Consider the following 57,671-nt stretch of genomic DNA (forward strand, 5'->3'; position numbering starts at 1 on the left):
TATCTTTCCTGTCTTTTTGTCGATATCCTGAATAAGATCGGTGTGCTGTCCCAGATGTTTTATGGACTCTACCGTTATCTTCCTTGACATAGCGATAGGCACGATCTCTTCCACTTCTTTAATGGTGTTTCTGGGATTTCTTATTACCGTATCAAGATGTGGCAGAGCTTTTTCTATCTCTGTGAGCCAGGACGAATCTATATTCTTCTCGATTATCTTACGATTAAAAGATACAGTTTTTTCGCCCGAAAGAAGCAAGGCACGGGCTGCCGCAAAGCTGTTATTGCCGTCAAACGTCTTTACAGCTTTGTCAAAAGCTGCACGCTGTTCGTTGTATTCGCTCATGCCCGTCCCTCCTCTCAAAGTTTATGAGTACAAATTTTAGTACAGTTTTTGCAATCTTTCAAGATATGCTATAGATTCTTTCATAGTGTTTCTGCCAAAAAGCTTCTGCATATAGGTGCAAAGTTCTTTCAGCTCGTCCCTGAGCATCGCAAGGTTCAGGGATTCAAATTTTCTGAATATCTTTGTGGCAAGCACATAGTCAATGCCGTCAAGCTCCTCGCCACCGCAGGCAACATATACAGGAACAAACAAGTTCATCTGTTTAAGTATACGGTTACCGAAAGCCACTCTCAGCTTTTCGATCACCCACAGGTCAAGCTGCTGGATCTTTTTCAGACTGTCCTGTGAAACAGGATACATTTGAAAAGCTTCCTTGAAAAGTGTATCAAGATGTTCAAAGCTTAAATTCATAGGCGGCGTGTCAGGTGCGTCAAAGGCAACTCCCTTTGCGTCAAGATTGATAGGCTGTGCACGATCGTATACCTTATCTGAGATAGTGAACGTGGAATCGTCGTTGTTGGCAGTACCGATATACCAAATATTCTGCGGAATACGCAGTTTGCCCTTGTCAAGGCGAACAGGGTCGGTACTCCACACATTAGGAACAAGGTCAAGCTCCCACTCGGCAGGATCAGGCATTTCAAGAATTGAAAGCATTTCTGCAAAGTAATATTCTACTCTCGCAATGTTCATCTCGTCGAGGAGTATGAAGTTTATATCGTCATTGTATTCAGAAGAATAAATTCTTTTGAGGACTTCTGTTTCATTAAAGTTCTTCGTGAACTCGTTGAAGTAGCCGAAAAGCTCAGTTCTGTCACGCCATGACGGCTGAACAGAAGCAATAGTGGTATCTTTCTGCAAGAACTTACCGAATGAATATGGCAATGATGTTTTACCAGTACCAGAGATACCTTGCAGGATAATGAGCTTTGTTGAAGCCATGCCTGCAATAAAAAGTCGGATAGTTTTTATGTCATAATAAAGGTGCATTCTTGAGCAGGCAAAGTTTCTGTATGCTTCGCAGATACCGCTAAGGGTGATGTCATTATTGTAAGCAGGCGGCTCGTAGGTCTTGTAAAAATTGTCCACCTCGATAAGCTTTGAAAAACGGCAGTCGGCAGTCTGAACAACGCCGTCAACAGTGGTTTGAACTTCGCCCTGTGCAGGCATCTGCTCGCCCTCTGCAAGCTTTGTTTCACCCTCTGCAAGAGCGGTGTTATCATATACGCCGAGCTGTGCCACCTTCATTGCCATGATCTCATCTTTTTCCTTGGTCATTTTGACCACCTGACGCTGCAGGTCAGATATCTCTTCGATAAGATCCTCGTTGCTGACGATAGAGTGTCTGAATCTTATGTACTTTCTCACAGCAAGCACTATCATAAAAATAATAAGCACAAAGATAGCCACAACAACGATAATTGCAAGCACAGAAAGTATCCAGCCCAGCGCACCAAAGTCTGCCGAGTAGGTCTTGAATATCCTTATGTAGTTTTTTATATTGAAGATCTGTTTTATGCCGTTCCATAGACCCTTGAAGATCTGCCCAAAGCCTGCAAGCATTGACGACATGAAAACAAAAAACCATTTCAGAAATCCATTCATAATGTATCACCCAAGCAGCAGTTATTTGTCATTTTTCTCCTGCTGTGCATTTTCCTCTTCCTTTTCCTTCTGCTGTGCAAGGTATTCCTCAACTGCACGTCTTTTTATTTCTTCCTCATCGCTCTCTGTGATAGCAGGACGCTTTATCTCGATTATGGTTGCAATAAGCTTATAAAGCTCAAAGAGGAAAAACAGTGCTATCGGCAAAAGTATGCAAATGAAAAATCCCGTTTTTGTTCTGAGAAAATCCATTACCTTGCCGAAACCGCCTATTTTTGCACCTTCCCACTGACCGATTATATCGCCTGCATAAACAGTGTATGTATCATCTGCGTTATTAGCGTCGCCTCGTGTGATAAAGCCTACAGAGCCGTTATCGTTGAGCACCTCTGCGATACGGTGGGTATTCTTCACCTTTTTGCCCTCTATAAGAGTCCAGAAAGTGATAACGTCGCCCTTTTTCAGAGAATTGATATCGTCTATTTCCTTTGAGATAATAAGGTCGCCTTTTTTGAAAGTTGGCTTCATTGAGTCAGATTCAACTGTGAGTGGGATATATCCCAGCAGACTTGCCGTACCATTATTCTTATCAGACGAGAACACGAGAATTGTTATAAGCAGTGCAAAGATAAGCACCACCCATGCGATAACATTAAAAACGATCTTCAAAGCTTTTTTCATAATTCAAAACCTCGGAACCCCGAGGCTTCCTCCCTTCTAATTTTTTAAGTTGTTTCAACGATCTTGAAATTCATACCAAGCTTCATTGTGCCACCGATTATTTTGTCAACACAATCAGGGTCATTTCCCTCAAGCCATATAACTACTGTATACTTGTCTTTCTCACCAGGACCAAGCTTTTCACGTCGGTCCTTCATGACCTCAGTAGAGGAGGCGAACTCCTTGTCGCAATCGCTTTCCTTACCGCTGCCGTCAGACTTTGTTTTACCATAAACGGTTTTCTCGCCATTCACGAAAAGCTCCACTCTGATAGCTTCATCAACACCGTTCGTGACATTCTCGATAGTCATTTCGCTGTCATAGCTAAGTGTGTCTTTACCGGAATTTATGAGATAGAAAGTATAAGCTATATACCCCTCGCCGTTATGGCTGCCGTTTATCTTGTCGATATTATCAGGGAGATCTTCACCACTGATATTTGTCATATCATAGAGGATATCCGCATTGAGCCTTGAATTGCTCGTGGTATAGTCAGGAGTTTCCGAAAGAGTAAGACCCTGATCTATCATATCATACTTACTTATCTTAACTGTAAAGCTACCATACTTGTCGTAAAAATAAGACACCGCATAAGCCGCCGCCACGATAGCGATAAGTATAATGGCAAGTATTTTAAGCAATCTCATCAATACCACATAGCGTTTAGCTTCCTTGGCGGTCCTGCGAAGTGCAAGGGTATCGACTACTCTTGTATTTTTATCTGTATTTTTACCGTCCAAAACCGTATCACCCGTTTATTACTCATTTCTATTGCGAACGTATCTTTCCGCAATATATTTTCCTGCATTTTCTCCCGAATAGTAAAGGCACTGCATACCGCTGAGCTGTTTCACCTGCTTATCATCAGTAATTCCGTCAGCTATGACCTCAGCATTAAGGTCAAAAACGAAATTCAGCAGAGAGTTCACGCAGGTATCATACCTGTCGCTCTTACCAAGAACCTGAGCCACTGAGCCGTCAAGCATGATATTATCTACCTTGAACTCAGCGGTCTTAAGCATTTTAAAGCCCTCAGTGCCGAAGCCTGTAAGCAGAAAATGAAAGCCCTGTCTTCTCATAAGAGCCACGTTATCTGCCGCTGTGCTGTCAGTTTCATCAAGCACATCAGGCGACAACTCGAAGCAGACACGCTCATACTTCACGCCAAACTTATCGCAATAATCTGCCACAACTCTCGGAGCTTCCGTCTGCCTTAAAAATCTTGCAGGCATGAACACGCTTGCCCAATCAACGTCAACTTCCCTTTCGTGGAACTTGCCCAAAGCCTGCAAAAGCTGAACTAAAGCAAGCTTGAATATGCTAACACATCGGTCGGAAAGCTGAGCCACAGGGAGATAATCCGCAGGCATGAGCGTTCCCATAACAGGGGAATTGAGCCTTGTTTGCGACTGCAAAAAAGTGACCCTGCCGCTGTCGGTATTTTTTATAGGTCTATAGAAAAGCTCAACGGCACGAACGCCGTCAACTGTTGAATTACCGCTCAAAGCAAGTCACTTCCTTTCCTGTTCCAATGTATTATTATAGCATATTTTCGACAAAAAGTAAAGAAAAATCGGGATATTTCCCCAAATATGGGAAATTATTTTTTATGCCCATTTACCAAAAAACGCCGAATTTCTTCGGCGTCTTTTTTGTTTTATTGTTTATTGATTAGTTGCCTGCGTTATCCTTTGCCTGGAAATCGAGCTGAATTGTCCAATCCTGATTTGCAGTTGCATCATTACAGAATTTGCTTTCGCCCTCAATCCATACTCTTACAACAAAGCCCTCAACTGAATACTCGTTGTTTCCTGCACCAGCAAGTTCAAATACAGTAGTAAGATTGTCCAAGCTATCTCTGCTAGTTGGAACGGCTTTTTGTGCTGTACCCTTGGTAAAAGTAATGGTATCAAGTTTAGCACCATAATTAGCACCCTCTGTTGTCTTTATACCCTTATTATCCGTGTAGTTGTCCCAATTAAGACCAAATACACTCGCTTTATCGCCAAGAAGAGTGTACTTTGTATCTGCATAGCCAGCAACTGCACTAGCTTTTGTAACAGATAAAGTATTTGTAACTGTTGTACTATCATTTGCCTCAGTTGCAGTTTTCAACGGCAAAACAGCAACTCTAACTGCTTTTTGCAAATCATTTTCAGTATTATTCTCACTATCCTTATTCTTAATTGTAACACGACACTGAACGTCCTGTTTAGTCTGTTTTGTTGACCTTATCCACATTGGAACGTCAACATAATATCCGTCAGCACCAGAAGCTTCATCTGTTGCAAGAGCTGTATTTGCGGTTGTAGTTCTCGCTGTCAAAGTTGCTTCATCAGTTGCGGCTTTAACCTTAGTATCAGCCATAACAGCTCTACCACCAGCGTATATACCACTATCCTCAGCGTAGAACAAGCTATTACCGTCAACTTTTGAAGCTGGCTTCAATTTTCCAACTTTTTCATAATACTGACCAATATCAACTGTGCTTACCCAAGAAATGTTGTCAGCTGTAGGAGTCAAATCAGATGAACTCAAAACACCATTATCAACCTGTCCGAGTGAAATTTCAAGTGAGCCACCTGCTGTAGCGGCAAGGTTAAGTCCTGTAACTTCAGCAGTCTTGCTAAGCGTAAACCAAGCGTAAGTAGCAGTAGAAAGCATTACAGCGGAAGTTGTGAGCATTGCAACTGCAGGTATAAGTTTCTTCTTAGCAGAAGTATTCTTCTTTTCATTAGTTTTCATATCTCTTCGTCCTTTTCATAATAATTTGTCGGTTTATCCTGTCCGATACAGAGGGCGCTCGTTATAGCCGATTTGCGGTAACATGACCGCCAAGCACCTTTTGTTTATGTCAATCTTATACTAAATTCGACCCACTTTGTCAATAAGCTACCAGCTTAGTATACATTATATTTATCTTAATACTTATTAATATGACAGACACATTTTGCTATTTTTCGACATGATCATACTATGTAATAACAACAGAAAGCACGGAATAACGTCATTTGTTATTCCGTGCTTTTTAAACCGATTATTCAATAAATTTTTTTGTTAAACTTCAAACGTTTTTGTACATATTAAGTTTATATATGTACATAAAAGTTACCATGCGTGAAATTTACAAAATATTTATATTCATTCTGCGCTGTCGAGCATTTTAACAGCCTTCATCATGATAGCACATTCAAGACGCTTCTTCTGTATCTGACATGACAGCTTATGCGCATTGTGGATATCACCTGCGTAAATGTAGTTGTTTGCATTGCAACCGCCACTGCAATAGAACTTTGCCCAGCACTTTTTGCACTCAGGCTTATTGTAAACGTGTGCGTGAGCAAACATATCTTTCATTTCCTCGTTGAATGTGCCCTCGTAAAGATTGCCCATTTTGAACTCGGTGATACCAACGAACTGATGACATGGGTAAATATCGCCGTCAGGAGTAACAGAAACATACTCGTTTCCGCTTCCACAGCCCCTAAGTCTCTTTATCGCACAAGGGCCCTGATCGAGGTCTATCATAAAATGGAAGAAGTTTATGAACTTGCCCTCGTCCCTTATCTTCTGTATCTTCTCGGAAAGTATCTCATACTCCTTGAAAATCCTCGGCAGGTCAGCCTCAGTTATAGCATAAGGCTCGCTAGGGTCTGCCATAACAGGCTCAACAGATATCTGATCGAATCCCAGATCATAAAGGTGCATTACATCATTTGAGAAGTCAAGATTATACTTTGTGTAAGTGCCTCTTACATACCAATCCTTGTTCTTAGGACGCTTCTCAACAAGCTTCTTGAAGTTAGGGATAATCCTGTCATAGCTTCCTGAACCGTCAACACGCACTCTCATTCTGTCATTGACTTCTTTTCTTCCGTCGATAGACAGAACAACGTTGTACATTTCCTTGTTGATGAAGTCTATCATCTCGTCAGTGAGGTGTACACCGTTTGTGGTAACAGTAAATCTGAACTTTTTATTGTGAGGCTCCTCCTGTGAACGTGCATACTCAACAAGCTTTTCTACCGTACCGAAATTCAGTGACGGCTCACCGCCGAAGAAGTCCACCTCAAGAAATTTTCTGTCTCCTGAACGCTCTATAAGAAAATCTATAGCACGCTTGCCTGTTTCATAGTCCATGAGCATTCTGCCCTGACCGAAATCACCTGTTGACGCAAAGCAGTATTTACATCTCAGGTTACAGTCGTGAGCGATATGCAGACACATTGCCTTGATAGGCGAAGCCACAGCAGACAGGGCATACTTCTCGTAATCGTCCTCGCTGAACAATATCTTGTCATTATAAAGAGAAACTATCTCCTCATAGCAATCCTCGATATCCTTGCTGTCATACATCTTTGACAGCTTTCTTACAACGTCCTCAGGACATTTCTCCTCAAAAGGCGGCTCAACATTGTCTAACAAATCATATGTCAGATCGTCTATAATATGTACTCCGCCACTGTTCACGTCAAGCAGTGCATTAAAGCCGCCAAGCTTAAACTTGTGTATCATTTAAAAATCACCTTTCGCATTTATATTCATATACAAATTTATACAAAAATAAAGGGACATAAAAATGTCCCTTTAGCAAGGCGTGTGTACGCTCGCACGCCTCAGAAAGATCGGAATATTAAGCTTCTCTCTCGCACTTCTGGTTAGCAACTGTGCAGGAGGTCTTGCAAGCTGACTGACATGATGCCTGACACTTGCCGCAGCCACCCTTAGCAGCAGTCTTCTTGAGATTAGCCTTATTGATCGTCTTGATATGTTTCATAGGATTTTACCTCCAATAATTGATTTACACTAATTATACCACATATCCCACTATGTTTTATGAACGAATGGTTAATGCAGTATAAATATTTATCCTTATCAAAAACGACTGCTTTTAGAATTTACCCCTACAACTCCGCCTACGCCTGCACACACAAGGGTAAGCACAAGCTTTGCAGGCACGGAAAAGCTTTCAGCTGCCTTTGAAAACAGTGCGCTGAGTATAACAATAATAAGAAAAATGAACACTCCGCACAGCACACCTGACAGCAGACCGTTTCTACGTTGCCTTTTTCCGCAGACATATCCCCCTGCATACGCCCCGATACCAAGTGCCGCTGTTGACATCACCGACAGCATAAGATCGGTGGCATCTATCTTAGTGATAACATACGCAAAAGCAAGCACAGCAACAAATATCGCACCGCACCCCACGCAGGCAGAAATTGCCGTAGATGACAGCACAGAAAGCTTTCTGCCCCCAAAAAGCCTGTTATTTTTCATATCCGCACCCCCACACTGAATATCCTAAAGAAATTATATTCAAAGCCACGGACAATAAGAACACAAAAAGGGACGGATAAAACTACCCGTCCCTCAACAGCGATATTTACTTTGCGTCACCGTCATGAATTGTTTCATTCTTAGCGATAGCCCACTTTTTAACACGGATCTTACTTCTGTCGCCGCCTGTTTCGATAACAACAGTGTCGTCCTTGATAGAGAACACGATACCAACGATTCCGCCGTTTGTAACGACCTCGTCACCTATCTCAAGGTTATCTCTCATCTCAGCGTCTTTCTTATCCTGCTTTTTCTGCGGACGGATAATAAAGAAATAGAAGAACACGATTACGAGTACCAGTGGGATAAAAGTCATGGCAAGTGATGCAGGTGAACTCTGCTCAGCTGCCAAAACTGAAATAATTGCTGACAAATTCATCAAAAGACCTCCAAATCTAATAATACTATATTAGTATATCAGATATTTGCACAAACTTCAAGCCTTTTAACAAATAATTTTCATTTACAAGAAATTATTTCTTGTTCTTGATATACTCGTCGATAGCAGCGGCAGCCTTTTTGCCTGCACCCATAGCGAGGATAACAGTAGCAGCGCCTGTAACAGCGTCACCGCCTGCGTAAACGCCTTCCTTAGTTGTTGACTCGTTCTCGTCAACGATAAGGCAGCCGTGATCGTTTGTTTCAAGACCAGGAGTTGTACTTCTGATAAGTGGGTTAGGTGATGTACCGATAGACATGATAGCTGTATCAACGTCAAGAATGAAGTTTGAACCCTCGATAGGGATAGGACGTCTTCTGCCGCTTGCGTCAGGCTCGCCAAGCTCCATTTTGATGCACTCCATGCCGTTTACATGACCGTTCTCGTCGCCAACTATCTTAACAGGGTTGTTAAGAACGAGGAACTCGATGCCCTCTTCCTGAGCGTGATGAACCTCTTCCTTTCTTGCAGGAAGCTCGTCCATTGAACGTCTGTATACGATATAAACGTGCTCAGCGCCAAGTCTCATTGCAGAACGAGCAGCGTCCATAGCAACGTTACCGCCGCCTACTACAGCTACGTTCTTTGACTTCATGATAGGGGTATCATAATCGTCCTTGTATGCCTTCATAAGGTTGATTCTTGTAAGGTACTCGTTAGCTGAGTAAACGCCTACAAGACCTTCGCCCTCGATACCCATGAATCTTGGAAGACCTGCGCCTGAACCTACGAATACAGCCTCATAGCCCATGCCCATAAGCTCGTCGATAGAAAGAACTCTGCCGATAACCATGTTTGTCATGATATGTACGCCCATGTTTGTCAGATTGTCTATCTCGTGCTGAACGATAGCCTTTGGAAGTCTGAACTCAGGGATACCATACATAAGAACGCCGCCTGCTGTATGGAATGCCTCGTAGATAGTTACATCATAACCAAGCTTAGCAAGGTCGCCTGCAACTGTAAGGCTTGAAGGACCGCCGCCGACAACAGCTACCTTATGACCGTTTGGCTCAGCCTTTTCAACTGCAACTGCCTTGTCCATCATATAGTCTGCACAGAATCTCTCAAGTCTGCCTATACCAACAGGCTCGCCCTTGATACCTCTTACACACTTGCCCTCACACTGATGCTCCTGTGGACATACACGTCCGCAAACAGCCGGCAGAGCGTTTGTTGTTTTGATGATAGCATAAGCCTCTTCAAACTTGCCCTCTGCTACCTTTGCGATAAACTCAGGGATCCTAACGCTTACAGGACATCCTGTCATACAAGGCTTGTGCTTACAGTTAAGACATCTCTGAGCTTCTTCTATAGCCTGCTCAGGGGTGTAACCCAAAGTAACTTCCTTGAAGTTTCTAGCTCTTACCTTTGGCTCCTGCTCTGCGATAGGAGTCTTTGTCAAACTCATATTAGCCATTATCTTACACCTCCAGTAAGTCTGCACAAGTGAGCCTTTTCCTGCTCCTTATAAGTTGAGTTTCTTCTCATAAGCTCGTCGAAATCTACCTTCTGACCGTCAAAGTCAGGGCCGTCAACGCAAGCATACTTGATCTTGCCGTCAACAGTTACACGACATCCGCCGCACATTCCTGTGCCGTCGATCATGATAGGGTTGAGTGAAACGAGAGTCTTGATATCATAAGGCTTTGTTACCTTGCAAACAAACTTCATCATTGGAACTGGTCCGATAGCGATGACCTCGTCAAACTTAGCACCACCGTCAATAAGCTCCTGAAGCTTGTTTGTAACAAATCCGTGATAGCCGTATGAACCATCGTCTGTACAGATATGAAGATGTGAAGAAGCCTTGCCCATTTCGTCCTCGAGGATAACGATATCCTTGCTTCTGAAGCCTGCGATAAGATCAACTTCAACGCCCATGCTGTGGAGTTTCTTAGCCTGTGGATAAGCGATAGCACAGCCAACGCCTCCGCCTACTACTGCAACTCTCTTGATACCCTCGTCATACTCTGTAGCAACGCCGAGAGGACCAACAACGTCATGGATATAGTCGCCCTCATTAAGTCTTGCAAGCTCAGTTGTAGATGCACCTACTACCTGGAAAATAATTGTGATCGTGCCCTTTTCTCTGTCATAGTCAGCGATAGTGAGCGGAACACGCTCGCCCTTCTCATCAACTCTGTAGATGATGAACTGACCAGCCTCAGCCTTAGCGGCAATGTAAGGTGCGTCGATCTCCATAAGAACAACAGCGTCGTTGAGCTGTCTTCTTGTTACGATTTTGTACACTAAAATCCCTCCCTGAATAATTAGCAAAATAATATTGTTTTAGGCAAATAATACAAAAACATTTTCTATTATCGCCTTACAGCATATAACATTATACTATATTTAAAAAGAAATTTCAATAGTTTTTTGTTTACTTCCATAAATTTTATAATAATATATCACAATTTGTTTACATTTAACATACCATAATTTATATATCGCATATCATTTTACAGATGTATCAAGATTATCAAAAGCAATTTCGATAAACTCCTGCTCCTGAACACCTCTATCACTGCCACCGAACAGACTTCCATAGCCGTAGACCGCCGCTCCTGCGTAGTTATAACTAACTACAGCGTCATTTATCTGCCTGCCGATAATGCCGATATTTTCCGAAAATTCACTCTCGCTGTCTATCTTATAAGCCCCCAGTCCTGCCACCAGCGTAACATCAGTTGTGCAGATATTCGCCCATTGCTGTAGGGTGTCCTCATAAGGTTTCACAGAATTTTCATAACCGAAGTATATCTGCGGACAGATATAATCTATATACCCCTCCTCGCTACACCACTTTTTCACATCAGCGTACATATACTCATAGTTATTCTCCATATTTCCCTGAGGCGAAACTCCCACCAGAATATCCTTATCCACAGCTTTTACCGCACTGTATATCTCCCCCACCATAAGGGAGATATTGTTCAGCCGCCACTGTGAAAGGTCGTCAAACTCCGTCTGAGCTGCAAAGCACTGAGCGTCAAAGTCCTCAGCCGTTGTGGGATAAAAATAATCGTCGAAGTGTATACCGTCAATATCATAATTTTCTGCAAGCTCCGCTGCACCTTCTGCTATAAGCTGTCTTACCTCATCATAAGCAGGATCGAGCCACAAATGGCTGTCGCCCTCGACCTGCTCCAAACAGCCGTCGCCCTCGTCATACCATTTTTTCAGAAGAAAGCTATCGTCATAATTCTGGAAACATTCCTCGTTCTCGCACCTAAGAGGGTTTATCCATGCGTGAAAAGAAAGCCCCTTATCATGTGCAGTCTGTATCATTATATCAAGCGGATCGAAGTCACTCTGCTCACCTGCCACGCCTGTTATATAACGTGATGCAGGATAAAGTTCCGAATCATATATAGCGTCCCCGAAAGGTCTGACGTGGACATACAGCGTATTACAACCTATGCTCAAAGCATTTTCACACGCCTGAGAAAAATTCACACGAAACTCCTCGGCACTTTTCCCGGTGAGCATATCAGCAAGGTCAATATAGGATATCCATATAGCTTTCTGTACAGTATAATTAAGCTTGTGTGACGTTTCCACATCAGTGTAGTTTTTCTCACCGCTCACAGGTATCACCGATGCTTTTTCCATAGTCACAAGCCTGTCCCTCTGAGAATTTACCTCACCTCCGCAGGAGCAAAGGGTCAAAAAACAAATAAGTAAAATAAGAATTTTTTTCAAGAATATCAGTCCTCCGAATTAGTATCAATGAATTATACTATTCTTATTGGACAAATATTCAGCTTATATTCAAATACTGTAGGGGACGGCGCCCCCGACGTCCCGTTTTCGTCTTATCGCCAAGCAAAAAACATAAAAATGGCATGGTGATATGCGGACGACCTCAGGTCGCCCATACAAAAAAAGAACGGACAGACCTGCCCGTTCTTTGATAAACATATTTGCAGACTATGGAAGAAGTCTGTTGATATCTCTTGGGAACAGTGATGTTTCCCTGATGTTGTTCTTGTTAAGAAGCTTCATGAGAAGTCTTTCAAGACCGATACCAAGTCCACCGTGAGGTGGCAGACCATACTTGTGAGCCTCGAGATAGTTCTTGAAATCATCAGGGTCAAGTCCCTGAGCCTTCATCTTCTCTACCTGCTCGTTATAATCGTGTATTCTCTGACCGCCCGAAGTAATTTCAAGTCCTCTGAACAAAAGGTCGAACTTGTAAGCTTCTCTTGGGTCTTCTCTGGAGTTCATTGCATAGAACGGAGGCTTCGATGATGGGAAGTGTGTAACAAAGATAAAGTCTGAATCGTACTTTTCCTTAGCATACTTGCCGAGATTTACCTCGTCCTCCGGGTCAAGATCGAACTTCTTGCCGCTTCCCTCGCCGCCTCTCAGCAGTTCGATAGCGTCAGCGAACTTGATAGACGGAACTTCCTTTATCTCAGGAACGTCAGCCTCAAGTATTCTCAGCTCGTTCTGATAGTTTTCCTTGATATACTCGAAAATGGATCTGAGCATAGCTATCTCCATTTTCATAACGTCATACATACTATCGATATAGCCCATTTCAAAGTCAAGACCGATATACTCGTTGATATGACGTGAAGTAGCGTGCTTTTCAGCTCTGTATACAGGTGCTATCTCATAAACTCTGTCAAAGAATGCCACAGCCATTTGCTTATAGAACTGCGGTGACTGGTTAAGGAACGCAGACTTGCCGAAATAGTCAAGGCGGAAGATGTTAGCACCGCCCTCAGCACCCTGAGCAACTATCTTTGGCGAGTGTATCTCAGTGAAGTTGTTTGCCTGCATGAACTTGTGCATACCCTGAACAAGACCCTCCTGGAGCTTGAATATAGCTCTCTCATAAGGGTTTCTCAGTGAAGCCGCACGGTTGTCAAGGTTTACTTCTATTGTGCAGTTAAGTCTGCCCTGTGATATTTTTAAAGGAAGCTCAGCGGCGTTCGTTGAGATAAGCTTGATAGAATCAAGTTCTATTTCAAGACCATTGAAATCCTTAGGGTTTTCCTTAACGATACCCTTTACATTTACAAAGAAGCCCTCTCTCAGACCCTCGATAGAATCCTTGCAGTTGTCGGCAGAGTAAACTGTCTGTATAACATCTCTTGAAGTTCTCACCACAATAAACGCAATGCTGCCCATGTTCTTTATTCTATGAACACAGCCAGAGAACTCAACTTCCTTGCCCATGTTAGCCTTAGCGTCAGCAAGCATAAACTCTTTCTTGACGTCAGCTGTGTCTATCATAAGCATTTTGCCGTCATTTTCAGGTACATACTTATCAGCGTTCTCATACTTTGTGAGCTTTGAAGCGTCGATAACGTTGTCCTTTACGTCCTCTTTCTTCTCATTGTCAGCAGCGGCACTTGCGGCAGCAGCTTTCAGCTTGCTTTCAAGAATTTCCTTGATTATCTTAGGTGTAGCAACGCCCTTGAGAGCCTTTGTACACTGACCCATGATAAAGCCGAATACCTTTGTTTCACCGTTCTTATACTGCTCTACCTGTGCGGCATTTGCGGCAAGTATCTCGTCAACGCCTGCCTCTACCTTCGCAGTATCCACAGTGATTATCATACCCTTGCTCTTTGCAATGTCCATAGGCTTGCCGCCATCTTCTACCATTGCTCTGAACACGGTCTTAGCGTCGTTCTTTGATACCTTTTCAGTATCAGCCATTTCAACAAGCTCTGCAAACTCCTCAGGTGTGAAGCTGATATTGTTTATATCTATCTCGCCCAGATTTACTCTTCTCATAAACTCGCCGAGAATGAACACAGCCACGCTCTTAGGATTGTTATATCTCTTAAGTGCATTCTCAAAGAAATCTGAGATTATCTTTGTTTGGATAAGCGTTTTTGCGTCTATCTCAGAAATACCGTATTCCTCAGTGTATCTCTTGAATCTGCTGCTTGGCATTTCAGGCAACTTAGCCCTTATCTCGTCAAGCTGAGCGTCTGTAAGGTTTACCTGAAGAATATCAGGCTCTGGGAAATAACGATAATCGTTAGCGTTTTCCTTTGTACGCATTGAAGTTGTCTTATCTCTGTTTGCGTTGTAACGTCTTGTTTCCTGAACGACCTTTTTGCCAGCTTCAAGAAGAAGCGCCTGTCTTTTTTCCTCATACTTGATAGCTCTGCCAACAGACTTGATAGAGTTGATGTTCTTTATCTCCGCACGAGTACCGAACTCAGTTGCGTCAGGTCTCATAAGAGAGATATTAACGTCACATCTCAGTGAGCCCTGCTCCATTTTACAGTCGCAAACGCCTGCATACTGCAAAAGCAGAGATATCTGCTCAACGAAAGCCATAGCCTCTTCTGCTGACGCTATATCAGGCTCAGTAACTATCTCGATAAGCGGGATACCGCATCTGTTATAGTCAGCCATTGAGATTCCGTTGAAAGCGTCATGAACGAGCTTACCGGCGTCTTCCTCAAGGTGGATATGGTTTATTCTGATATTCTTTTTCTGACCGTTCACCTCGATAGGCACATATCCGGGACCTACGATAGGTCTGTAAAGCTGTGATATCTGATATGCCTTTGGCAGGTCAGGATAGAAGTAGTTCTTTCTGTCGAATACTGAAAACTTGTTGATACCGCAGTTGAGCGCATATCCTGCCTTTACAGCATACTCTACAGCCTGCTGATTGATGATAGGCAAAGTACCGGGCATACCTGTACATACAGGGCAGCATCTTGTATTTGGCGCACCTCCGAACTCAGCGGAGCAGTTACAAAAGATCTTAGTTTTGGTAAGCAGCTCGGCGTGGATCTCAAGGCCGATGACCGTTCTCCATTTTTCCATTTGTCTTACCTCCCTTAAAGCTTTGGCGCAACAGGCTTGAAGCCCTTTTCGTATGCGTCGGCAGTCTTGATGATAGTTGCCTCGTCGAACTTTCTGCCTATAACAGACATACCGATAGGCATACCCTTGCTGTCATAGCCGCAAGGAGTTGATATTGCAGGCAGACCTGCGATATTTACTGTAACTGTGCATATATCAGCCTGATACATCTGAACAGGGTCGGAAGTCATCTCAGGGCTGTATGCAACAGCAGGAGTTGTCGGCGTAAGGATAACGTCGCACTTCTCGAATATATCGTTGTATTCTTTTCTTATAAGCTGTCTGAGAGCCATTGCCTTCCTGTAGTAAGCGTCATAATATCCGCTTGACAGGCAGTAGTTTCCAAGAAGTATTCTTCTCTTTACTTCCTCGCCGAAGCCCTCTGAACGTGACTTGATTATAAGCTCCTCATAGCTGTCAGCTGTGAGCGTTCTGTGACCATACTTGATACCGTCATATCTTGACAGGTTTGAAGCCGCCTCAGCGCAGGCAAGAAGATAATAACAAGGAACAGCATACTTAAGTGACGGCATTGAACACTCAACAAGCTCCGCGCCCATTGCCTTATATTCCTCAGCAGCCTTTAAAACGGCAGCCTTTACCTCATCATTTATGCCCTCTGCATAGAACTCCTTAGGGAGTGCTATCTTCATGCCCTTCATTGACTCGCCTATCTTTGCGGTGAAGTCAGGCACTTCAAGCTTTGAGCTTGTGCCGTCATGGAAGTCATAGCCGCATATCTCGTTAAGGAGTATAGCGCAGTCATGAGCGTCAAGACCGATAGAGCCTATCTGGTCAAGAGATGAAGCGAAAGCCACAAGACCAAATCTTGAAACTCTGCTGTATGTTGGCTTGATACCTGTTACGCCGCAGAAAGCAGCAGGCTGTCTGATAGATCCGCCTGTATCAGTACCAAGAGCAACAGGAGCAAGTCCCGCAGCAACTGCCGCAGCAGATCCGCCTGATGAGCCGCCCGGTACACGGTCAAGATCATAAGGATTCTTTGTCTTTGCAAAAGCAGAGGTCTGTGTAGAGCCTCCCATTGCGAACTCGTCCATAGAAGTCTTGCCGAGCATTACGATATTCTCAGCGTCGAGCTTTTCCATAACGGTCGCATTATAAGGCGGAACGAAGTTTTCAAGCATTTTTGACGCACAGGTGGTCTTTACGCCCTCTGTACAAATATTGTCCTTTACTGCCACAGGTATTCCTGTGAGAGCCTTTGCCTCGCCCTTATTGATAACGCCCTGAGCCTTTTCAGCCTGCTCCAGAGCCTTTTCCTCAGTAACAGTGATAAAGCTCTTTACCTTATCGTCATATTTCTTTATTCTCTCAAAATATGTCTGTGCAAGCTCTTTAGCGGAAATTTCCTTACTGTCAAGAGCCTTACGCATATCACGGATTTTCATTGAAGAAACGTCCAAATTTCACACTACCTTCCTGTTAAATTTACTCTACGACCTTAGGCACTACAAAGCAGTTGTTTGTATTCACTGCATTTGAAAGGACCTTTGAAGTAGGCATAGATTCGATGACCTCGTCTTTTCTCAGATCGTTGAGGTAAACATCATGATTGTCCTTGAGATCGTCATAGGTAATGTCGATTTCCTTTACGGTATCCATAAGATCAATAATATCAGTCATCTGCTCGGCTGTGGCTGCAAGCTCTTTATCGGAATATTCCAGCTTGCTAAGCTCTGCCAGATACTTGACCATGTTCAAATCCATATATAATCCCTGACCTTTCTTAATATTAAGGCAACGCCTTAGGTGCAAAAATACACCAATTCAATTTAATATTATACTACATCTCATACTATTTTGCAAGCAAAAATCACATAAATTCCGATTTTTTTAATATTTGCTCACCAAACGCCCCAAAAACAGCAAGACCCACAGAGAAATTCCCTGTGGATCTAAGCGTCATTACTTATTATTCTTTGTATATTTATCGAAAATATCAGTGAAATCAAATGTTGCGAAATAGTCAGCAGGAGTTTCGGCACGTCTTATCATGTCGAATGAGCCGTCCTCATGAAGAAGTATCTCTGCTGAACGGAGCTTTCCGTTGTAGTTGTAGCCCATCGAGAAGCCGTGTGCGCCTGTGTCGTGGATAACAATTATATCGCCTGTGTCTATCTCAGGCAACATTCTGTCGATCGCAAACTTATCGTTGTTCTCGCAAAGACCGCCAGTTACGTCATACTTGTGGTCGCATGGAGCGTTCTCCTTGCCAAGAACTGTAATGTGATGATATGAACCGTACATAGCAGGACGCATAAGGTTGCAGGCACAAGCGTCAAGACCAACATACTCCTTATAAGTATGCTTATGATGTGTGCAGGTAGCAACGAGATGACCGAACGGAGCAAGCATATATCTGCCAAGCTCTGTGAAGATAGCAACGTCCCCAAGACCGGCAGGAACCATTATATCCTCAAATGCCTTGCGAACGCCCTCGCCGATAGCGAAGATATCGTTCTGCGGCTTGTCAGGCTCATATGCTATGCCAACACCGCCTGAAAGGTTTACGAACTTGATGTCTGCACCCGTCTTTTCATGAAGCTCAACAGCAAGTTCAAAAAGTATTCTTGCAAGCTTTGGATAATAAGCGTTTGAAACAGTGTTTGAAGCAAGGAAAGCGTGAAGTCCGAAATGCTTTGCGCCTTTCTGCTGAAGTATCTTGAAGCCCTCAAAAAGCTGCTCTCTTGTGAAGCCGTACTTAGCCTCACCAGGGTTGTCCATTATCTGAGTTTCTATCTCGAAATGTCCGCCCGGATTGAAACGGCAGCAGATAGTTTCAGGAATACCGCAAAGGTCGTCAAGATAATCTATGTGTGTGAAATCGTCAAGGTTGATATAAGCGCCAAGCTCTCTTGCCTTGAGAAAATCCGCCTTTGGAGTTACGTTTGAAGAAAACATGATGTCGCTTCCGCTGAATCCGCAGCAGTCGCTCATCATAAGCTCAGTAAGAGAAGAACAGTCAACGCCGCAGCCCTCTTCCTTGAGTATTTTCAAAATGAATGGGTTAGGGGTAGCCTTTACAGCGAAATACTCTTTGAAGCCTTTGTTCCAGCTAAATGCCTTGTAAAGATCTCTGGCTCTCTGTCTGATACCCTTTTCGTCGTAGATATGAAAAGGTGTAGGATACTGCTTGATTATCTCCTCAGCCTTTTCCTTAGTTATAAATGGTGTTTTCATTATATATCAATCCTTCTGCAAATAATATATTTTATAAAAATACATATTTATCATACCATTTTAATACGGATTAGTCAAGTGAAATATCTGATTTTAAGAAATAAAATACACTTTATTGTCATTTTTCAATACAGCCATACCACTGTCACACCCATTTTAGTAAAAAAAGCACAAAGCACACAGCCGTAAAAGCCGTGTGCTTTGCATATAAAAGCCTGCTTTATGAAGCCTGATCGAACTGGCTGTTATAAAGCTCGGCATAAAATCCACCCTTTGCCATAAGGGTTTCATGGTTTCCGCTTTCGATAACGTCGCCGTCACGCATAACAAGTATCAGGTCTGCGTTTTTGATAGTCGAAAGTCTGTGTGCGATAACAAAGCTTGTTCTGCCCTTTGTAAGCTTATCCATTGCCCTTTGGATAAGAAGCTCCGTTCTCGTATCGACAGAAGATGTCGCTTCATCAAGTATGAGCATAGGCGCATTCTGGAGCATTGCCCTTGCGATAGTGAGAAGCTGTTTCTGACCTGCTGATATTGCCACGCTTTCTGAAAGCACTGTATCAAAGCCCTCGGGGAGCGTATGAACGAACTTATCCAGACCGCAGGCTTTGCACACTCTTTCAAGGGACTCGTCGCTTATGCCCTCCATGTTGTAAACAAGGTTTTCTCTCACAGTGCCCTCAAAAAGCCATGTGTCCTGCAAAACCATGCTGAACATATTGTGGACAGTTTCACGGCTCAGCTGTGATATAGGCGTGCCGTCTATGGATATACTTCCGCTGTTTATCTCGAAAAATCTCATAAGCAGATTTACCATTGTGGTCTTACCTGCTCCGGTAGGTCCAACGATAGCCACCTTCTGACCTGCCTTTACCTCTGCGGAGAAGTTCTTTATTATCACCTTGTCAGGAGTATCAGGATAGCTGAAACGAACATTCTCAAAGCTTACGTTGCCATTTACCTCAGGAACTTCACTGCCCTTTCCGCTCTCGTCTGGAAGTTCTTCGCTTTCGATAAAGTCAAATATTCTCTGAGCCGAGGCGGAAGCTGTCTGCATATTTGTCATGCCCTGAGCTATCTGACCAAGAGGTGATGTGAAAAGTCTTACATAAAGAATGAACGATATTATTACGCCGAATGTGATAGTGCCGTTAAGGGCGAGCATTGAGCCGAAAACGCATACTGCAACGTATGCAAGATTTCCGATAACGTTCATAAGCGGCTGCATGATACCTGACAGAAACTGTGACTTCCAGTTTGCGTTGTATACAGCTTCGTTAAGTCCGGCGAAATGTTTCTTTACATTATCTGCTCCACGGGATATCCTTACTACCTCGTGACCCGAATACATCTCCTCAACATAGCCGTTAAGCTTACCAAGGCTTTCCTGTCTGTCGAGGAAGAACTTCTGTGATTTTGACATTATGAAAACTATCAAGAAAAGTCCCAAGAATGTGATGAACAGTGAGATGAGCGCAAGTCGCCATTCTGTAACGAACATCATTATAAGGCAGCCCACAAACTGTGCCGCCGCACTGATTATGGTCGGAAGACTGTTTGTAAGACCCTGTTGTAACGTTGATACATCATTTGTGATACGGCTGAGTATATCGCCCTGTGAATGTGAGTTGAAATACTTCTGAGGAACGCAGTTTATCTTCCTTGAAAGGTCGCTTCTCATTCTGTATGACATTTTCAGCGTGACAGTTGCCATTATATACTGCTGAATAAAGGTAAAAAGCGAGCTTGAAATATATATCGCTCCAAGGAATATTCCTACCCTTGCCACCGCTTTAAGGTCAATGCCTGTCATAAGTCCGTCTGCTATAAGGTCGGTTATCTCGCCCACCTTGTCAGGCCCTATGATAGTCAGCACCGCACCAATCGCCGCAAGAACCAATGCCACGGCAACGATACCTACACTGCCTTTCATATACTCTATTATTTTTTTCATAGCGGACGCCATTTCGCCCTTACTAGACTTCTCGTATTTTCTCATTGTGCAGTCCCCCTTTCTATGCAAGCTCTGCCGCACTTAGCTGTGAAAGTGCTATCTCTTTGTATACGTCGCAGTTTTTCATAAGCTCCTCATGAGTTCCCATGCCCACGGCTTCGCCACGGTCAAGGACTATTATCTTGTCTGCATGACGGATAGTGCTTATTCTCTGCGCAACGATTATCTTTGTTGTATCCCCAAGCTTTTCGTTAAGACCCTCTCTGAGCTTTGCGTCTGTCTTGTAATCAAGGGCTGAGAAAGAATCATCAAATACAAGTATCTCAGGCTTTCTTGAAAGCGCTCTCGAAATAGACAAACGCTGCTTCTGTCCGCCTGAAACGTTTCTGCCCATTTGAGATATCATATGCTCTGTGCCGTCAGGAAGCTTATCCACAAACTCCTCCGCCTGAGAAAGCTCGATAGCGTTTTTAAGCTCCTCGTCAGTTTCAGGAGCGGCACTCTCGCCAAAGAAAACATTTTCTCTTATACTTCCTGCAAAAAGCACAGCCTTCTGTGTTACATATCCAAGCTTGTCATAAAGGGTATCGAACTTGTAGTTTTTTACGTTTACGCCGTCCACGAGGACTTCGCCCTCTGTTGCGTCATAAAATCTTGGTATAAGGCTTATAAGCGTTGTCTTGCCGCTTCCTGTTGCGCCGATTATGGCAAGGGTCTGACCCTTTTCTATCTTGAAACTTATGTTGCTCAGCTCGTCCTCAGAGGCATGAGGATATCTGAAAGAAACGTTTTTAAATTCCACAGTACCCTGCTCTCTTCCCTCGCTGACGCTGCCCTCTTTTATGTTCACGTCACGCTCAAGCACTTCGTTGATACGCTCTGCTGAGACCTGAGCCGCAGGGAGCATCATGAATATCATAACCAGCATCATAAATGACATTACAACGTATGTGGCATATGTGCTGAAAACAACAACGTTGCTGAAAAGCGTTATCCTGTCCTGAACTGCCGTCAGGGCTATCTGCTGGATAAGCACTGCACCAAGCCAGTAGATAGCAAGAGTCAGACCATTCATTCCGATATTCATAACCGGCATCATAAGTGCGAACATTCTTTGGTTTTTAAGCTGTGTGTTCATCATCTCCTTGCTTGGAACATCGAACTTGTCGTTCTGATATTTCTCAGCATTGAAAGCATGGACAACGTTTATGCCTGTGAGATTTTCTCTTGCCACACGGTTTATCTTATCAGTTAGCTTCTGAACGATACGGAATCTCGGTATGCAGGTCGCCATAACTGCAAGAACGAATACGCATATCACCACAACGAACGCCGCAGTCACCGCTGAAAGCTCCCAGCTCTTGCCAAGTATCTTTATAACAGCCCACACCGCCATGATAGGCGATTTTATTATCATCTGAAGTCCCATTGACACTATCATCTGTATCTGTGTGATGTCGTTTGTTGTCCTTGTTATAAGGCTCGGTATGGAAAAGTCCTGCATCTCCTCGCTGCCCATATCCATAACATGGTTGAAAAGCTTTTCTCTTACAGTATAGCTGAAGCCTGAGGCAGTCTTTGCGGAAAGATAGCCGCAGCCGATAGCAAGAGCGGCACTTGCAAGGGTGCAGCCCAGCATTTTAAGTCCGACGTTCAGAATATCGGAAGTTTCACTGCCTGCCGTGTTGAGCATCATGGTCAGGTCTGTCATATAGTCAGGCAGCGTCAGGTCAAAATACACCTGTCCCAGCACCAGAAGTGTACAGAGAACAGCCATAAGCACCTCACGCTTGCCCATCTTTTTAAGCAGTTTTATCATAGTTGCTACCTCCTTCTACAAACATTCTTTAAGAATGCTGTCTATATTGTCGCTAACGATATGCAGGCATTTTCTGAAATGTGCCATGTCATCGTCCGAAAAGCCAGCGATAAGCTTTTGTGCAAACTTTTTCTGTAGCTCTCTGCCCTCTTTTATAACAGGCTGGGCCTTTTCTGTGCAGACCAGACGGCATTTTCTTCTGTCGCCCTTTACCGCCTGCCTTTCAACAAAGCCTGCTTCCACAAGCTTTTCTACATGGAAAGATACAAGTGCCGCCTTGATATTCCTGTATCTGCACACATCACCCGCTGTGTTGAACTCAGGATTGTTCGCAAGGAACATGAGCACGTCAAGCGCCGTCTTTGGCATATCGAGCTTTTTGCAAAGGGGCTGCATGACTTTTTCATATGCTTCTGCAAGCTTCTTTGAATGATCAAACATATGCGTTGCTGTTGTCATATTATCGTTCATTGTCAAACCTCCAATATTAGATATTTCAAATTTGAACAATCTAATATTAACACTTTTTGAAAGCTATTCAATGAACATTTTGTAAATTCAGCTTCTCACAATGTCATTTTTGTAACAATGCAACAAAAATCAAATATATGGGCTATTATATTTGTACAGCCATAAAACCGCCCTCTCCGCTATTGCAATAAAGGGAGAAATGTGTTATAATAATGATGTATGAGCAGAGTATTCGCTCTGCTTCACCTTTTAGGAAAGGAAAGTGGTGCAAAATGGATATTGTAAAAGGCGATATTCTTGTAATGAAGAAAAGTCACCCCTGCGGCAGTAACAGAATGATAGTTCTGCGCTCAGGCATGGATTTCAAGCTGCGCTGCGAGGGCTGCGGACGAGAGTTCATGATAGTACGCAGCAAAGCCGAAAAGAACGTAAAAACTATTATCAGAGAGGCTGAATCATAGCTATTCTCGCAATTTATGATATATAACAAATGTATGATATGAAATAAAAATGACAGGAGAATATAACTATGTTTGAAAAACTCAAAGCACTCGAAGATAAATTCAATGAAATAAACGAAAAGCTCATGCAGCCTGAAACTGTAAACAACACTTCACTGTATACGAGCCTTATGAAAGAATACAAGACACTTACGCCGATAGTTGAAAAGTTCGGCGAATACAAGAAGGCAAAGGCTGCCAATGACGAGGCTCTTGAGCTTCTTGACGCAGGCGGAATGGATAAGGACTTCAAGGAAATGGTGCAGATGCAGCTTGAGGAGTCCAAGGAAGATATGGCTAAGCTTGAAGAAGAGCTGAAGCTTCTCCTGCTGCCGAAAGACCCTAACGATGAGCGTAACGTTATCATAGAGATAAGAGGCGGTGCAGGCGGTGAGGAAGCTGCACTGTTCGCAGGCTCTCTTTATAGAATGTATTCAATGTATGCCGCTTCAAAGGGCTGGACCATAGAAGTCATGAACGCCAACGAAACAGAGCTTGGTGGCTATAAGGAAATAACTTTCAGTGTTTCAGGCGAGGGAGCATATTCAAGGCTGAAATACGAAAGCGGAGTACACAGAGTTCAGCGTGTACCTGAAACAGAGTCACAGGGCAGAGTTCACACATCTACTGTTACAGTTGCCGTACTTCCGGAGGCTGATGAAGTGGAGCTTGACCTTAACGAAGAAAAAGATCTGAAAATAGACGTGTTCCGTTCATCAGGCGCAGGCGGACAGCACATCAACAAGACATCTTCCGCTATCAGAATAACTCACCTGCCTACAGGCATGGTAGTTGAGTGTCAGGACGAGCGTTCACAGTTCAAGAACAAGGAAAAGGCTCTGAAAGTTCTCCGTTCAAGACTTCTTGATCAGAAAGTTCAGGCACAGAATAAGGAGATAGCGGATAACAGACGTTCACAGGTGGGAACAGGTGACCGTTCCGAAAGAATAAGAACTTACAACTATCCTGAGGGAAGAATTTCTGACCACAGAATCGGTCTTACTATCTACAGACTTGAACAGGTGCTTAACGGCGCACTTGATGAAATAATCGACGCACTTGCAACAGCCGATCAGGCTGCCAAGCTTGCAAGTCAGGAAGAAGAATAAAAAATGTTTGACACAAAAATACTTGGCACTGACGAGGACAGCATAGCATATGCCGCAAAACTGCTCTCACAGGGTGAAGTCGTTGGTATGCCGACGGAAACTGTATATGGTCTTGCGGCGAACGCTTTTGATGAAGGGGCTGTAAGAAAAATATTCGCCGCAAAGGGCAGACCTGCCGACAATCCTCTAATAGTGCATATATCTGACATTTCTCAGCTTGAGGGACTTGTGGATAAGATACCGCCCCTTGCTGTAAAGTGCGCAGAAAAATTTTGGGCAGGACCTCTCACAATGATAATGCCAAAGTCTGAAAAAATACCAATGGTAACGAGCGGAGGACTTGACACAGTGGGCATAAGAATGCCGTCACATAAGGTGGCAAGAGCGCTTATATCAGCCTGCGGCTTCCCTATCGCCGCACCGTCGGCAAACCTTTCAGGAAGCCCGTCGCCTACAACAGCACAGCACGTCCTTAACGATATGCACGGCAGGATACCTGCCATAATAGACGGCGGAGCTTGCGGAGTGGGCGTTGAGTCAACTGTTATAAGCTTTGAGGGCGAGGACGGAATAAGACTTCTCAGACCGGGATTTATTTCCGCAGAAGACCTTATGGAGATCACCCCGAACGTTCTTATCGACAAGGGTGTTTTGGAAAAGCTGGGTGAGAACGTAAAAGTTCGCTCTCCTGGTATGAAATACAAGCACTATGCCCCAAAGGCTGATGTGACTATCATTGACAGCAGTCTTAAAGCTTTCAGAGAATATGTGAAAACTCATGCTGACAATGACACCACTCTTATGGTGTTCACTGACAGCGATTGTGATGGGCTTGATATCCCGCATATCTGCTATGGCGCAAATGACGAGGAACAGGCAAAAGAGCTTTTTGACGTTCTCAGAGAGCTTGACGATATAGGTGCAAAGAAAGTTTTTGCACGCTGTCCTAACAAGGACGGCGTGGGGCTTGCAGTGTATAACCGACTTTTAAGAGCCGCAGGCTTTCAGGTGGTGAAACTGTGAAAAAAACAGTAGTAGGGCTTACAGGTCAAAGCGGTGCAGGCAAGACAACTATATCGGACGCTTTCAGAGAAAATGGCTTTGAGATAATAAACTGCGATATAGTCGCAAGAGAAGTCACACAGGCAGGGAACGAATGCTGTAAAGAGCTTGCAAAGCTTTTCCCAAGCTGCTTTGACGAGAACTATTCTCTTGACAGACGAAAGCTCGGGGAGATAGTTTTTTCAGATAAGAATAAGCTTCAAATGCTCAATGATACCATATACCCTTTTATAAACAAGCTTATTGACGAAAAGATAAACGCCGCACCAAGCAGGTTCATACTTCTTGACGCACCCACCCTTTTTGAAGCAGGTGCGGATAAGCTTTGCAGTGTTATCGTAAGCGTTGTGGCAGACTTTGGCATAAGGCTTGAAAGGATAACCAAAAGGGACGGCATTTCGGCGGAGCTTGCAAAAAAGCGTTTTTCTTCTCAGCATACTATGGAGTTTTTCAAGGCTCACAGCGATTTCGTCATTGAGAACAACGGCTCTGTGAATGACACATTCCAAAAGACCTGTGAGGTCATAGAAACAATAAAGGAAAGATATAATGGCGGCTAATGGAAAAAACAGCAGGCGTAAAAAGAAAAGGCACATAAAAAAAGGTCCCGTACTCATAGCAGTCATACTTCTGCTGTGCGGTATAGGCTGGCTCACATATCTTTATCACGAGCAGATAATCAACAAGGCAAAGGATATTCCGAACTCTTTTTCATATCCTACAGATTATGAGGAGTATGTAATAAGATACAGCACAAAGTACAAGTGCGACCCTGTGCTTGTGTTCTCTGTAATAAAAGTGGAAAGCGGTTTTAATAAGGACGCTGTTTCATCAGTGGGTGCCAGAGGTCTTATGCAGCTTATGGAGGACGCATACGATTGGATAAAATATCGCCTTGACGATCAGCGCGACAACACCTATGATGATATGTTCGACCCTGAACTTAATATCCAATATGGCACATATTATCTCAGCTATCTTATGGAAAAGTATGACGGCTCTGTAGAGCTGACAGCGGCGGCATATCACTGCGGAATGAATCTTGTTGACAGTTGGATAGAAAACGGCACTGTTGACCCTGACAATTTCAAAGTCAGCGACATACCTGACGAAAATGACCAGACTTCAAACTATGTGCGCAAGATACGCAAAGCCTATGACAATTATAAGGATATACTCAACAGTCATGGGGATATTACAGAAAACAGTTAAGCAAAACCATGCGCAGGGGCGAACAGTGTCCGCCCATTTTAACGCAGTTTCAATAAGAATACATTAAAAGGAGGACTTTACAATGGATAACAAGAAGAAAGAAAAGTCCGAGGGCGAAAAGCTTGCAGAAAAGCTTCTTTCGGATAAGAAAAACGGTGGACTTCGCCTTAGCGAAGAAAAAATCAAAAAGGCAGACAAGTTCTGCGAGGGCTATAAAAGCTTTCTGAACACTGCAAAGACAGAGCGTGAGGCTGTTATCGAGGCAGTGGCTCAGGCTGAAAAAGCAGGCTTCAAGCCTTATGAAAAGGGCAAGAAGTATGACGCCGGCGACAAGTTCTATTTTGTAAACAGAGGAAAGGCTATCATACTTACAGTTATGGGCAAGGACGGTCTTGAAAAAGGTATCAGACTTGCTGCCGCTCATATCGACTCACCACGTCTTGACCTTAAACAGAACCCACTTTACGAGGACAAGGAGCTTTGCCTGTTCAAGACACACTATTACGGCGGCATAAAAAAATATCAGTGGACAACTGTTCCAATGTCGCTTCATGGCGTTGTCATAAAGGCTGACGGCGAAAGCGTTACAGTAAATATCGGCGAGGACAAGGACGACCCTGTTTTCTGCGTAACTGATATCCTGCCGCACCTTGCAGACGCTCAGATGAAAAGACCTGCTCCACAGCTCATCAAGGGCGAGGAGCTTAATCTGCTCATAGGCTCCAGACCATTCAGAGATGACGCTGTTTCAAACAAGGTAAAACTCAACATAATGGCTATCCTTAACGAGAAATACGGCATCGTAGAGGACGATTTCGTTTCCGCAGAGCTTGAAGCTGTTCCTGCATTCAAAGCACAGGACGTTGGCTTTGACAGAAGCATGGTAGGCTCTTATGGTCAGGACGACAGAGTTTGTGCATACACAGCTTTGCAGGCTATCCTCAAATGCAAAGACCCTAAAAAGACCTGCATGACCATACTCACAGACAAGGAAGAAACAGGAAGTGACGGCAACACAGGACTTAACAGCTCATATCTGCCATACTTCATTGCTGACCTTGCAAAGGTATACGGACTTGAGGGCAGAAACGTTATCTCTGCTTCTGAGTGCCTTTCAGCCGACGTAAATGCGGCATATGACCCAACATTCTCAGAGCCGTTCGAGATAAGAAACTCATCACAGATAAACTACGGCGTTGTTGCCACAAAGTTCACAGGCGCAAGGGGCAAGTCAGGCACTTCCGATGCTTCTGCTGAGTTTGTGGGCAGAGTAAGAAAGCTCTTTGACGAACACAACATCGTTTGGCAGACAGGCGAGCTTGGCAAGGTCGACGGCGGCGGTGGAGGAACTGTCGCACAGTATATCGCAAACCTTGACATGAACGTTATCGACGTTGGCGTACCGGTGCTTTCAATGCACGCACCATTTGAGATAACCTCGAAGATAGACACTTATATGGCATATAAGGCTTTCTCAGTTTTCTTTGCTGACTAATTTGATATCAAATAAGCATATCCGCTTTCCCATTTGGGGAGGGCGGATCTTTTTTTGTCCCCATTGCGACAATTTTTCCATCCAAGCAGTGCTATCATAATATCAAAGGGAGGAACGCCATGAAAATTTACATAGATATACTCCTTGTGACAAACGCCATTATGACGCTTATCATGCTGGAAGCGGCAGGCAGGATATGTCACAAGGTCATAAGTCCGCTGCGGCTGTTGACAGCTTGCTCGGTGGGAGGACTTTCGTCGCTTGTTATGGCTATAGACAGCAGAGGATATTTCACTGCAGTTCTTATTGTGGTGATAAAGCTTGTCAGTGCGGTATTCTCAGTGCTTATAGCCTTTGGGTGTAAAGACCCTTGGCAACTACTTCGATACTTTATAATATACAGTGCCGTGAACGCAGTTTTCACGGGTATAGTGGTGACCCTTTGGCAGATATCAGGGAGCAAGGTGATTTTTTTCAGAAACCTCACTGTGTATTTTGACATCTCTCTATTTAAGCTTGCCCTTGCCTGCGGTATAGCGTATGGTCTGCTCTGTCTTTATGAGAACATCACACGCAGGTGTTTCAACAGGGTCGCAAAATACGAAGCCATATACGAAAATGGTGGCTGTATAGTGAAAGTCCCTGCCATATGCGACAGTGGGAACAGGCTTTGTGACAGCTTCACAGGAACACCAGTGGTGGTTTTCTGCTGTGACAGGCTTTTCTATCACTATGACCTTGACCGTGACGAGCCCGACCCTCTAAGCGGTTTCAGGCTTATCCCCTGCTCTACTGTCAGCGGAGAGGGAATTATCCACATAACCGCCGCAGGGAGCGTAAAGATAATCGACGATAAAGACCGTGTACACAACGTCAGGTGCTATGTGGGCATAAAGCCCTCGCTGAACGGAAAGTCACGGGCTATATTCAACCCCGCATTGCTGGGATAATACAGGAGGAATACAAATGACCACACTTAAAACACTCGCTCTAGGGCTGAACAGATTTTTGAGCCGTTTGTTTTCAGACGACCCCGAAACTATAGATTACCTAAACGGTGCAGATTCGTTACCGCCGCCCCTAAACAAAGAGGAAGAGAAAAAAGCCTTTGAGCTTCTTGAAACAGACCCGAAAAAAGCCCGAGAACTGCTTATCGTGCATAATCTCAGGCTTGTGGTATATATAGCAAAGAAGTTTGAGTCAACAGGCACAGGCATAGAGGATCTTATCTCAATAGGCTCTATAGGGCTTATCAAGGCGGTGAACACCTTTTGTCCTGATAAAAACATCAAGCTCGCGACCTATGCTTCACGGTGCATAGAAAACGAGATACTTATGTTTCTTAGAAAATCAAATCAGTATAAAAATGAAATATCCATAGACGAACCGCTGAATGTTGACTGGGACGGCAACGAACTGCTTTTATCCGATATTCTAGGCACCGATGACGACACCGTGAACAAGGGCATAGAAAGCGAAGTTGAGAAACAGCTTCTTCTGGAGGAGATCGAAAAGCTCTGCCCTCGTGAAAAGCAGATAATGAAAATGCGATTCGGGCTTTCAGGCAAAAAAGAAATGACTCAGAAGCAGGTCGCTGATGAAGTCGGTATATCCCAATCCTACATATCAAGACTTGAAAAGCGGATAATAAAATCCATACGGCGAAATTTAGAAAAAATATGCTGATTAAAAGACTGGCGAACACGCAAAATGTTCACCAGTTTTTATGTTATATGGGATAATTTTGTTTTCACAGCAGTATAATTCTTCTCAGAAATAGGGATCACCTTGCCATATGTAAGTTCTATTCTGTAACGGCTTATACGGCTTACATATTCAGGATTTACAAGATAATTTTCATGACAGCGCACAAACATATCCCTATATCGTCTTTCAAACACCTTAAGGCTCTGCACTGATTCAAATGAGCCGTCAATGGTATATATGACGCAGTGACTGCCACTGCTTTCCACATAAGCTATCCACGACCTATCCAGAAAAACAAGCGACCTGTCTACGCCATTTACTATCACTCTCTTTGTACGCCTTTCACCTGAACAGACATTTTTCTTGTATATTTCTTCATAATGTACAGGATATATCCTGTCACGTTCATCATATTTAATGGCATTGGAAATGTGACAAAGCTTTATTTTTTCCTCGCCGTTCTCACTCACCCATGAAAACTGTATCCTTTGATCTGCTCTCCCAACACTGCTGTCAGGCCAAATCGTATCCAAAATGAAAAACATTATGACCTCGCAGGAACATTCCGTAAGACCTATGGAAAACACCTTTAGGTCGCTGAGCACAAATTCAAGCTTGTGTTCTTCTTGCGAAAAAGCATCAACAAGCGCCTCTCTGGTGCGTATCACATGCTTCTCAGCGGGACCTATCCACAGAATGTCTTCATGGCAGGCATTAAGAAAGCTGTCTATCTCGTTACTGTAGTACTTAGTGAGAATATCGGCTGAACGTGTTTCAAGAACTCTATATTCCATGAAATCAAATCCTCCGTTTGCTGAATTAATTTGTACATTTTTTATTGTATCTTTTATTATACGACATTTTTATTATTTTGTCAATAATACTGACACAATTTCATTTTCGCAAAATTTCGACAGATAAACTATGTATAAATTCTTCAGAAGTTTTATTGTATTTTTAAAGCATATGTGATATACTTAGACCATACGATAAATGAAAGGAGAAGATATCTTGGCGATAGATAGATTTTATGCGGTGATACCCGCTTATGAGCCTGATGAAAAAATGCTGGCTGTTATTGACGATATATCTTCATTGACCGATTTTCATATAATTGTCATTAATGACGGCAGCGGCAAGGATAAGCTGCCGATTTTTGCCGAAGCCGCAAAAAAAGCCATAGTTCTCACCCATGAGGTGAACAAAGGCAAGGGGCGTGGCATAAAAACCGCACTTGAATACATAAAAGAACATGAATCCGACACTGTGGGCATCGTCATTGCAGACGCAGACGGACAGCACAAGGTGGAGGATATAATAAGGGTGTCGGAAGCCCTGAAAAGCTCCCCTGACAAGCTTATTATGGGTTGTCGCAGATTTTCAGGAAAGATACCACTGCGAAGCAAATTCGGCAACAACATCACAAAATTCGTTTTCTCATTTGCCGCAGGAGTAAAGGTAAGCGACACGCAGACGGGCTTGCGTGGCTTTTCCTCAAAGCTCATACCTTTTATGCTGTCGGTAAACGGTGACAGATATGAGTTTGAGATGAATATGCTACTTGAATGTGCAAGAGAAGGCATAAGATTCTATGAAGTGCCTATCGAAACAGTTTACCTTGGCAAAAACGAGTCATCACATTTTAATCCTATCAAAGACTCATGGAGGATATACAAGGATATACTGAAATTCTCCTGCTCATCACTTCTTAGCTTCTGCGTGGACTATATTTTCTACAGCATTTTCGCAATGATAAGCGGGAGCGTAGCGTTTTCTAACATATGTGCAAGAGTGATAAGCTCCATTTTCAACTTTTCGATGAACAAAAAATTCGTCTTTAAAAATAAGGAAGGCATTGCAAAGACAGCCGCAAAATACTTTCTGCTTGCCGCATTCATACTAGCTGCAAACACAATAATGCTGGAGCTATGTGTGAAATATCTCATACACAACAAATATATCAGCAAAATACTTATAGAAGTGCTGCTTTTCTTTATAAGCTGGGCGGCGCAAAAAAGTTTCGTTTTCAGAAAGAGGGAAAGAAAAATTGACGAATAAGACAAAAAAGCCAATGCCTGTCTGGGCAATGATCATAACGGACGTTGTGCTTACAGCGGCAGCGATAGGCGTGTTCATGCTTTTTGACTACGTTATGCCGCAAAGTTCAGGAGTAAAGGGAGAAGTGATCGCAACAGTTGACAGCTCCGCAGAAGGTAGCTTCACCCTGCCAAATGCGGCTGACAACTCGCAGAAAGAAGGCACAGCACAGGACGATAGCGAGCCTGCAGTTACCACAACAGCTCCGCAGGCAGAAAAGGCTACAACCACACTGCGTACTGAGCAGACGAACCACAGAAACTGGGGCAATCAGGACACTGCCGACTATCGTTCAGACCAGAACGCTATAAGCAGTATAACAAACGGTGCCATAACCTCTGAGGAGCTTGGCTCGGCTTCAACTGACAATGCTCAGGTGACAGTATACAAAAAATCTATCGGCGAGGGCAGCAACAAGATAACCTATTTTGTGGCTGATGTTTATGTCACAAGCGCAAGCGAGATAAAAGCCGCCTTTGCAGACGGAGAATTCGGTAAGAACATCAAGGACTCAGTATTCAGTATGGCAGTGGAAAACAACGCTCTTTTCGCCATAAACGGTGATTTCTATGGTAATTCAGAACGCAGTATCGTTATAAGAAACGGTATAAAATACCGTGATGATGTCAACGACGCAGACGTGTGCGTGCTGTTCACAGACGGCACAATGCAGACCTACTCCCCGTCTGAATATGACAGCGACGCTGTTATAGCAAAAGGTGCATGGCAGGCTTGGAACTTTGGTCCTGCACTTCTTGACGGAAGTGGCAACGTTCTTGAAACGTTCAACACAACAAAATATCTCAACAGTGCAAATCCACGTTCAGCTATCGGCTGTGTGTCGGCAGGCCACTATATTTTCGTGACAGTTGACGGCAGAAACGAAGGCTACTCAAAGGGTGCAACTCTCAGCGAGCTTGCGGCTATCATGAGCGATGAGGGCTGTATGTCTGCGTTCAATCTTGACGGTGGAAAGTCCGCTATGATGTACTTCAACAACAGCATTGTGAACGCTCCTGACGGCGGTGGACGTGACCTCAGCGACATTATCTATATAGGAGGATAAAAATGAAAAGATTAAGCAAAATTCTCCCACATATCACGATAATACTTGCGGGAATGTTCATTGTATTCTGGATATTGGATATACTCAACCCTACAATGAATTTCATAAACAGAAAAATATCCAACAAGCTTCTGCTGGCATTTTGCATATCAGCCATAATAACAGCGATACTAGCGGTCTACTATCAGCGCAAGAGCGACAGAAAAGAATAGAACTAATGCAGAGTCACACGGCTCTGCATTTTTTATGGTCAGATTTTCCTGAAAAATATCTGTATAGTTCCTGATCGAAAGGTAATAATTATATTATCACGGCAGCATAAAATGCTGCTTTTTAACAGGAGCGTGCGATGCAGTACAATAAAGTTGAGATAAGCGGAGTGAACACCAATGAGCTTAAAACGCTGAAAGAATCGGAAAAGCTGGAGCTTTTGAAAAAAGCCCATTCAGGTGACAAGAAAGCCCGTGAGGAGCTTATAAACGGCAATCTCAGGCTCGTGCTGAGCGTTTTGCAGAAGTTTGTGAGTCGAAGCGACTCCCCTGACGATCTTTTTCAGGTGGGTGTTGTAGGGCTTATCAAGGCGATAGATAATTTCGATACCTCTCTTGATGTGAAGTTTTCTACCTACGCTGTGCCTATGATAGCAGGAGAGCTTAGAAGATTTCTTCGAGATTTTCAACCCATGAGGGTGAGCCGTTCCCTCCGTGACCTTGCTTATAAAGCAATGCAGGCAAAAGAACAGCTCATATGTGAAAACCAGAAAGAGCCTACTGTTGAGCAGATAGCAGACACTATCACCGAAAAGCCTAGTCAGGTGGTCATTGCCCTTGAAGCCATAACCGACCCGGTTTCACTCTATGAGCCTGTGTATTCTGACAACGGCGACGCTCTTTATGTGTTGGATCAGGTGAGCGACAACTGCGACGATAAAAGCTGGCTTGAAGAGCTTTCATTGAAGCAAGCCATGAGCGAGCTTCAGCCTCGTGAACGTAATATACTCTTCCTGCGCTTTTTCAAAGGACAAACTCAGGTGGAGGTAGCAAAAAATATTGGCATCTCTCAGGCACAGGTATCACGGCTTGAAAAAGGTGCATTGGAACACATCAAGAAAAGTATCTAACGTCTGTCGCAATACGTTAAATCGACATTTATGAATATTTTTGTTATATACAATTACATTAAGGTCACGTTTTTGAAACAATTTGATTAATAATGTGCTATTAAAGTTGCTTGTAGTCCAAAAATTTGATATAATATAAATAGTAGTTATTATGTTAAATCGTCATAAGGGAGTTGAAGTGTATGCTGACTGATTATTCGGTCCTTATTTCCGAGTCATATGACGGCCAGCATAAACTGTTGACCGAGGAACTGAAACGCAATGGTACAAAGGTCCATATATGCGGTGATACTGAAATAGAGCTTGAGATAGGTGCTGTAAAATATACTCCTGACGTTATCGTTATTGACTGCTGTAAGCTGGGATATAAAAAGCTTCTGCATTTTCGTGAAATACTTCATGAAGATGACATTCATCCCATAATATATAACATCTACACCTATGATGACACAGAAACGATCCGTATTCTTCTCGATTATGATGATATTCTGCACATACTTATGCCATACAACGCTAAGAACGTATGCCACTATATGCTTGACAAGCTAAAAAGGATACCTGTCGATCCTGATATCCTTAAACAGAATATTTCAAAGGAGATACATAGGATCATAACATCAACGGGCATAAACCGCAAGCATTCAGGATATGACCATATCTACTACATGATATTCCTTATTATATTCAAATATAACGGTAATAAAGTACAAATAGGCGAACTTTATAAGGACATTGAAAAACAATACGGAAAAAATACTGCAGCTATTGAACGCTCAACAAGAAGTGCTATAGTTTCAGGCTGGGAAAAAATGAAGCCTGTGGATAAGCAAATGCTTTTCGAAAGTTGCCTTGCTAACGGAACAAAGCCTACAAATGCAATGTACATAAACACCATAGCTTTATATATAAAGCATTTGTATAACGATCAGTTGGAGATGTATTACAAAAACAAAAACGATCATACATAGGACGATCCCCAAAGTGCATACCTATTATAAAGGGTATGCACTTTTTTTGAAAGGGGAAGGTTTCATGATATGTAGTTTTTCAAGCTTACGAAATAAAGAGGTCGTCAATATACGAACAGGACTGAAAATAGGCTATGTTGATGATATAGAAATGGATACTCAGGGAGCAAATATAGTTTCACTGATCGTCTATGGCAAACCAAGGGCTTTCGGTATCATGGGCAGAGATGAGGATATTATCATAAAATGCTCGGATATCGAGCTTATCGGCGAAGATACCATACTTGTAAAGTTCAACGATAGTGCAGTATGCACAAAGAGCAGAACTGTAAAAATCGAAAATTTGTTAAAATAAATTGTCGTAAACTCTTGAAATGAAATAGAAAATATGATATAATATTAAAGCAATTCGCACGGACAGGTTTTTGCCGTTGGTCCTGCCATAAGACAGGTGAAAGCAAGTAAAGCCGTCCGGAGGATAAAAACATCTGCAAAAGCAGAAATCTAAAACCAAACAGGAGGTTACTACAATGGGAGTAGTATCAATGAAGCAGCTTCTTGAAGCTGGTGTACACTTTGGTCACCAGACAAGAAGATGGAACCCTAAAATGGCTCCATACATTTTCACAGAAAGAAACGGAATTTACATCATCGATCTTCAGAAGACCGTTAAGAAGCTTGAAGAAGCTTATATGTTTATCCGTGACATCTCAGCTAATGGCGAAGAGGTACTTTTCGTAGGTACAAAGAAGCAGGCTGGAGATTCTATCAAGGAAGAGGCACTGAGAGCTAATGCACATTATGTAAATGCAAGATGGCTCGGCGGTATGATGACAAACTACAAGACGATCCAGCAGAGAATCAAGAGACTTGAGCAGCTCCACACAATGGAAGAGGACGGCACATTCGACCTTCTCCCTAAGAAGGAAGTTGTTAAGCTGAAGCTTGAGATAGAAAAGCTTGAAAAGTTCATGGGCGGTATCAAGAACATGAAGAAGCTTCCAGGCGCACTTTTCGTTGTTGACCCAAGAAAGGAAAAGATCGCTGTAGCAGAGGCTAAGAAGCTTGGCATACCTGTAGTAGCTATCGTTGACACAAACTGCGATCCTGACGATGTTGATTATGTTATCCCAGGTAACGATGACGCTATCAGAGCAGTTAAGCTTATCGCTGGTTGCATGGCTAACGCTATAATCGAAGGCAGACAGGGTGAGGACGCTGAGTCCGCTGAAGAGGCAGATAAGGTGGAAGAAGCTGACGAGGCTGCTGAATAAGAGCTGAAATTTCAGGCAGGCATTTATAGTATATTTGTCTGCCTATTTCGATATAAAACACTAGGAGGAATAATAATGGGTAAGGTATCCGTAGCAGAGATCAAAGAACTTATGACAGCAACAGGCGTTGGCATGATGGACTGCAAGAAGGCTCTTGTAGAAGCTGACGGCGATATGGAAAAGGCAGTAACACTTCTCCGTGAAAAGGGACTTGCTACACAGGCTAAGAAGAGCGGCAGAGTTGCAGCAGAGGGTATCTGCACAGCTGTAGTTAAGGGCAACGTAGGCTGCGTTCTTGAAGTAAACATCGAAACAGACTTTGCTGCTAACAATGATGAGTTCAAGGCTTTCGTTGCAGCAGTTGCTGATACAGTAATCGAGACAAACCCTGCTGACGTTGACGCACTTAAGGCAACAAAGATCAGCGGTGGTGACAAGACAGTTGAAGAGACACTTCAGGATTTGTTCATCAAGATCAGAGAGAACATGGTAATCAGAAGATTCAAGAGAATGGAAGGCATTCTTGTTCCTTACGTTCACGGTGCAGGCAGCATTGGCGTTATGGTAAAGCTTGATTCTGACATTGCAGCTGACAATGCTGAGCTCCTTGCTGCTGGTAAGGACTGTGCACTTCAGGTTGCAGCTATGAATCCTGCATACCTGAACAGAGAGGCTGTTCCTGCTGACGCTCTTGACAAGGAGAGAGAGATCATGCTGGCTCAGATGGCTGAGGATCCTAAGATGGCTAACAAGCCTGAGCAGGTTAAGCACAAGATCATCGACGGTAAGATCGGCAAATACTATTCTGAGAACTGCCTCCTTGAGCAGGCATTCGTTAAGGATGATAAGGTATCTGTTGGCAAGTACGTTGAGTCTGTAGCTAAGAAGCTTGGCGGCAAGATCGACGTTGTTGAGTACGTTCGTTTCGAGAGAGGCGAAGGCGTAGAGAAGAAGGAAGAGAACTTCGCTGACGAAGTTGCAGCAATGACAAAGTAATCTTTCTGACATAAATGAAAGCCCCTCGGTGATAAGCCGAGGGACTTTGTTTATGCTTTAAAATATTCAAGGACAGCATCTAAACTGTCCATTTTCTTGTACACCATTGACAATATCTCATCTGTCGGTGCAATAAGATCTGGCACCATTATTGGTATCATCTTCGCATTGTAAGCCGCCTTTATGCCATTGTAAGAGTCCTCTACAGCAACAGTTTTCTCAGGCGTTACTCCCAGCTTCTCACAGGCAAGTAAATATATCTCAGGCTGTGGCTTTGAATGTTTTATCATATCTCCACCAATAATCACATGGAAATAATCAAGCAGACCTGCTCCCTTTAGATTTTTGATAACCCCTTTGTAAGACGTTGATGAAGCAAGTCCTACCTTTATATCACGCTCTTTAAGATAAGAAAGCAACTCCCTTGCTCCGCTTTTCAGAGGCAAACCACGCTCAGCGATAATATCTGCACAAATGGCTTTTGCTTCGTCATAAAGTTCGGGTATTGACACTTTGTCACCATATGCGGCTTCTAGGATAGCCATTGTATCAACAGTGCTTCTGCCAATGCACTTCATAGCATTTTCGTGAACGTTGGTCAGACCATATTTCTTTCCAAGGCGCTCCCAGCTTTCAAGACCTATTACTTCGCTGTCGAAAATAACGCCGTCCATATCGAATACGATTCCGTCAAGTTCTGATAATTTCAAACCCACAACGCACCTCACTTGAAATACATATACAGATTACATTTTATCATGCCGTTGTAAAGCTTGCGCTTTTTGTCAGCCTTTTTGCCGAAAAACACCTCAAACTCCTCATGCGGGGAGATTATATAGCACGGGTTCTCCTTTGACGGGCAAAGTCTTTGTCCCATTTTCTTATAAAGCTCCTCGGCTTCCTTTATTTCAAGCATACGCTCGCCATATGGGGGATTGACAATTGTTATCGAACCCTCTATCTGGCTGTATTTTGAGATATCCTGCTGTTTTACTGTAAGCTTTGAGCCTACTCCTGCCTTTTTAGCGTTGTTTCTCGTAAGCTCAACCGCTATATCATCAACATCAAAGCCAAATGCCTTGAATGCACCCTGCCTGTCGATAGCGTCCATAGCCTCGGCTCTTGCATTGCGCCACGCTGTTTCAGGTATCTGTGACCACTGCTCTGCCGCAAAATTTCTTCTCAGACCAGGTGCAACTTTCAGTGCCTTGTATGCCGACTCAATAAGAAATGTACCTGAACCACACATAGGATCCACCACAACTGAGTCCGCACGAACTCTTGCAAGGTCAACTATACCTGCGGCAAGTGTTTCCTTGATAGGTGCGTCGTTGGAATTTCTTCTGTATCCACGCTTGTGAAGTCCTACACCTGATGTATCAAGATAGATAGTCGCAATGTCCTTATGGATAGCAAACTGTATCTGATGCTTCGATGCAGTTTCCTCAAAATAGCTTATGCCATAGGCTTTTTCAAGTCTTTTAACGCAGGCTTTTTTGATTATCTTCTGACAATCAGGGATAGAATGAAGCTTTGAATTGAGGGCATGACCCTTAACAGGGAAAGCGTCTTCCCTGCCGATAAAGTTCTCCAGCGGAAGATTCATAACACCGTCAAAAAGCTGTTCAAAGCTTTCTGCTCTAAAGCTGCCAAGCTCGATAAGTACACGCTCTCCTGTGGCAATCCAAAGATTTGCCTTTGCAAGCACGTCAAAGCCACCTTCAAAGCTTATCTTGCCGTCAGTTGTGGTAAGATTTTCACCGCCTATCTTTTTTATCTCATATGCAAGCACGCTTTCAAGACCAAAATGGCATGGAACGCACATTCGCAGTTTATTTTCCATAATGATTTCCTTTCAAAAAAGCCTCCATAGAGTTATGGAGGCTTTAATTTTAATGATTTCCGCTACAATACTCAGGCTCGTTGGATTTCTTGTAATATCCGGTTGCCGTGCTATAGCATGAATTTGACGCAAGCTTACCTGTCTTTGTGCAGTAGGTGAGCTTTTCAACTGTATCAGGCATTTTGAAAGTCTTTTCAAATGACTTATGCTTCTCATTCTCAGCGATATCGCCAAAAACGTTCTTCCAAATCGCACCGATATTCTGATACTCGTTCGTAGGGATAGTGGCTGGGTTTTCATAACCTATCCAGATACCTGAAACGTAATCAGGAGTACAGCCTACAAATGAGAGGTCAAACCAGTCAGATGAAGTACCTGTCTTACCGACAAGGTCAGTATTGTTTAGCTTAGCATATCTACCAGTACCGTCCTGCTGAGTTATAACATTCTGCATCATTCTGTTCATAACATAAGCGGTAGACTCGCTGATAGCCTGCTTGTATCCGTCGCTCTTTTCATAGATAGCGTTTCCGTCAGCGTCCTCTACCTTTGAAACGTAGGTAACGTCATACTTCTTACCGCCATTGCCGAATATCATATAAGCGCCTACAAGCTCCTCAAGCTTAGTACCATTTGTAAGACCGCCGACAGTTACTGGTGAATAGTCAGCGTCGGAGTCTGCAAGCGTAGTGATGTCAAGCTTTTCCTTAAGGAAGTTATAGGAATAAGCAGGTGTCATTTTTTTGATGAGCTGCGCAGGAAGCGTATTAAGCGACCTTGTGAGCATTTCTACAGTTGTAAGCTGCTGATAAGACCAGTTTGCACTGTCGCCTGTTTCCGAATAGTTTACAGGCCACTTTTTGTCCTTGCCCTTTACCTTAATAGTGATAGGCTCATCAGTGAACAGCGTTGACCATGTCATAAGGTCCTGATCCAATGCAGGAGCATATGAAGCTATAGGCTTGATACAAGAACCTGGTGAACGTTTGGCATCAGTAGCAATATTATAAACTCTCGACTCCTTTTTCTTATCACGTCCGCCAACGATAGCCTTAACATTGCCCTGATAGTCCATGGCGATAAAGCCTGACCACAGAGTATCGTCCTTTTTGTTCATTTCATAGGTGGTGAAATTACTTTGCTTCTGCATTTCCTTTTCCACCTTCTTCTGCATACTTCTGTCAACAGTGGTATATGCAGTAAATCCGCCGTCATAAAGTCTTGCGGAAGCGTCCTCCCATGAAATGCCATAATAGTCAGCGATTATCTGTATAGTCTGATTGATAGCAGCGTCCATGAAATAAGATGTCGGACCCTGATCTTTTGTTTCGTCCTCATAGATAGTTGAGCTTGTGTAGGTTATGTCGCCTGTTATTTTTAGCTCATAGTTGAGGGCTTCGTTATATTCCTGCTCAGAAATTGCACCGTTATCGAGCATATGATCCAACGTATACTTCTGTCTGAGCTTGTTGTTTTTCATATTATCATATGGGTTGTTTGCAGCAGGCCAGCTTGTCATACCCGCAAGTGAAGCTGCCTCAGCAAGGTTAAGATCCTTTACGTCCTTGCCAAAATAGAAGTTTGCAGCAGCCTGAACTCCGATGATATCATACTCCTGAGTTGTCAGTGGCACAAGGTTAAGATAGCTTTGGAGGATATCTTCCTTTGTGTAGGTCTTTTCCACGTTGATAGAACGGAAGATCTCTCGTATCTTACGCTCAATACCATGGATAGAATCTCTGGAGTCATCACCCGTGATGTTCTTGATAGTCTGCTGAGTGATAGTCGAACCACCTATCTGTCTGCCGCCGTATATCGGAATGAATACATTGACAAATGAAGCGAACGTTCTCTTAAAGTCAACGCCGTCATGAGAATAAAATCTCTCGTCCTCGGTGTACACAAAAGCGTCCTGAACATACTGAGGGATATCCTCAAGATCAGCCCATACAACGTGCTTATTGCTGTTTTTCAGAGCATAATAAAGGTCATACTCCTGTGAATCCTCATCATCTTCATCATAGTCAGGGTTGACAGACAAAAATCTCGAAATGTTGCTTGTTTCCGTCTTGTCAAGGCTGATAGTTGTTGTGGTATCTGCAAAGTTAAGGACGTAAATAGTCAGAACTGTTGCAAATATAGAACAGGTGATAATGAGTATCAGGAATATCGACAGCAAAGCTGTGCCTAATATTTTGAGAACTCTGACAGCAGGATTAGTGGATCTTTTCTTTTTGCGTTTTTTCACTGCCGTGTTTTTTATTTCATCCATAAATTTAACCTTTCGTCTTTATTTGATCTGATATTATTATACCACATACGAATCAAAAAGTTAAGTCTTTTCGGTAAATCTTTAGTTTTTTCTAAGGATTTTTTGACAGAACAAAGCTGCCGTTATTTCATTGAAAATAAAAAACGAGGGCGATCACTCGCCCCCATGAATTTTATTGCTTATTCAGCGTCCTCAGAAGCCTCGTCATCAGCAGGAAGCAAAGCTCTCATAGACAGGCTGATCCTCTTCTTGTCGAGATCTATCTCTGTGATCTGGCAATCAACTACCTGACCTACAGAAAGGATATCTGCAACATTGTTTACTCTCTGGTTAGCGATCTGAGAGATATGGATAAGGCCGTCGATACCGTCAATGATCTGTGCAAAAGCACCAAAGCTTGTGATAGAAACAACAGTAGCCTTAACTACCTGACCTACCTCATAGTTAGCCTTGAAGATCTCCCATGGATTCTCTGAAGCCTTCTTATATGTCAATGAAACCTTCTTTGTTTCGCTGTCGATATCCTTGATAGTAACAGTGATCTTATCGCCAACAGAAACAACGTCTGAAGGGTGCTTGATCCTGTTCCAAGAAAGATCCATTCTTCTGATAAGGCCGTCAACACCACCGAGATCTACGAATACGCCGTAATCTGTGATAGACTTAACTGTACCCTCTACCTCAGAACCGATCTGAGCTGTCTCAAAGAACTTAGCCTGAGCTGCTGCTCTTTCCTCTCTTGCTACTGCACGGATAGAACCAACTGCTCTCTGCTTAGCCTCGTTTACCTCAAGGATCTTGAAGCTTACTGACTGCTTGAGCAGATCGTTAAGATCGAAATCTCTTCTTGGAGCTGCCTGTGAAGCAGGGATAAATACCTTAACACCGTTAGCTGATACGAGTACACCGCCCTTAACAACGTTTGTAACTGTACCTGTAAGTGTAGCGTCAGCTTCCTTAGCCTCAACTATCTTCTGGAAACCAAGAACTGCGTCAACCTTCTTCTTAGAAAGTGTAACGATACCCTCCTGGTCATTTGTCTTAAGAACGATCAGATCGATCTTGTCGCCTACCTTTACGATATCCTCTGGCTTCTTAGTAGGATCATCTGTAAGCTCAGATGCAGGAATATAGCCTGTGTGCTTTGTTCCGATATCTACGGCTACTTCACCGTTATTGATATCGGTGACAATGCCCTCAACCTTCATTCCCGTATGTATTTTTTTCAGAGTCTTTTCCAGTTCCTCCTCAAAATTAAATTCTTCGTCAACATTGTTCAACATTTCACTCATGGTCTGTTGTACCTCCTTGATTATATAAGCCGGCGTCGATGCACCAGCAGAAATCCCGATAAATTTTGCACCTGATAAGTCAATATCACATGCCCTCAGTCCTTCGGCGTCCTCCACAAGCCAGCATTTGCAATATTCATCGCATATGGCTTTAAGCTTGTGAGTATTGGAGCTGTGCAGCCCTCCGACTATTATCATTATGTCGGCAGCCTTCGCAAGCTCCGCCGCCTCCTTCTGTCTTTCAGAAGTGGCACTGCATATGGTGTTATACACCACAGCCTCAGGCAGATACCTCTCAAAAAGCTCTTCGCACTTTCTCCACATATTCTTATTATACGTTGTCTGAGCCAGAATTGCAACCTTTTTTGACGAAAAATCTTTCTCTTTCACCAAATTTTCAAAATCGTCACATGAACTGAACACATAACTCTCTCCGCTGCAATGACCTCTTATACCCATTATTTCCGGGTGAGCCTCATCGCCTGCGATAAGAATAACGTATCCCTCGCCCGATTTTTCGGCTGCTATCTTGTGTATCCTTGCCACAAAGGGACAGGTAGCGTCAATTACTTCCGCACCTACCTTTGCAAGCTTTTCATACACGTCCAGTCCAACACCGTGGGATCTGATAACAACTGTCTGGTCTTTCGTGACCTTATCCACATCGGTGGAGTAAACTCCTTTTGCTTCAAGGTCAGAAACTACGTTTGGATTGTGAATGATTGGGCCTAACGTTACAACATTATTTCGGTTATCTAATTCATTATACACTATTTTTACGGCTCTGTCTACACCAAAACAGAAACCTGCGGTCTTTGCAACGCAAATTTTACACTTTGTTAACATTTAACGTACCAACTCCGTGATATTTTTCATGATCTCGTTCTTGATAGTCTTAAGCGAATGAGGGTCTGTGGCTGTAACGCCTATCTCGCCAGGCACTATAGGCTTGCCAAACCTTACAACTACACGCTTTCTGAGTTTGAGCTTGCCCTCGAAATTGATACCGACAGGGACCACAGGCACCTGAGCCACGGCCGCCACCAATGCAACACCCGTTTTGCCCTTTCCTACCTTGCCGTCCTTTGAACGTGTTCCCTCAGGGAAGATTACAAGGTTTCTGCCCTTTTCAAGCTTTTCGATAGATGTATCTATGACCTGAGTGTCGCCCTTTCCTCTTGTGACAGGGAATGCTCCGAACGCTTTTATAAGCAGGGTGAAGAACACATTCTGATGAAAAAGTTCCTCCTTAGCCATATAAGAAAGCGGCACTCTTGTTGGCAGTGCGATAAAAACAGGGTCCTGATAGCTTCTGTGATTTGAGGCGAATATGTTCCCGCCGTCCTTTGGGATATTTTCCGTACCCTCGAAAGTGATGTTAAAATACAGATGATAAAGTCCCATAACGATATATCTCAGCACTGTGTACCAGAACATATGGAAATGACCAAGCCTGTGTTCTTTTTTCACAGGTCTGACAGGCATTATCTCTTTTATCTTACGCTCTTTTTTTTTAGTCTTGTCAGTTATTACCTTGTAAATAGCCTCAACAGACTCTTCAAGAGTCAACTCAGTAGAGTCCACCTCAACAGCGTCATCAGCCTTTTTCAGCGGTGCTATCTCTCTGTGTGTATCGTTATAGTCACGCTGGATTATATCCTGCAATACCTCGTCATATGTAGACTTGTCGCCCTTTTCCTGAAGCTCCTTGAAACGTCTTTCTGCTCTGGCTTCAGGTGCGGCTGTGAGGAATATCTTCACGTCAGCGTTTGGCAAAACCACAGTGCCAATATCTCTGCCGTCCATGATGATGTTGTTTTCTTTTGCGATATTCTTCTGAAGTTCAAGCAGAAATTCTCTTACCTCAGGTATAGCAGACACCTTTGACGCACCCATGGATATCTCAGGCGTTCTTATTTTGTCTGAAACGTCCTCGTCATTGAGCATTACTCTCTGCCCTGCTTCTGTGTAGCAAAGCTTTATGGATATCTCACCAAGAAGGGGTTTAATCTGCTCAGGGTCAGAAAGGTCTGCACCCTTACTTATAACATAATAAGCTATAGAGCGGTACATCGCACCTGTGTCTACATATACATATTCAAGCTTTTTCGCTACCGCCTTTGCGATAGTGGACTTTCCTGCTCCGGAAGGTCCGTCGAGAGCCACGTTTATTCCCATATCAAAATCTCCTTATCCTATTTTATCCGCACAGCTATACGCCGTGGAAAACGCTATCTGCAAATTAAAGCCCCCTGTATAAGCGTCAACGTCAAGCACCTCACCGATAAAGTAAAGTCCTTTACACAGCTTTGACTCCATTGACCGTGGGTCTATCTGCGAAACATCAACTCCTCCACGGGTTATGATAGCTTCCTCTACAGGACGCATACACTTCACTGTGAACGTTAGCTTTTTCACTGTGGAAACAAGCCTTTCACGCTCCTCACGGGTTATCTGATTTACTTTTTTCTCAGGGTCGATACCGCACCTTTTTATTATAAGTGGTATTATCTTTGAAGGCAGCAGCTTACCCAGTGAATTCTGAAAATCTCTGTTTGGAAAATCACCGAAATCGCGAAGTATCCTGCTGTCAAGCTGTTCATGGCTCAGCGCAGGTTTAAGGTCAATATCCATATAATACCTTGACTTGTTCATATCACCAAGGTGAGCCGAAGCCGAAAGTACAAGCGGTCCGCTCAGACCAAAGTGTGTGAAAAGCATTTCTCCAAGCTCGTGGAAAAGCGGCTTATCTCTGTCCTCTTCACGAAGCGTCAAGGTGCAGTTTCTAAGGGAAAGCCCCATTGCAGAAGCACATTCCTCACGCTCATAAGTGACCACAGGGCAAAGTGACGGAGTTATTGCCGTGACCTTATGCCCCACAGACTTCGCAAGCCTATAACCGTCGCCTGTTGAGCCTGTCCGTGGATAGGATTTCCCGCCAGTTGCAACGATAACACTGTCTGCGTAATAATCCCCATGCTCGCATTTAAAGCCCTCTGCTCTGCCGTCCTTTATGATAAGCTCTTTTACCTCATCGTCGATAAACTGCACACCACTGTCCTCGCAGGCTTTTACAAGTGCTTTTACGATATCCTTCGCATTGTCGCTCACAGGGAAAACCCTGTTGCCACGCTCTGTTTTAAGCTCCACACCAAGGCACTCAAAGAAGCTCATAACGTCCTCTGGAGCAAATCTGCTCAGTGCTGAATACATGAACTTGCTGTTGCGTGGAATATTTTTCATAACAGTGTCAGCGGTGCAGTTGTTTGTGACGTTACACCTGCCCTTGCCTGTTATCATGAGCTTTCTGCCCTGACAGCCGCTATGCTCGATAACAGCAACGCTCTTTCCACGCCAGCCAAGCTGAACTGCGCAGAACATTCCTGCCGCACCTGCGCCAGCTATAACTGCGTCAAATCTTCTCACTGTGTATCTTCCTCGCTTTTTGCGTAAACGTCATACTCAGCCCAAACCTTTTCAAGACGTTCAAAGGTCTGGGACACTCTGTCGATATTTCTTATTGATACCGCAACGATAAGTGCATTTATAAGGCTCAGCGGTGCAACGAGAGAGTCAACGAATGAAGCCATATCGCTTCTTGCAAGAAGCAGGCTGTCTGCATACTTTGCGATAGGCGAAGCCTTTGAGTCTGTTATAGCGATAACGTTCGCACCGTTGCTCTTTGCATATTTAAGAGCCTTGACGGTCTGCTTTGAATACCTCGGGAAAGAAATTCCTATCATGGCGTCCTTTTCGTCTATTCTCATTATCTTTTCAAAAAGCTCGGAAGTAGTCGTACTCTGAACGAGCTTTACATGGGGGAAAATAAGTCCCAGATAATAAGCAAGGAACGAAGCGATAGAAGCTGCACTTCTCGTACCCATTATGTAAAGGGTATTGCAGGACACGATAGTATCAACGGCATTGTTGAAGTCCTCCTTTGAGGTTTCCTCCAAAGTACGCCTTATCTTGTCGATATCAAGATTCAGCACCCTTTCAAGCACGTTGTCACTGCTCATAAGGTCGGAAGTGACCTCTATTCTCTGAACAGTTGTAAGCTTGTTTCTCATAAGCTCCTGCAAGCCTTTTTGAAGGGCAGGATAGCCGTCATAGCCCAGCTCTGAGGCAAATCTTACTACTGTTGATTCGCTGACGCCCACAGTTTTTCCAAGCTTCTGAGCCGTCATAAAAGCCGCTTTGTCATAGTGGGAGAGAATGTAGTTTGCAATAAGCTTGTGTCCCTTTGATAAGCCTGAAAGCTTTTCATTGATAAGCGTAAATAAATCTTTTTCCATTTCTATCTATACCTCTCAGCATATAATCAAGCCCACAGGTCTTCCTGTAGGGCGAGTATCCTTTTTCTTCTTGCTTCCGTTTTGTCCTTATCTTGGATATAAACGCCGTCCTTTAAGATAAGCACATCACCCTCGTGAACGTCTTTTGTTTCAGAAAGCGGTATATCCTTTTTTTCTCCCTGCTCAGTTTCGCACACGGCATAGCCGTTTTCTATCCTGTCAACTATAAGAATCTCTTCCATATCACTTTTCTCCCTTTTCAGCAGAAACGCTCAGCCCCTCGCCATCTGAGCTGAAAACTATCGTTCCCACATCTGCAGTGACATACAAATGGGAAGCATATTTTTTCAGCCTTGTGACAGTTTCCTCGTGTGGGTGACCATACTTGTTGCCCTTGCCGCAGGATATAACAGCATATCTCGGCATGACCTTGTTAAGAAAATCGACTCCCGAAGAAGTGGAACTGCCGTGATGACCTGCTTTAAGCACCTTTGCGGAAACATCATAACCCTGAGAAAGTATATCTTTCTCCTCAGTGGTCTCGCAATCCCCTGTGATAAGAAAGCTGTTCTCACCATCTGTTATCTTCACAAGGGTGGAATAGTTATTAAGATCATCATAATCCTTTTTTGGTGTGAAAAGCTCCACCTTACAGCTTCCAAGCTCAAATTCCATAGGCTTTGCCTGTGTTATCTTCAATCCCTTTGCCTTTATGCTTTTGAGCATTTTCTCATATATCGTTGTGGTGGGCGTCATATCAGCCTTGACTTTCGGCATAATGAATTTATCCACCTGAAACTGGTCTATTATCTCGCTCATTTCACCAATATGGTCAGCGTGAGGGTGGGTGGCAATGAGATATTTTAACTCTGTTACTCCCTGCTTTTCAAGATATTTTTCTATTTTATTACTGTCATCTTTATCGCCGCTGTCAATGAGCATAGCCTCCCCTTGTGATATCACAAGGGTGCTGTCGCCCTGACCAACGTCGATAAAATGCACCTCTGTCTGAGCGTGTTCCGCCGGCTTGTCCTCAATGCCTGCCTTGATAAGCAAGCTGTCGAAAGAAACTAACCCCGTCAGGTCAAGCACTGTAAAAAGCAGCACCACAAAAACCGCTATGAGCGTTACCGCCTTTTTAAGCGGTGCTGTCGAATTTTTCTTTTTCGCAGATCTGCCTGCCATGTTATCCCTTTCCGCCTGAGCTATCTTCTTGCCTGCATTTCAGCCCATTCTTCTTTTGTTATGTTTATCTTTCGTGCCTTAGAGCCTTCCTGTGGTCCTATTATGCCCATTTCCTCTATCTCGTCCATGATACGGGCGGCTCTAGGGAAACCGAGCTTTAGCTTTCTCTGCAAGAACGCAGTGGAAGCGTTGTTTGTCTGCACGATTATGGATATTGCCTGATTTACAAGGTCATCATCAGGATTTACGGAAACATTATCGCTGCCTGCCGAACCGCTGTCCTTTGGCTGCGGAGTATTCTCCTCCACCTCTGCGATAACTTCGTCGCTGTATTCTGCGGTATGCTCGTTCTTGAGGAAGTTTACAACCTCTCTTATCTCAGAAGTCGCTGCATAGCCGCTCTGCATTCTTATAGGCTTTTTAACGCCAACAGGCTTATAAAGCAGGTCGCCGTTTCCCAGAAGCTTCTCTGCACCGCTTTCATCAAGTATAACTCGTGAGTCAACGTTGCTGGATACACTAAGAGAAACTCTCGATGGGATATTCGACTTGATAAGTCCTGTCAACACGTCCGCCCTAGGGGACTGTGTTGCGATTATCATATGTATTCCTGCCGCACGGGCGAGCTGTGCAAGTCTTAAAACCGAGTCCTCTACCTCGCTTCTCGCAGCCATCATAAGATCGGCGAACTCATCGACCACAATAACTATCTGCGGCAGCAGGTCGATCTTTGCACGGACTTCGTCCTGCTCCTCGGCAGGCTTATTGCGTTCCTCAAGAACCATGTCGTTGAACTCCTGCAAGTTCTTTACATTGTTCGCCTCGAACATAAGATAACGCTTGTTCATTTCATTTACCGCCCAGCCAAGCGCACCAGCCGCCTTTAAAGGCTCGGTAACAACAGGGATAAGCAAATGCGGTATCTTATTATAAATAGGAAACTCGACTTTCTTAGGGTCGATAAGAATAAGCTTTACTTCGTCAGGCGACGCATGGTAAAGTATAGAAAGTATGATAGAGTTTGTAAAAACAGACTTACCTGAACCTGTTGTACCTGCAACGAGCATATGCGGCATTTTGGCGATATCGCCGATAATGATATTACCCTCGATATCCTTGCCCACTGCAAAGGTAAGCTTGCCCTTTGCCTTTCTGTATTCCTCGCTGTCGATAAGCTCACGGAGAGAAACCGTATCTCTATGATCGTTCGGCACTTCTATTCCTATGCACGCCTTGCCCGGAACAGGAGCTTCGATACGAACGCTCATTGCTGCGAGGTTAAGTGCGATATCGTCTGCAAGACCCGTTATCTTCGACACTCTTACACCTGCTGCAGGCTGAAGCTCATATCTTGTAACCGAAGGGCCTCTGTGTATGCCCACGATCCTTGTTTTAGCGCCATATGTTTCAAGCGTTTCCACAAGCTTCGCAGATTTCTCCTGAATCTCCTGCTGAACTATCTCGAAAGCCACAGGATTTTTAGCATATTTGAGTATATCCACAGGTGGATAAACGTAAGCAGATATTTTATTATCTTTCTCAAAGAACGTTGTCTGACCGTTCTTATCAACATTCACTACTGGTGGCTTAACAGGCTCGTCCTTGGACTTCTTTTCTTCTCTGCTGTCGCCTATGGCGTTTTCTATTATCTTTTTAAGCTCCTCATTATCGGTAGTCTTAGCCGTTTCTTCAAGCTTTTCATGTGTTATCACAGGGGCTTTCACAGGGTGAACAGGCATATCTATCTTTGAAGCGTCCACCTTGTCGGCAGCTTCTTCCGCCTCTGCAACAGGCACAAAGGCTTCCGCCGCAGTGTCAGGGTCATCGTCAGGATAGAACTTTGCAATATCAACTCTGCCGTTACGCTTAGGTTCTTTTTTCTCTCTTGGAGGCTTCGGAGGCTGAGCCGCACGCTCGATACGCTCCTCGTTCACCGCTTCATAGCTCTTTACAAAAGGCTTTGAAACTGCCTTTAGAAGCTGCGGAAGCGTAACATTTGTAAGCAACATTATAAAAGTGAACGCCACAAGCACGATAACGATACCTGCGCCAACTCTCTTGAAAAGCGAAAGCAAAGGCCAGCCAAGCAATGCGCTTGCAAGTCCGCCGCCACGGAGCTGTTTTCCATCATTGAAAAGCCCCACAAGTTTAAGCCAGAACGAGCTTCCGTCCACAGAGCCCACTTGGATTATCTGAGCCATGCCGCTTATAAGAAGCATAAGAACGCTTCCCTCCACCACCTTCGCTATGACCTTGTTGTGGGTCACATCTGAGGCTATCATAAGTGCAACATAGATTATCATAGGTGCAAACAGAAATACTGTCACGCCGAAAAGTCCTCGGTTCAGCTCATGGAGCCATTTCCACAAGCCGTCCCCCTCCACGAACGTGATAAGCAGTTCAAGTATGCCGAAAAAGAAAAGTATGTAAGACCAGAAGCGTCTGTTCTCTCTTTCTCTCACTGCTGTCATGGAATTTGACTGTGGCGGCTTGCTCTGAGGCTTTTGCTGTTTTGTATTCTTTTTTGCAGCTTGCGCAGGCTTTTGTGCGGGCTTTTTCTTTGCCGCTGTCTGCTTTGGCGCAGGCTTTGAGCCTTTCTTTTGAGCTGCCATTTATTTTACCATTCCTTTCGGTATTTGTCTTATTTAAGCAAATAAAGGCAAAATGTTATTTGCCTTTATAACCCACAAAAAAGCCTGAAAACAGAATTTCAAGCTTTTTCACAGAAACTGTATTATCTTATGTCATTACTTTGCAAAGGATATAGGGTGACCCATGCACATCTCGATAAATGAGATAACAAGGACTATGACGCCAAGCACAAGGGTATAATAAGCAAACACCTTGAATTTATCCGTTTTAACGAGCCAGTTTACAAGCTTGATAGCACAAAGTCCCACAAATGCTGCAACTACAAATCCAACTGCACAGCTAACCCAATCTATATCAGTATGTGTTGAAACTGCGTCCTTGACTTCAAGCAGACAGCTCATAAGTATAACAGGTATGCCCAGAATGAAAGAATACTTTACCGATGTTTCTCTGTTCATGCCTGAGAAAAGTCCCGCTGAGATAGTCGAGCCTGATCTTGAAACGCCGGGCAGCAATGCAACTCCCTGAAAAAGTCCGACCGTTATTGCGTCCTTATAAGCTATATCGCCCTGAGTCTTTTTACCCTTTACACAGCGGTCTGACATAAAAAGTATTGCCGATGTATAAAGGAAACATAGACCCTCTGCGAAAATGCTTGAATCCTCTGCAATGCCCTCAAACCAGCCCTTAAATGGCAGGAACGGTACAAGGCAGAAGCAGGAAACTATTATCATAACTATCATACGCCTTGGAGGATTCATATTTTTAAGAGTGAACTTGCCTGTAAAAATATCCTTTATCATAACGCCAAGCTCTTTTATCATATCCCATATTGTCTTCCTGAAAGCCACAAATACTGCTACCAGCGTGCCAAGGTGAAGTATCGCCGAGAAAAACAAAGCTCCCTCTCCGCTGTTTCCTGTAAAATGCTGATACAGTGAAAGATGTCCTGAACTTGAAACTGGAAGAAACTCCGTCAAGCCCTGAATTATAGCCTGAAAAATCGCATTGATGATACCCATTGCTGTCCTCCGAAATTTTGTTATTTGTCAGAGATAAAAGCCGTCACGGCTGAGATAATGTGCGGGGTCTGTGTCCACAGCAGTATCATCACCCTCAAACTCTTCTCCGATATCTACGTCAGTCCTGAATACGTCATAAAGGTCGATTATTGTCTGAAACATTTTCAGCTTTCTCCTTTTCAGAACTGTTTTCTATCATATCATAAAGGCAGTCTATCGCCTCGGAAAGCCCTCCGAGCCTGTCGATAAGCCCCTCTTTTACAGCCTGCTCCCCGTCGATAACAGAACCAACGTCCATTACAAGCTCGCCCGTTGACATCATAAGCTCACGGAAACGCTCAGGCTTTATGGCTGAATTATCGCACACAAATCGTACTATCCTTTCCTGCATTTTATCAAAGTAGGAAAGCGTCTGGGGTACTCCCAGCACAAGTCCGTTCATTCTGACAGGGTGTATGGTCATTGTGGCGCTTGGCACTATAAATGACTTTTTCGCACACACCGCCAACGGCACACCTATGGAGTGACCTCCGCCCACAACCATTGACACAGTAGGCGTTTTCATACTAGCAATAAGCTCTGCAATGGCAAGTCCTGCTTCCACATCTCCGCCCACAGTGTTGAGGATTATCACAAGCCCCTCTATGCTCCTATCCTGTTCGATAGCAACAAGGGCAGGTATGATATGCTCATACTTGGTGGTCTTGTTTTGTGCAGGCAAAATATAATGCCCCTCCACCTGACCGATAATGTTCAGGCAGTGTATAACGTGCTTTGCATCCGGCAATGTGACAGAACCCATTTCCTTTATCTGCCTTATATCCTCAGCAAGCTTTTCGCTCTCTACATTTTCTTCTTGTTCAGACACTCAGATACCTCCCGTTCTTCATTAGTAACTTTCGTCACAAGAGAAGTATTTGCAGTGTTCATTGAAAATATGCAGGAAAACCGCCACACCTTTAATATAATAGCACAAGTTCTACCTAATGTCAACAACTTGCAAGGGCTAAAAAAACAATTTTGCAGGAATTTTACGCTATCCTGCAAATTATTTATAAAAAGTTTAAATCTATTTTTGATACTCCTCAGCAAGCACCTGTTCACACCAAAGTATAAGATCTGCGAAATCTTCCTTGTCAAGATAGGAGAAATACTTGTTCACAGCCTCACCCTCAGCAGCTTCTATGGTGTCCGTCAGGCAATAGCCGTCAGAAGAAATAGTTATCTCTGTTTTGGTGTTCTCTTTAAGTCCTAGAGTTATCTGTATAAAATCAAGTCCCGGATCTTTAGACGGAGCCGTCCTGTATGAAGCGTTGCCGAAGCTGTCTATCATTTTCACAAGCTCGTTGTAATCATCATGATCGGCAAGATAGCATTCTCCGTATTCTCCGCCTACTTTCACACAAACCTTTGCATATGCGCCCTCGTAGATATCATAATTATAAAAATCATCAAAGCAAGCATAGTATATGCCGCCATTCTTTGTGAGCTTGTAAAAGCCTTTGTACGCCTTATTTGTATCTATGCTGTCGGCTGATATCTCCTCAACAGAATCCCACTTATCCGAGCCGTCTGATGACACAACATTTTTACCGTCAGGAATCATAAGTGAATAAACAGCGTCCGTGCCGCTGTCATCAGCCTGCGACTCATATGTATAAAGGCTGTCAGCGGAGAATTTCTTATGCTTATAGTCACTTAAATTTCCGTCGCTGTCATATTTCATATACTGCATAGGAGCGTTGCGCTCCTTATCATAGGAAAGCTGTAGAATACCATTGCTAACCACAGTTATTTCAGTGTACTCATCAGCTTCAAGCACAACGTTTCCGGACTTGTCAAGAAGTCCCACTGCTCTGCCGTCACGATAAGTGAAGAAAAGATCTGCAAGAAGCTTTTCACATTTATATTCCTCAAAAGGCTGCTCCTCAACCTCGGCAACATACTGAGTGCTGTCAAAGCTTGTATAAAGCTTTCGTGAAAGCTCGTCAAGGCTTTTTATTTTATTCAGAAACTCCGGAAATTTGTATTCCTTGACCTTCACATTGCTTGGTTGAGCTGAGTCGCTTGTCTTTATCTGCGACACCGCAGACGACTGTGTTGTTTCTTTGTCTTTTTCACAGCCGAACATAGAAATTGTCAGCGTCAATGCAAGCGCAAGAGCCGCACATTGTTTTCTTTTTGTCATCGTTATCCCCTCGTATTTTATTTTGTTATCTCACAGCACGAGCCGTTACACTATATTATAATACACAAATCTGATTTTTGCAAGATATATTAAAACTTTTTATTCTTTATCATAGCAGTATGGTAATACGCTAAATGTTATAAAAGTGTTAAATGTTTAAAAGTGCCTTTACATATAGAATGTTTTGTGCTATAATATTCTGGTGGCAGTGTTGATTTTGATAAATATCTGCTACTAATTTTGCTGTTTTATGGCAAGGAGGATAAAATTAAATGGTTAGAGCGATTGTCGGCGCAAACTGGGGCGACGAGGGTAAGGGCAAGCTTACCGATATGCTTGCTGAAAAGTCTGATATAGTAGTAAGATTTCAGGGCGGTGCTAACGCAGGACATACTATTGTAAATCACTACGGAAAGTTCGCTTTGCACACTTTGCCTTCCGGCGTATTCTATGATCACACAACAAATATTATCGGCAACGGTGTTGCACTTAATATCCCTGTATTTTTCAATGAGCTTAAAAAGGTAACTTCCGAAGGCGTTCCAATGCCTAAGATACTTATTTCCGACAGAGCGCAGATGGTAATGCCATATCACGTTTTGTTCGATCAGTACGAAGAAGAAAGACTCGGAAAGGCAAGCTTCGGCTCAACAAAATCGGGTATCGCACCTTTCTATTCTGATAAATATGCAAAGATAGGTTTCCAGGTACAGGAGCTGTTCGACGAAGATGCTCTCAAGACAAAGATCAAAAGAGTTCTTGAAACGAAGAACATTCTTCTTGAACACCTCTATCACAAGCCTCCTATCGACGCTGATGAGCTTTTCAATACTCTTATGGAGTACAAAGAAATGGTAGCACCATACGTTTGCGACGTATCTGCATTCCTTTGGAACGCTATCAAAGAAGGCAAGAACGTTCTTCTTGAGGGTCAGCTTGGCTCACTGAAGGATCCTGACCACGGTATCTATCCAATGGTAACATCTTCATCTACACTGGCAGCATACGGTGCTATCGGTGCAGGTATACCTCCTTATGAGATAAAGACTATCGTAACTGTTGTTAAGGCTTATTCTTCCGCAGTAGGCGCAGGCGCATTCGTTTCTGAGATATTCGGTGACGAGGCTGACGAGCTGAGAAGGAGAGGCGGCGACGGCGGAGAGTTCGGTGCAACAACAGGCAGACCTAGAAGAATGGGTTGGTTCGACTGCGTTGCAACTAAGTACGGCTGCCGTATCCAAGGCACAACAGACGTTGCTTTCACAGTAGTTGACGTTCTCGGCTATCTTGACAAGATCCCTGTATGTGTAGGCTATGAGATAGACGGCGAGGTAACAACAGACTTCCCTACAACAAGAAAGCTCGAAAAGGCAAAGCCTGTTATCGAAGTTCTCGACGGTTGGAAGTCAGACATCAGGGGCATCAAGAAGTATGAAGATCTTCCTGAAAACTGCAAGAAGTATATCGACTTCGTTGAAAAGCATATCGGCTTCCCTATCACAATGGTTTCAAACGGACCAAAGAGAGAGGACATCATCTACAGAGAAAGCCCACTTTCAAAGTAATTTCAAATATCACAAAAGGCTGCGGCAAAAAGTCGCAGCCTTTTTTTCATTTAGAGTGTAAAAAACGAATGATCGGCACGCCGCATTTCTGCGAAACAGAAATTGAGCAGCCCCCCTACAAATAACGTAGATATCGTTGATTTGGTACAGGTATGATATTAAACACTAACTAAGTGTAGTTCTACATTTTGGCTTTATTGAGAAAATAGAGGATATCTTTTGGAGAATAAGCTTCTACCGCTCCGTCACGGAGAAGCGCACACTGTCCTGCGTATTTCTCGCTGAAAATGTCATGAGGCGGTATAACAAAAACGTCTTTATTCTGGGATAAAGCATGATTTACAGTATTCAGCGTGTCGCTGCGTATTCCTGCTTCAACCACAAGAACGCAATGTGAAAGTGCCGAAACAATGCGGTTTCTTATACGAAAATTCTCAGGAACAGGTCTTGCCTGCGGGAAAAATTCCGATATGGCTGCCCCATGTGTTGCTATCTCACGCTTAAAGCCCGTCCTGCCACGAGGATAATCATATTCTAGCCCACAGCCCATAACAGCTACAGTGCTGCCACCTGCACGCATCGCACTGCGGTGTGCGGCAGTGTCGATACCCATAGCAAATCCGCTTATGATATTTACCCCACGTTCTGCAAGAAAACTTGAAAACTCCTCCGCCACGGCTGTTGAATAATTACTTGGTTCTCTTGTGCCGATAATGGCAACGCTCTTTTCAATAGACAGACAGCTTACATCGCCACGGCAGAAAAGCACAGCAGGCGGACATTCTATATGTTTCAACCGTTCAGGATAAAGAGGATCGTCAGGGGTTAGGATATATATACCCTTTTTCTCGCAGTATTCAGCCACCTGTTTCGCCTGAAAGAACGTACAGCAGGCTATCTTTTCAGCCTCCTGCTGAGTAACGTATCCACAGCGCAGTGACAATAGATCATCGCACATTTCTTCAACACTGTCATAATATGACATAACGTCCCACAAACGCTTGTCCGCAGGTCCGAACGCAACATCGAGCCACAGCCACAACAGCTTTCTGTCTGTATTTTCAAGCATTTTTCCTGCACCTCCAGTTGGCAGATTTCTTTTAATCTTATTGTATCATATTTTATTGTTAAAAACAACAAAATTTTATAGCATTTTGGTTAAATCAAAGGATTACTGTTGAAATGGGCAAGACCATATGTTATAATGGATATTGAAAATTTGAACTTGAAAGGATCGTTGCTTAATGATAAACAAGCTTGACCTCAGCGGAGAATGGCTGCTGTGTCTTGACAAGGAATGTAAGGGTACTGACCTTGTTTTTGATGATACAATAAACCTCCCAAACACCACTTCCAACGCTAAAAAAGGCGAATACAATACTGAGAGAGAAACAGGCTTTCTTACAGACACATATAAATTTGAGGGCTTTGCATGGTTCAGAAAAAACGTTGACTTCTCTGCTCTGCAATGTGAAAATCTTAAACTTTATCTTGAAAGAACAAGAATAACTGAACTTTATATAGACGGCAAAAAGATAGGCAGGCAGGAGAGCCTTTGCACTCCGCACATCTATGACCTGAACGAGTATATCGGTACTGGCATACATGAAATGACTATCTGCGTTTCAAATGTTGGCTACAAGACCAAGGGCGGACACCTGACTTCACCTGACACTCAAACCAACTGGAATGGTATCACAGGACGCATCGAGCTTATAGGCTACAAAAACGCTCACGCTGAAAATGTTATGCTTTGGTGCGATATCCACAACAAGACAGTAAGGGTAACTGCTGACATAACAGGCGGAAAAAGCGGAAAAGCTGTCATAAGCGCTGAGAGTTTCAACAGCGAAAAGAACCATACACCTGCTGTGCAGAGCTTTGAATACACAAACGGCAAGCTTGACGCTTTATACAAAATGGGTGATGATTGCCTGCTTTGGAGCGAACATGAGCCTAATCTCTACAAGCTAAGAATAGATATTGACGGCGACATGAGCGAGCATATCATCGGTATGCGTGAATTCAAGACAGAGAGCGGAAAATTCACCATAAACGGAGAAAAAACCTT

General features: G+C 43.6%; 54 protein-coding genes (2 of these 54 cut by a window edge). 18 read left to right on the forward strand and 36 right to left on the reverse strand.

Features of this window, described 5'->3' with window-relative positions:
• The 20 genes from DW938_RS04315 to DW938_RS04410 all read right to left on the reverse strand — a co-directional run.
• Nucleotides 1-345, reverse strand: partial view of a DUF2357 domain-containing protein gene (locus DW938_RS04315; RefSeq protein ID WP_118123992.1) — the beginning only. Its footprint begins 1,773 nt before the window's first position; the window shows 345 of its 2,118 coding nt (coding positions 1-345); it begins with the start codon at nt 343-345; the stop codon falls past the left edge of the window.
• A gap of 36 nt (nt 346-381) precedes the next feature.
• Nucleotides 382-1,950 carry a hypothetical protein gene (locus DW938_RS04320; protein ID WP_118123993.1) on the reverse strand — a complete coding sequence of 523 codons (1,569 nt, stop codon included), beginning with the start codon at nt 1,948-1,950 and terminating at the stop codon, nt 382-384.
• 21 nt (nt 1,951-1,971) lie between these two features.
• Nucleotides 1,972-2,631 carry a signal peptidase I gene (locus DW938_RS04325; RefSeq protein WP_118123994.1) on the reverse strand — a complete coding sequence of 220 codons (660 nt, stop codon included), beginning with the start codon at nt 2,629-2,631 and terminating at the stop codon, nt 1,972-1,974.
• 44 nt (nt 2,632-2,675) lie between these two features.
• Nucleotides 2,676-3,410: a hypothetical protein gene (locus tag DW938_RS04330; RefSeq protein ID WP_118123995.1), complete on the reverse strand. Its 735-nt coding sequence runs from the start codon at nt 3,408-3,410 to the stop codon at nt 2,676-2,678.
• An 18-nt stretch (nt 3,411-3,428) separates the two neighbouring features.
• Nucleotides 3,429-4,175 (reverse strand): EAL domain-containing protein, encoded by a 747-nt coding sequence (locus tag DW938_RS04335; RefSeq protein ID WP_118123996.1) that lies wholly within the window; start codon nt 4,173-4,175, stop codon nt 3,429-3,431.
• A 166-nt stretch (nt 4,176-4,341) separates the two neighbouring features.
• Nucleotides 4,342-5,415 carry a hypothetical protein gene (locus DW938_RS04340; protein WP_118123997.1) on the reverse strand — a complete coding sequence of 358 codons (1,074 nt, stop codon included), beginning with the start codon at nt 5,413-5,415 and terminating at the stop codon, nt 4,342-4,344.
• Between the two features lie 396 nt (nt 5,416-5,811).
• Nucleotides 5,812-7,185, reverse strand: a complete 1,374-nt coding sequence (scfB, locus tag DW938_RS04345) for a thioether cross-link-forming SCIFF peptide maturase (RefSeq protein ID WP_118123998.1) — start codon at nt 7,183-7,185, stop codon at nt 5,812-5,814.
• 118 nt (nt 7,186-7,303) lie between these two features.
• Nucleotides 7,304-7,447 carry a six-cysteine ranthipeptide SCIFF gene (scfA, locus tag DW938_RS04350; protein WP_013498654.1) on the reverse strand — a complete coding sequence of 48 codons (144 nt, stop codon included), beginning with the start codon at nt 7,445-7,447 and terminating at the stop codon, nt 7,304-7,306.
• Between the two features lie 98 nt (nt 7,448-7,545).
• Nucleotides 7,546-7,950, reverse strand: a complete 405-nt coding sequence (locus tag DW938_RS04355; RefSeq protein ID WP_117897578.1) for a TIGR04086 family membrane protein — start codon at nt 7,948-7,950, stop codon at nt 7,546-7,548.
• Between the two features lie 106 nt (nt 7,951-8,056).
• On the reverse strand, nt 8,057-8,389 hold the full coding sequence (gene yajC / locus DW938_RS04360; RefSeq protein ID WP_117856331.1) for a preprotein translocase subunit YajC: 333 nt from the start codon (nt 8,387-8,389) through the stop codon (nt 8,057-8,059).
• 94 nt (nt 8,390-8,483) lie between these two features.
• Nucleotides 8,484-9,869: an NADPH-dependent glutamate synthase gene (gltA, locus tag DW938_RS04365; protein WP_117892367.1), complete on the reverse strand. Its 1,386-nt coding sequence runs from the start codon at nt 9,867-9,869 to the stop codon at nt 8,484-8,486.
• On the reverse strand, nt 9,869-10,702 hold the full coding sequence (locus DW938_RS04370; RefSeq protein WP_046440370.1) for a sulfide/dihydroorotate dehydrogenase-like FAD/NAD-binding protein: 834 nt from the start codon (nt 10,700-10,702) through the stop codon (nt 9,869-9,871). The genes gltA and DW938_RS04370 overlap by 1 nt, the downstream gene beginning before the upstream one ends.
• 204 nt (nt 10,703-10,906) lie before the next feature.
• Nucleotides 10,907-12,154, reverse strand: coding sequence for a family 10 glycosylhydrolase (locus DW938_RS04375; protein ID WP_118123999.1), 1,248 nt, complete (start codon nt 12,152-12,154; stop codon nt 10,907-10,909).
• Nucleotides 12,155-12,382: 228 nt separating this feature from the next.
• The gene (gatB, locus tag DW938_RS15335; RefSeq protein ID WP_118124000.1) at nt 12,383-15,256 is read right to left on the reverse strand and encodes an Asp-tRNA(Asn)/Glu-tRNA(Gln) amidotransferase subunit GatB; all 2,874 of its coding nucleotides are present in this window, start codon (nt 15,254-15,256) and stop codon (nt 12,383-12,385) included.
• Between the two features lie 14 nt (nt 15,257-15,270).
• Nucleotides 15,271-16,704, reverse strand: coding sequence for an Asp-tRNA(Asn)/Glu-tRNA(Gln) amidotransferase subunit GatA (gene gatA / locus DW938_RS04385; RefSeq protein WP_118124001.1), 1,434 nt, complete (start codon nt 16,702-16,704; stop codon nt 15,271-15,273).
• A 40-nt stretch (nt 16,705-16,744) separates the two neighbouring features.
• Nucleotides 16,745-17,023 (reverse strand): Asp-tRNA(Asn)/Glu-tRNA(Gln) amidotransferase subunit GatC, encoded by a 279-nt coding sequence (gene gatC, locus DW938_RS04390; protein WP_038671608.1) that lies wholly within the window; start codon nt 17,021-17,023, stop codon nt 16,745-16,747.
• 198 nt (nt 17,024-17,221) lie between these two features.
• Nucleotides 17,222-18,496: a diaminopimelate decarboxylase gene (locus DW938_RS04395; protein WP_022287279.1), complete on the reverse strand. Its 1,275-nt coding sequence runs from the start codon at nt 18,494-18,496 to the stop codon at nt 17,222-17,224.
• A 220-nt stretch (nt 18,497-18,716) separates the two neighbouring features.
• Nucleotides 18,717-20,495, reverse strand: coding sequence for an ABC transporter ATP-binding protein (locus DW938_RS04400; RefSeq protein ID WP_118124002.1), 1,779 nt, complete (start codon nt 20,493-20,495; stop codon nt 18,717-18,719).
• Nucleotides 20,496-20,511: 16 nt separating this feature from the next.
• On the reverse strand, nt 20,512-22,269 hold the full coding sequence (locus tag DW938_RS04405) for an ABC transporter ATP-binding protein (protein WP_118124003.1): 1,758 nt from the start codon (nt 22,267-22,269) through the stop codon (nt 20,512-20,514).
• A 15-nt stretch (nt 22,270-22,284) separates the two neighbouring features.
• A complete protein-coding gene (locus DW938_RS04410; RefSeq protein ID WP_022287282.1) occupies nt 22,285-22,740 on the reverse strand; it encodes a MarR family transcriptional regulator in 456 nt (151 codons plus the stop codon).
• 272 nt (nt 22,741-23,012) lie between these two features.
• On the opposite strand from DW938_RS04410, the gene DW938_RS04415 reads away from it, so the two are divergent.
• The 8 genes from DW938_RS04415 to sigE all read left to right on the forward strand — a co-directional run bounded on the left by DW938_RS04415 (nt 23,013) and on the right by sigE (nt 29,804).
• The gene (locus DW938_RS04415) at nt 23,013-23,201 is read left to right on the forward strand and encodes a DUF951 domain-containing protein (RefSeq protein ID WP_022287283.1); all 189 of its coding nucleotides are present in this window, start codon (nt 23,013-23,015) and stop codon (nt 23,199-23,201) included.
• 68 nt (nt 23,202-23,269) lie between these two features.
• Nucleotides 23,270-24,349, forward strand: a complete 1,080-nt coding sequence (gene prfA, locus DW938_RS04420) for a peptide chain release factor 1 (protein ID WP_117876181.1) — start codon at nt 23,270-23,272, stop codon at nt 24,347-24,349.
• 3 nt (nt 24,350-24,352) lie between these two features.
• Nucleotides 24,353-25,372: an L-threonylcarbamoyladenylate synthase gene (locus tag DW938_RS04425; RefSeq protein ID WP_118124004.1), complete on the forward strand. Its 1,020-nt coding sequence runs from the start codon at nt 24,353-24,355 to the stop codon at nt 25,370-25,372.
• Complete coding sequence (gene coaE / locus DW938_RS04430; RefSeq protein ID WP_118124005.1) at nt 25,369-25,971, forward strand: dephospho-CoA kinase; 603 nt, start codon at nt 25,369-25,371, stop codon at nt 25,969-25,971. The genes DW938_RS04425 and coaE overlap by 4 nt, the downstream gene beginning before the upstream one ends.
• Entirely contained in the window at nt 25,961-26,623 is a 663-nt protein-coding gene (locus DW938_RS04435; RefSeq protein ID WP_117856303.1) for a lytic transglycosylase domain-containing protein, read from the forward strand. Before coaE ends, DW938_RS04435 begins: the two co-directional genes overlap by 11 nt.
• 82 nt (nt 26,624-26,705) lie before the next feature.
• Complete coding sequence (locus DW938_RS04440) at nt 26,706-28,118, forward strand: aminopeptidase (RefSeq protein WP_046440354.1); 1,413 nt, start codon at nt 26,706-26,708, stop codon at nt 28,116-28,118.
• Nucleotides 28,119-28,237: 119 nt separating this feature from the next.
• Nucleotides 28,238-29,068, forward strand: coding sequence for a sigma-E processing peptidase SpoIIGA (locus DW938_RS04445; RefSeq protein ID WP_117923876.1), 831 nt, complete (start codon nt 28,238-28,240; stop codon nt 29,066-29,068).
• 16 nt (nt 29,069-29,084) lie between these two features.
• On the forward strand, nt 29,085-29,804 hold the full coding sequence (gene sigE, locus DW938_RS04450) for an RNA polymerase sporulation sigma factor SigE (RefSeq protein WP_051706493.1): 720 nt from the start codon (nt 29,085-29,087) through the stop codon (nt 29,802-29,804).
• Between the two features lie 38 nt (nt 29,805-29,842).
• Here sigE and DW938_RS04455 read toward each other — a convergent pair whose 3' ends face one another.
• Nucleotides 29,843-30,619 carry a LytTR family DNA-binding domain-containing protein gene (locus DW938_RS04455; protein ID WP_118124006.1) on the reverse strand — a complete coding sequence of 259 codons (777 nt, stop codon included), beginning with the start codon at nt 30,617-30,619 and terminating at the stop codon, nt 29,843-29,845.
• Nucleotides 30,620-30,836: 217 nt separating this feature from the next.
• Here DW938_RS04455 and DW938_RS04460 point away from each other — a divergent pair, with 217 nt between their 5' ends.
• The 8 genes from DW938_RS04460 (at nt 30,837) to tsf (ending at nt 37,346) form a co-directional block, all read left to right on the forward strand.
• The gene (locus tag DW938_RS04460; protein ID WP_242992369.1) at nt 30,837-31,883 is read left to right on the forward strand and encodes a bifunctional glycosyltransferase family 2/GtrA family protein; all 1,047 of its coding nucleotides are present in this window, start codon (nt 30,837-30,839) and stop codon (nt 31,881-31,883) included.
• Entirely contained in the window at nt 31,873-32,988 is a 1,116-nt protein-coding gene (locus tag DW938_RS04465; protein ID WP_242992371.1) for a phosphodiester glycosidase family protein, read from the forward strand. The genes DW938_RS04460 and DW938_RS04465 overlap by 11 nt, the downstream gene beginning before the upstream one ends.
• Nucleotides 32,989-32,990: 2 nt before the next feature.
• Nucleotides 32,991-33,200 carry a hypothetical protein gene (locus DW938_RS04470; RefSeq protein ID WP_038671587.1) on the forward strand — a complete coding sequence of 70 codons (210 nt, stop codon included), beginning with the start codon at nt 32,991-32,993 and terminating at the stop codon, nt 33,198-33,200.
• Nucleotides 33,201-33,337: 137 nt separating this feature from the next.
• Complete coding sequence (gene sigG, locus DW938_RS04475; protein ID WP_117863719.1) at nt 33,338-34,108, forward strand: RNA polymerase sporulation sigma factor SigG; 771 nt, start codon at nt 33,338-33,340, stop codon at nt 34,106-34,108.
• Between the two features lie 182 nt (nt 34,109-34,290).
• Entirely contained in the window at nt 34,291-35,076 is a 786-nt protein-coding gene (locus tag DW938_RS04480) for a sporulation initiation factor Spo0A C-terminal domain-containing protein (RefSeq protein ID WP_117938653.1), read from the forward strand.
• A 64-nt stretch (nt 35,077-35,140) separates the two neighbouring features.
• Complete coding sequence (locus tag DW938_RS04485; protein WP_117957850.1) at nt 35,141-35,431, forward strand: YlmC/YmxH family sporulation protein; 291 nt, start codon at nt 35,141-35,143, stop codon at nt 35,429-35,431.
• A gap of 175 nt (nt 35,432-35,606) precedes the next feature.
• Entirely contained in the window at nt 35,607-36,350 is a 744-nt protein-coding gene (gene rpsB / locus DW938_RS04490) for a 30S ribosomal protein S2 (RefSeq protein ID WP_038671579.1), read from the forward strand.
• A gap of 75 nt (nt 36,351-36,425) precedes the next feature.
• Nucleotides 36,426-37,346, forward strand: coding sequence for a translation elongation factor Ts (tsf, locus tag DW938_RS04495; protein ID WP_022287299.1), 921 nt, complete (start codon nt 36,426-36,428; stop codon nt 37,344-37,346).
• Between the two features lie 50 nt (nt 37,347-37,396).
• On the opposite strand, the gene DW938_RS04500 is transcribed toward tsf, so the two are convergent.
• The 14 genes from DW938_RS04500 to DW938_RS04560 form a co-directional block, all read right to left on the reverse strand.
• Nucleotides 37,397-38,062 (reverse strand): HAD family phosphatase, encoded by a 666-nt coding sequence (locus DW938_RS04500; RefSeq protein ID WP_242992373.1) that lies wholly within the window; start codon nt 38,060-38,062, stop codon nt 37,397-37,399.
• 8 nt (nt 38,063-38,070) lie between these two features.
• A complete protein-coding gene (locus DW938_RS04505) occupies nt 38,071-39,189 on the reverse strand; it encodes a class I SAM-dependent RNA methyltransferase (RefSeq protein WP_038671573.1) in 1,119 nt (372 codons plus the stop codon).
• Nucleotides 39,190-39,238: 49 nt separating this feature from the next.
• On the reverse strand, nt 39,239-41,461 hold the full coding sequence (locus DW938_RS04510; RefSeq protein WP_118124007.1) for a transglycosylase domain-containing protein: 2,223 nt from the start codon (nt 41,459-41,461) through the stop codon (nt 39,239-39,241).
• Between the two features lie 179 nt (nt 41,462-41,640).
• The gene (locus tag DW938_RS04515; protein WP_117865706.1) at nt 41,641-43,599 is read right to left on the reverse strand and encodes a bifunctional 4-hydroxy-3-methylbut-2-enyl diphosphate reductase/30S ribosomal protein S1; all 1,959 of its coding nucleotides are present in this window, start codon (nt 43,597-43,599) and stop codon (nt 41,641-41,643) included.
• Nucleotides 43,600-44,931, reverse strand: a complete 1,332-nt coding sequence (gene cmk / locus DW938_RS15340) for a (d)CMP kinase (protein WP_118124008.1) — start codon at nt 44,929-44,931, stop codon at nt 43,600-43,602. It abuts the gene before it with no gap.
• Between the two features lie 12 nt (nt 44,932-44,943).
• Complete coding sequence (locus DW938_RS04525) at nt 44,944-46,179, reverse strand: NAD(P)/FAD-dependent oxidoreductase (protein WP_118124009.1); 1,236 nt, start codon at nt 46,177-46,179, stop codon at nt 44,944-44,946.
• On the reverse strand, nt 46,176-47,048 hold the full coding sequence (locus DW938_RS04530) for a MurR/RpiR family transcriptional regulator (protein ID WP_022287306.1): 873 nt from the start codon (nt 47,046-47,048) through the stop codon (nt 46,176-46,178). The genes DW938_RS04525 and DW938_RS04530 overlap by 4 nt, the downstream gene beginning before the upstream one ends.
• Nucleotides 47,049-47,074: 26 nt before the next feature.
• Nucleotides 47,075-47,290: a DUF3006 domain-containing protein gene (locus tag DW938_RS04535; protein WP_118124010.1), complete on the reverse strand. Its 216-nt coding sequence runs from the start codon at nt 47,288-47,290 to the stop codon at nt 47,075-47,077.
• A 1-nt stretch (nt 47,291) separates the two neighbouring features.
• A complete protein-coding gene (locus DW938_RS04540) occupies nt 47,292-48,233 on the reverse strand; it encodes a ComEC/Rec2 family competence protein (RefSeq protein ID WP_118124011.1) in 942 nt (313 codons plus the stop codon).
• Between the two features lie 20 nt (nt 48,234-48,253).
• Nucleotides 48,254-50,845: a DNA translocase FtsK gene (locus DW938_RS04545; RefSeq protein WP_118124012.1), complete on the reverse strand. Its 2,592-nt coding sequence runs from the start codon at nt 50,843-50,845 to the stop codon at nt 48,254-48,256.
• A 135-nt stretch (nt 50,846-50,980) separates the two neighbouring features.
• Entirely contained in the window at nt 50,981-51,847 is an 867-nt protein-coding gene (locus tag DW938_RS04550) for an undecaprenyl-diphosphate phosphatase (protein WP_118124013.1), read from the reverse strand.
• Nucleotides 51,848-51,874: 27 nt separating this feature from the next.
• Entirely contained in the window at nt 51,875-52,009 is a 135-nt protein-coding gene (locus DW938_RS15245; RefSeq protein ID WP_256321493.1) for a hypothetical protein, read from the reverse strand.
• Nucleotides 51,981-52,649, reverse strand: coding sequence for an ATP-dependent Clp protease proteolytic subunit (locus DW938_RS04555; RefSeq protein ID WP_081856029.1), 669 nt, complete (start codon nt 52,647-52,649; stop codon nt 51,981-51,983). The genes DW938_RS15245 and DW938_RS04555 overlap by 29 nt, the downstream gene beginning before the upstream one ends.
• A gap of 267 nt (nt 52,650-52,916) precedes the next feature.
• Nucleotides 52,917-54,035, reverse strand: a complete 1,119-nt coding sequence (locus DW938_RS04560) for a hypothetical protein (protein ID WP_118124014.1) — start codon at nt 54,033-54,035, stop codon at nt 52,917-52,919.
• A 272-nt stretch (nt 54,036-54,307) separates the two neighbouring features.
• Here DW938_RS04560 and DW938_RS04565 point away from each other — a divergent pair, with 272 nt between their 5' ends.
• Nucleotides 54,308-55,600 carry an adenylosuccinate synthase gene (locus DW938_RS04565; RefSeq protein WP_118124015.1) on the forward strand — a complete coding sequence of 431 codons (1,293 nt, stop codon included), beginning with the start codon at nt 54,308-54,310 and terminating at the stop codon, nt 55,598-55,600.
• 181 nt (nt 55,601-55,781) lie between these two features.
• Here DW938_RS04565 and dprA read toward each other — a convergent pair whose 3' ends face one another.
• Nucleotides 55,782-56,669, reverse strand: a complete 888-nt coding sequence (gene dprA / locus DW938_RS04570; protein ID WP_118124016.1) for a DNA-processing protein DprA — start codon at nt 56,667-56,669, stop codon at nt 55,782-55,784.
• A gap of 175 nt (nt 56,670-56,844) precedes the next feature.
• Here dprA and DW938_RS04575 point away from each other — a divergent pair, with 175 nt between their 5' ends.
• Nucleotides 56,845-57,671: the 5' portion of a beta-glucuronidase gene (locus tag DW938_RS04575; protein ID WP_118124017.1), read on the forward strand. It continues 1,891 nt past the right edge of the window; only the first 827 of its 2,718 coding nucleotides appear in the window; the start codon lies at nt 56,845-56,847; the stop codon falls past the right edge of the window.

Origin of the sequence: Ruminococcus sp. AM43-6 (genome assembly GCF_003461785.1) — a bacterium.
In the GTDB taxonomy this organism is placed as follows: Bacteria; Bacillota; Clostridia; order Oscillospirales; family Ruminococcaceae; genus Hominimerdicola; species Hominimerdicola aceti.

Bases quoted from the DNA above. Each gene is read 5' to 3' on its own strand.
- gltA (WP_117892367.1), bottom strand. From the start codon at position 9,869: ATGGCTAATATGAGTTTGACAAAGACTCCTATCGCAGAGCAGGAGCCA.
- sigE (WP_051706493.1), top strand. From the start codon at position 29,085: ATGACCACACTTAAAACACTCGCTCTAGGGCTGAACAGATTTTTGAGC.
- DW938_RS15245 (WP_256321493.1), bottom strand. From the start codon at position 52,009: ATGTTTCAGACAATAATCGACCTTTATGACGTATTCAGGACTGACGTA.
- DW938_RS04455 (WP_118124006.1), bottom strand. From the start codon at position 30,619: ATGGAATATAGAGTTCTTGAAACACGTTCAGCCGATATTCTCACTAAG.
- DW938_RS04480 (WP_117938653.1), top strand. From the start codon at position 34,291: ATGCTGACTGATTATTCGGTCCTTATTTCCGAGTCATATGACGGCCAG.
- DW938_RS04545 (WP_118124012.1), bottom strand. From the start codon at position 50,845: ATGGCAGCTCAAAAGAAAGGCTCAAAGCCTGCGCCAAAGCAGACAGCG.
- DW938_RS04415 (WP_022287283.1), top strand. From the start codon at position 23,013: ATGGATATTGTAAAAGGCGATATTCTTGTAATGAAGAAAAGTCACCCC.
- tsf (WP_022287299.1), top strand. From the start codon at position 36,426: ATGGGTAAGGTATCCGTAGCAGAGATCAAAGAACTTATGACAGCAACA.
- DW938_RS04440 (WP_046440354.1), top strand. From the start codon at position 26,706: ATGGATAACAAGAAGAAAGAAAAGTCCGAGGGCGAAAAGCTTGCAGAA.
- gatA (WP_118124001.1), bottom strand. From the start codon at position 16,704: ATGAAAATCCGTGATATGCGTAAGGCTCTTGACAGTAAGGAAATTTCC.
- DW938_RS04550 (WP_118124013.1), bottom strand. From the start codon at position 51,847: ATGGGTATCATCAATGCGATTTTTCAGGCTATAATTCAGGGCTTGACG.
- DW938_RS04340 (WP_118123997.1), bottom strand. From the start codon at position 5,415: ATGAAAACTAATGAAAAGAAGAATACTTCTGCTAAGAAGAAACTTATA.
- rpsB (WP_038671579.1), top strand. From the start codon at position 35,607: ATGGGAGTAGTATCAATGAAGCAGCTTCTTGAAGCTGGTGTACACTTT.
- prfA (WP_117876181.1), top strand. From the start codon at position 23,270: ATGTTTGAAAAACTCAAAGCACTCGAAGATAAATTCAATGAAATAAAC.
- sigG (WP_117863719.1), top strand. From the start codon at position 33,338: ATGCAGTACAATAAAGTTGAGATAAGCGGAGTGAACACCAATGAGCTT.
- DW938_RS04405 (WP_118124003.1), bottom strand. From the start codon at position 22,269: ATGATAAAACTGCTTAAAAAGATGGGCAAGCGTGAGGTGCTTATGGCT.
- scfB (WP_118123998.1), bottom strand. From the start codon at position 7,185: ATGATACACAAGTTTAAGCTTGGCGGCTTTAATGCACTGCTTGACGTG.
- DW938_RS04445 (WP_117923876.1), top strand. From the start codon at position 28,238: ATGAAAATTTACATAGATATACTCCTTGTGACAAACGCCATTATGACG.
- DW938_RS04470 (WP_038671587.1), top strand. From the start codon at position 32,991: ATGAAAAGATTAAGCAAAATTCTCCCACATATCACGATAATACTTGCG.
- DW938_RS04355 (WP_117897578.1), bottom strand. From the start codon at position 7,950: ATGAAAAATAACAGGCTTTTTGGGGGCAGAAAGCTTTCTGTGCTGTCA.
- DW938_RS04320 (WP_118123993.1), bottom strand. From the start codon at position 1,950: ATGAATGGATTTCTGAAATGGTTTTTTGTTTTCATGTCGTCAATGCTT.
- DW938_RS04505 (WP_038671573.1), bottom strand. From the start codon at position 39,189: ATGGAAAATAAACTGCGAATGTGCGTTCCATGCCATTTTGGTCTTGAA.
- DW938_RS04425 (WP_118124004.1), top strand. From the start codon at position 24,353: ATGTTTGACACAAAAATACTTGGCACTGACGAGGACAGCATAGCATAT.
- scfA (WP_013498654.1), bottom strand. From the start codon at position 7,447: ATGAAACATATCAAGACGATCAATAAGGCTAATCTCAAGAAGACTGCT.
- dprA (WP_118124016.1), bottom strand. From the start codon at position 56,669: ATGCTTGAAAATACAGACAGAAAGCTGTTGTGGCTGTGGCTCGATGTT.
- DW938_RS04395 (WP_022287279.1), bottom strand. From the start codon at position 18,496: ATGAAAACACCATTTATAACTAAGGAAAAGGCTGAGGAGATAATCAAG.
- DW938_RS04560 (WP_118124014.1), bottom strand. From the start codon at position 54,035: ATGACAAAAAGAAAACAATGTGCGGCTCTTGCGCTTGCATTGACGCTG.
- DW938_RS04535 (WP_118124010.1), bottom strand. From the start codon at position 47,290: ATGGAAGAGATTCTTATAGTTGACAGGATAGAAAACGGCTATGCCGTG.
- cmk (WP_118124008.1), bottom strand. From the start codon at position 44,931: ATGGGAATAAACGTGGCTCTCGACGGACCTTCCGGAGCAGGAAAGTCC.
- DW938_RS04530 (WP_022287306.1), bottom strand. From the start codon at position 47,048: ATGGAAAAAGATTTATTTACGCTTATCAATGAAAAGCTTTCAGGCTTA.
- gatB (WP_118124000.1), bottom strand. From the start codon at position 15,256: ATGGAAAAATGGAGAACGGTCATCGGCCTTGAGATCCACGCCGAGCTG.
- DW938_RS04540 (WP_118124011.1), bottom strand. From the start codon at position 48,233: ATGGCAGGCAGATCTGCGAAAAAGAAAAATTCGACAGCACCGCTTAAA.
- DW938_RS04565 (WP_118124015.1), top strand. From the start codon at position 54,308: ATGGTTAGAGCGATTGTCGGCGCAAACTGGGGCGACGAGGGTAAGGGC.
- gatC (WP_038671608.1), bottom strand. From the start codon at position 17,023: ATGGATTTGAACATGGTCAAGTATCTGGCAGAGCTTAGCAAGCTGGAA.
- DW938_RS04510 (WP_118124007.1), bottom strand. From the start codon at position 41,461: ATGGATGAAATAAAAAACACGGCAGTGAAAAAACGCAAAAAGAAAAGA.
- DW938_RS04435 (WP_117856303.1), top strand. From the start codon at position 25,961: ATGGCGGCTAATGGAAAAAACAGCAGGCGTAAAAAGAAAAGGCACATA.
- yajC (WP_117856331.1), bottom strand. From the start codon at position 8,389: ATGAATTTGTCAGCAATTATTTCAGTTTTGGCAGCTGAGCAGAGTTCA.
- DW938_RS04410 (WP_022287282.1), bottom strand. From the start codon at position 22,740: ATGAACGATAATATGACAACAGCAACGCATATGTTTGATCATTCAAAG.
- DW938_RS04400 (WP_118124002.1), bottom strand. From the start codon at position 20,495: ATGAGAAAATACGAGAAGTCTAGTAAGGGCGAAATGGCGTCCGCTATG.
- DW938_RS04325 (WP_118123994.1), bottom strand. From the start codon at position 2,631: ATGAAAAAAGCTTTGAAGATCGTTTTTAATGTTATCGCATGGGTGGTG.
- DW938_RS04485 (WP_117957850.1), top strand. From the start codon at position 35,141: ATGATATGTAGTTTTTCAAGCTTACGAAATAAAGAGGTCGTCAATATA.
- DW938_RS04515 (WP_117865706.1), bottom strand. From the start codon at position 43,599: ATGTTAACAAAGTGTAAAATTTGCGTTGCAAAGACCGCAGGTTTCTGT.
- DW938_RS04555 (WP_081856029.1), bottom strand. From the start codon at position 52,649: ATGGGTTCTGTCACATTGCCGGATGCAAAGCACGTTATACACTGCCTG.